The organism is Streptomyces sp. NPDC012474 (assembly GCF_042955185.1).
GTDB lineage: Bacteria > Actinomycetota > Actinomycetes > Streptomycetales > Streptomycetaceae > Streptomyces > Streptomyces cahuitamycinicus.
Map to the genome: position 1 here is coordinate 450,322 of NZ_JBIBEP010000003.1, position 55,686 is coordinate 506,007.

Below are 55,686 nucleotides of genomic sequence, written 5' to 3' on the forward strand. Positions count from 1 at the left end.
CATCGGGAACATGAACGACCTGGCCCGGGAGACCGGGGCGCCCGCGCTCTTCGGGTACGTCATGAACAGCGAGTGCGTGGTGCTGGAGGCCGCGGCTCCGGAGAGCGGGGCGTGGACGACCTGCCTCGCGCGCTCCGCGATGGCCGGGTACCTGGGCGCGGACCGCGAGGGCCTCACTCTGGAGGACTACTTCCTGGAACCCCGCGACGCCGCCGAGCGCGCCGCGCGCTGGGCCGCCGAGGCCGGGTGCGAAGTGAACGCCGAGGCGCTGGTGGACGTACTCACGTCAGAGCCCGATCCTCCCCCGCTCTCGGCTTCGGACCCCCTGGCCGAAAACCTTCTGTTCCGCTTCCTCGACCGGCTGGGTGTGGTGCCCCTGTGACACTACGGGGCCGTTGCGCGCAGTAAGGGGAAGTGCGGGTTCCGTAAGGGGTGAGGGTCGGCAGCGGCCTGATCGGGCCCCGGAGAGGCCTGCGGAGGGAGGCGTGGATGAGCCTGGTGGAGTTGATCGCACAGGCCGACGAACGCGGGCTGGCCGCGAGCGGGCTGGCTTGTCTCGATCGGTGCGTGCCCCTGCTGGGCGGCGACGACGAGACCCTGCGGCCGGTGTGGGCGAGCCTCGGCGACGACGCCGGTGCGGGTGAGTGGGGCGAGCGGCTGGAGCAGGCGCGCTGCAAGCTGGACTCGGTCGGCGCCGGGGACGAGGCCGCCGTGCTCGCCCACCGGATGCTTCAGGCCGCTCCCGCCGAGCGCTCCGCACCGGGGCTGCGGGTGTGGGCCGACGCCTGCTCCGTCGCCTCCCTCCAGATCCACCGGCTCCTGGACACCGCCCAGGACGAGGCCTCGTCCGTCGACTCCCGCCGCGAGGGCCGTACGGACGGCATGTCACCCCTCGTCGCCGCCGAACTGCGCCGCCAGATCACCGTCCTGGAGGTCCTGGCCGGACACGGCCCGGCCGGGCTGCGCCGGGTGCTGGAGCTGTCGACCGAGGGGCGGCGGGTGCTGCGCGCGGTGGTCTCCCGCCGGAGCCGGCAACAGGGCTGAAGCGGGCCGCCGATGGCACCGGCCCGCCCAGGGCTCCCAAACCCGCTTCCTGGGCGGGTCCTGTGACTGTCCCTCGGGTGCGGTGGGGCGGTCCTGCGCCGCTTTGGGGAAGTCGCCGATTCCGGGTGACGAAACGCTTCGCCGCAGCGCTTTCCGGGATGTGACGACTCAAGCGGAGACCAGGCCATCGGCGGCTGCGAAGCCGCTGCGATGGGCGGCGGACACAGTGGCGACGATGCGCGAGGGAGCACGGCTGCGCCTCGACTACTCGGCACAGAGTCTGTGGAGCATCGACCGGATGATCGAGGGGATACGGCGGGAGGGAGCGCCCGAGGACGCCGTCCGTCAGGTATTGCGCGGCTTCGGCGCCTACACCGGTGAGGTGATCGTGCGTCAGACAGGCGCCGAGTGGTGGGCGACCGGCGGCGACCACTGGATCCGCACCCCCGACGGGCGCCTGTGGGACCCCATCGACGAGGCCCGCCGCTGCTACGCCGGCCATGGGTCGTTGCGGTTGCTGTGCCGGGACGCGGTGAGCGCCGGGCCCCGGCGGTAGCGTCAGCGCGCGAGCACGTCCTCGTCCTCGGCCCAGGGCGCCGGGGATTCCGGAGCGGGCTCGGCCGGCTTGCCGGCGTTCGCGGCGAGGGTGCGGATCTCGGGCAGGTCGTCGTAGAGGGTCTGTCCGGGGCAGGCGGTCGGGTAGCCGTCGCGGTGCCCGGAGATGCGGTGGAACGTGCCCTTCTGCCCCAGCTTGTACTTGCCGTTGTCGGCACCGGAGGTCAGTACGACCGTCCCGGTCGGGTCGATGCCGTAGAGGCCGAGCTTCCACGCCGCGACCTTCGCGACCGACTCCCGCACCGCGGCGCTGGTGGCCGCCGTGGAGTGGTCGCCGAGCACCGAGACGCTGCTGGTGGCGGTGTTGAACCCGTAGGCGTGGGCGCCGAGGACGGGCTTGTCGATGCCGCCCGCCCGGCCCTCGAAGACGGTGCCGCATTTGTCGACGAGGAAGTGGTAGCCGATGTCGTTCCAGCCGTTGCTCTGCACGTGGTAGAGGAACACCCCGCGCACGATCGACGCCGACTCGGAGCAGGTGTAGTCGTTGGTGCCCGCCGTGTGGTGGACGAACATCGCCTTGGTGTCGCCGGTGTACGTGGGCGGGTCCTTCACCAGGGACTCGTCGGCGCCCCAGGCGGAGCGCGACGTCACGGCGGGACGCTCGGCGGCGAGCGGCCCGGCGGCCGGCCCGGCGATGTCCGGCCCTACGTCGTCCCGTTCGACTTCGTCCGGTTCGACGACCGCGGTGTGCACGGCGTCCGACCCGGCCTCGGGGTCGACCAGCTCGACCCGCAGCCCGGTCGGCAGGCGGGTGCCGGAGACGCGCACCTGGAAGCCGTCCGCGGGCCCGGTCCACAACGGCTGGGTGCTGCCGCGCACACCCGGCCGGTCGTGGTCGGGGCCCGTCTCGGGCGTACGGACGTCGGTCTCCAGGGGGCGCCACGCGCTCCACGCGCCGCTCTCCCGGGAGCGGGTGCGCACCAGGGCGGTGCCGTCCAGGGCGGCGTCCGGGTCGTCCCAGGTGATGCCGATCAGGCTGAACGGCTCGGAGGTGCGCGGGGCGAGGGACCGTTCGTGGGGGTCGCCGTCCGGCACCCGGACGGTGTGCACTCCGTCCGAGGAGGTGGCCCGGGCGGGCTGGGTCAGGCCGAGGGAACCGAGGGCCAGGGCGGTGGCGACGGCGGTGCGCAGGAGGCGGGGTGTCATACGGCGCTCGCCTTTCGTGGGCGGTTGCATCGCGAGCAGAGCTCCCCGGTACGTCACTTGGCCGAAACCTCCCCGGGGCCGGGCTCCCGAGGACGGCGGGACGGGTTGACCCGAACGGTCGTCGCCGCCCGGAGCCCGACGCGCTGTGACACTTCCGCGCGGCCCGGCGCTGATGAGCGTGGGAGGGTGCGCACCCGGCACGGACGAGGACGGTACTTGGGTCAGGGAACGGAGCCCCGGCGCGGACAGGCGTACGACGGGGAACTCGGCGCGGCCGTCGCGCGGGCCCAGCAGGGTGACGAGGCGGCCTTCGCGGTCGCCTACCGCTTCGTGCAGCCCGGTCTGCTCGGCTATCTGCGCGGCCTGGTCGGGGACGACGCGGAGGACGTGGCGTCCGACGCCTGGCTGGAGATCGCCCGGGACCTCGGGCGGTTCCGGGGCGACGGGGCCGGCTTCCGGGGCTGGACGGCGACCATCGCCCGGCACCGGGCGCTGGACCACCTGCGCCGGCAGCGGGTACGGCCCCGGCCGTCCGCGCTGGAGCAGGACGTCCTGGAACTGCCGGGACCGCAGAGCACGCACGACCAGGCGCTGGAGGCACTCTCCACCGAGCACGCCCTGGAGCTGGTCCGTGGCCTGCCGCCCGACCAGGCCGAGGCCGTGCTGCTGCGGGTGGTGGTAGGCCTCGACGGGCCGGCCGCCGCACGGGTGCTGGGCAAGCGGCCGGGCGCGGTACGCACGGCCGCCCACCGGGGCCTGAAACGTCTCGCCGGGCAACTGGGCGCGGAGAAGAGTGTGACGGATGAGGCTCCCCGGACGCTGGGTGAGTCGACGTGAACGGAACGGGCGGCTCCGCGAACGGTCGGATGGGTCGCGCGGACCCGGCGCCCTGAACGGGGCGCGGCGGCGGGACGTACTGGGGCCCGGCGGACCCGGCGCCCCCGGAACAGACGGATGGATCGGATCGAGCAGGAACGGAAACGGACATGGGTGAACGGCAGAGCGACGGCGGGCTGTCCGGCCGTGGTTCCCGTCACGCCCTCATCGACTCCGACGTGGAGGCGCTGATCATCGCCTCCCTCATCCGGGACGGCGTCGACGCGGAGGCAGAACAGCGGGCCGTGGCCGCCTTCCGGGCCGCCCGGGACGCCGCGCCCCGGCGGGCGCGCACCCGCCGCCGGGACGACTGGCGTCCCCGGCAGCGGCGCTACCTGGGGCGGTCCCTGAGGACGACGCTCTCCGTGCTGCTCGCCAGCCTCACGCTGGGCGGTGTCGCCGTGGCGGCGATCGGCGTGGCCGGATCGTCCGACGAGGGCACGAAGGACGCCCCCGAGCGTTCGCCCGCCCCGAGCAGCGCCCCGCGCGACCCGGCGCCGAAGCCTCCCCGCGGCAGCCACAGCCCCGGTACCGGCGCCGGCCCTTCGCCGGCTCGCCCGGACCGGCCGGACGCCGCCCGGGACACCGAAGCCCACTGCGGCGCCTACGAACGGGCCGGGGGACGCGGCAACGCCCTGGACGGGACGGCCTGGCAACGGCTCGTGGCCGCCGCGGGCGGTGAGAGGAACGTCACGGCGTACTGCGCCGAGCGACGGGAGAAGCCGAACGCCGGGCGTGGCGGCTCCGGGAACGAAGACCCCGCCGCCAACGACGGCGCGCCCGACGCGAACGACGGGGCGGGCAACGGCACGGCCGAAGGGCCGGACGGCGGCGCGGGCAGGAGCGGGAGTGAGGGCAAGCGCTCCCAGCCCGACGGCCGGCCCAACGGCCGTAACGATTAAGGGACTCCACGAAGTGCCGGCCGGCGTCGCCGGGCGGGAACGCGCCTCCGCCGGCACCTGCCTTGGCAACGGCCGAGGCCGCCACCCCCCACAGGAGAGGCCCCGGCCGTCGCGCGGCACGGGCCGCGCGGCGGCCCGTACTTCCTACAGCGTCGGGTCTGCGTTTTCTGTCACACCTCGCCGTGTCACGGCTTAGTTGCATCCTGGGCGGACATGGACGGGGAATGGTTTCAGGTCGTAACGTGCCATTCGCGCCAACGCGAAGGCGGTACGACCACCGCAATCACCTGCGGGCTGTCACCGCGACCACCTGCGGTGTCAACACCGCAACCATCAATTGAGGAACCACGACGGCGAGAACCCGGTCCGCGAAAGCGGCGCCGGTTCGGGCGCATAAGGGGTGCGGTGCTGGGGGACGACGCGGAGCTGACCGCCGCGGTGCGCGCGGCACAGGACGGAGACGAGGACGCGTTCCGGACTGTGTACCGCACCGTTCACCCGCGGCTGCTCGGGTACGTACGGACGCTCGTCGGCGACCCCGACGCCGAGGACGTGACGTCCGAGGCGTGGCTTCAGATAGCCCGCGATCTGGAGCGGTTCACCGGCGACGCGGACCGGTTCCGCGGCTGGGCCGCCAGGATCGCCCGCAACCGCGCCCTCGACCAGATACGCATGCGCGGGCGGCGGCCCGCGATCGGCGGTGACGAGACCGAGCTGACCGGCCGGGCCGCCGAGTCGGACACCGCCGGCGAGGCCATCGAGGCGCTCGCAACCGACGGCGCGCTCTCCCTGATCTCCCGGCTGCCGCAGGACCAGGCCGAGGCGGTCGTCCTGCGCGTGGTGGTGGGGCTGGACGCGAAGACCGCCGCGGAGACGCTGGGCAAACGCCCGGGCGCGGTCCGCACGGCGGCGCACCGGGGTCTGAAGCGGCTCGCCGAACTGCTCGGCGACGACCCGCAGGCCGATCCGGAATCGGCCGGGGGGCTCGACGCCCTGCCACCCCAGCGAGAACCGCGCGGCGGTGCCGTGACGTCCGCAGGTGTGACGCGTGGCGTTGCGCGGACGCAGAAGGATGTGTGATGGCCGACGAGCAGTACAGGTGGCTGGACCGCGAAACGGCGGAGCGTTTGCTGAGCGGAGAGCCACCCGGAGCTGTCGAAGGCGCCGGCCGGGACCAGGCCGAACACCTCGCCAGAACCCTCGGCGCACTGTCTCCCAAATCCCCACTGACCAGCGATGAACTCCCCGGTGAGGCCGCCGCGATGGCCGCTTTCCGCAAGGCCCGCGCGGAACGCGCCGACGCGACCGCGGCCCCTGCGGCCACCGGCGGACAGGATGCGCCGGAGATCACCGACGCAGGGCTGGTCCGTATCGGAGGCCACGGCGGCAGCGGCGCAGGGACCGCACTCCGGCCCCGCTGGGCCCGTCCCGCGCGCTTCGCCCTGGCCGCCGTGCTGGCCGTCGGCATGGCCGGCGGGGTCGCCCTCGCGGCCGGAACCGGAGCCCTGAGGGCACCGTTCGGCGGCGACGAGCCCGACCCCGGCGCCTCGGTCTCGGCCGCCGCCACCCACCCGGAACGCCCGCTGCTGTCGCCCTCGCCGAGCGACGCCGCGCAGGACGGATCCACCCCCGGCGGCGCTCCGAGCGGCTCGTCGACGGGCGGGTCCGGTACCCGGGACCGGGACGAGCGCCGTGACGGACCGGCCCCGAAGCCGGACGACCGTGAAGGCCGTTCCGGCGACCACCGCGAGGAGATCACCTCCGCCTGCCGCGACCTGCGCGACGGCAAGCGGCTGGACCCCGACCGCAGGCGCGCCCTGCGGGACGCGGCGGACGGCGCACGGGTGTGGAAGTACTGCAAGGGCGTCCTGTCCACGGCGGGCCCCCGCTCGGGGGAGCGCGGGCACGACGACCGGCCGGGCCAGGGCAGGCACCAGGGCAAGGGCGCGGACCGGGACCGCGACCGGGACCGCGACCGGGACCGGAAGCAGGACGAGGCCGAGCGGAAGAACGAGCGGAAGGCCGACGGGAAGGCCGACGGGAAGACCGACCGGATGGCCGATCAGCGGTCCGGGGAGAAGGACTGACGGCGGTGACGTCGGTGGCGGCACGAACCGTGGCCGGTTCTGATGTGTTGCCGCACCGCTGTGACCTGCGGTTTCGCACTTTCTGAAAATCTTCTGGCCGAGGGTGTGACGTTTTCGGCCGCCCCGGCGCAGTAATGAGTGAGCCGACTGGTCATCGGCCGTCGCACAGAGCCGGGGTTCCCCCCGTACCTACGGCTCGTGCACCTGAGCGCGGGCGGGACACGTTCCCCCGGTCCCGCCCGCGCCCCAACTCCCTCCCCCCGCTGTCACCAGGACACGACGACCTTGTCGCCGTCGCGGACCTGCGCGTACAGCTCCGCGATCGCCGCCTCGTCCCGCACGTTGACGCAGCCGTGCGAGGCGCCCGCGTAGCCCCGGGCGGCGAAGTCCGCCGAGAAGTGCACGGCCTGGCCGCCGCTGAAGAACATCGCGTAGGGCATCGGCGAGTCGTAGAGCGTCGAGACGTGGTCGCGGGACTTCCAGTAGACGGAGAAGACCCCCTCCCGGGTCGGTGTGTACTGCGAGCCGAAGCGGACCGCCATCGTCGACACGGTCCGTCCGTCGACCATCCAGCGCAGCGTCCTGCTGGTCTTGTCGATGCAGAGCACCCGGCCGGTCCGGCAGCGGGCGTCCGGAGCGTCGGCCCGCTGGCCGCCCATCAGGTAGAGGTCCCACCGGCCCGGCTCGCGCGTCATGCGCAGCAGCCGCTGCCAGGTGACGGCGTCGGTCTTCCCGGTGCGCGGCAGCCCGCGCTTGCCCTGGAACCCGCTCACCGCCCGCTCGGTCGGCTCGTCGTAGGTGCCCGTCGGTCCGTCGAACAGCCAGGCGACCTGCCGCAGCCGGGCCTGCAGCTCCCGGACGTCCCGGCCGGTGTCGCCACGGGACCACAGCACCCGGGGCGGGACGGGAGCAGCACGGGGCCTGTCGTCGTCCGGGCGCGGTGCCGGGTCCGGCCCGGCGCCGTCACCGGCGGCCGTGCGGCCGGGGGACGGGGTGCCGCCGGGCAGCTCGATGTGCACCGGCGAGCGGCGCTTCCCCTCGCCGTCCGGGGTCTGCACCGTGCAGCCGGTCAACGCGGCCACCACGGCGAGTCCCGCTGCGAACGCTCTCCCCATGCCCGTAGTACGCACACGGCCCCCCGCTCGTCTCACCGGTGTGCCCGGATGCCACTTGAGATGTTCCCCGGGCGTGACCGGCCGCGAACCAGGGGGCATGGTGGTGAGCGAGGTCACTGCTCAGCGGGAGGCATCCACCATGGCGCGTGAGTCGGAGTCCGGACTGCCCATCGAGCCGGTCTACGGACCGCAGGCCCTTGAGGGCTGGGATCCGGCGGAGAAGCTGGGGGAGCCGGGGGCGTTCCCGTTCACCCGCGGTGTGTACCCGTCGATGTACACGGGCCGTCCCTGGACGATGCGCCAGTACGCGGGGTTCGGTACGGCCACGGAGTCCAATGCCCGCTACCGGCAGCTGATCGCGCACGGTACGACGGGTCTGTCGGTCGCCTTCGACCTGCCCACCCAGATGGGCCACGACTCCGACGCCCCGATCGCACACGGCGAGGTCGGCAAGGTGGGCGTGGCCATCGACTCGATCGAGGACATGCGGGTGCTGTTCGGCGGGATCCCGCTGGACCGGGTTTCGACGTCGATGACGATCAACGCCCCGGCGGCCCTGCTGCTGCTCCTGTACCAGCTGGTCGCGGAGGAGCAGGGCGTCGGCGCGGACCAGCTGACGGGCACGATCCAGAACGATGTGCTGAAGGAGTACATCGCCCGGGGCACCTACATCTTCCCGCCGAAGCCGTCGCTGCGGCTGATCGCGGACATCTTCCGGTACTGCCGGGCCGAGATCCCGAAGTGGAACACCATTTCGATCTCCGGCTATCACATGGCCGAGGCGGGGGCCTCGCCCGCACAGGAGATCGCCTTCACCCTGGCCGACGGCATCGAGTACGTGCGCACCGCCGTGGCCGCCGGCATGGACGTGGACGATTTCGCCCCGCGGCTGTCGTTCTTCTTCGTGGCACGGACCACGATCCTGGAGGAGGTCGCGAAGTTCCGTGCGGCGCGGCGGATCTGGGCGCGGGTGATGCGTGAGGAGTTCGGGGCGCGGAATCCGAAGTCGCTGATGCTGCGTTTCCACACCCAGACGGCCGGGGTGCAGCTGACGGCCCAGCAGCCCGAGGTGAACTTGGTCCGGGTCGCCGTGCAGGGCCTGGCCGCGGTGCTGGGCGGGACGCAGTCACTGCACACCAACTCCTTCGACGAGGCCATCGCCCTGCCCACCGACAAGTCGGCACGGCTGGCCCTGCGCACCCAGCAGGTCCTGGCCTACGAAACGGACGTGACCGCGACCGTCGACCCCTTCGCCGGGTCCTACGTCATCGAGAAGATGACCGACGACCTCGAAGCCGCGGCCGTGGCGCTGATGGACAGGGTCGAGGAACTCGGCGGCGCCGTCGACGCCATCGAACACGGCTTCCAGAAGAACGCGATCGAACGCAACGCCTACCGCATCGCCCAGGAGACCGACTCCGGAGAACGGGTCGTCGTCGGCGTCAACCGCTTCCAGCTCGACGAGGAAGAGCCCTACGAGCCGCTGCGCGTCGACCCCGCCATCGAGGCCCGGCAGGCCGAACGCCTGGCCGAGCTGCGCGCGGAGCGCGACCAGCCGGCCGTGGACGCGGCCCTGGCGGCGCTGAAGAAGGCCGCCGAAGGCGACGACAACGTCCTCTACCCCATGAAGGAGGCGCTGCGGGCCCGCGCCACCGTCGGCGAGGTCTGCAACGCGCTGCGCGAGGTGTGGGGCGCGTACGTCCCGACGGACGCCTTCTGACCGACGGCCGGGCGGGGATGCCGGACTCCCGTGCCACGCCGGCCGGCGGGGGCGACTACGGCGCCGGGTGCGCTGTCTCCGGAGTTCGCGGTGCAGCTGTCGTCGGCAGGTCCGCAGAGGTCCCGGCCCGCCGACGCCCCTGGCACTGTGGACCGTCAGGACCGTTTCGCGCGTGCCCGGCGCACGGCTCGGGTGATCACGGGTGGCAGCAGGTCCTTGGCGAGCCGGCGGGCCCGGGACGGAGCGGGCCGGGCCGGGCGCGCCGCGGCCGACTCGGCGACCGGGGGAGCGGGGGCCGGCGGGGGCACGGGCTCCACGTAGTGCCGTGAGGGCGGGAAGAACGGTGGTTTCGTGCCCCGGGAGCGGGTCCGGATCAGCCGGTGTCCGGCCGCCTGCTGCACGCTCAGCCCGACGTCCGAGCGCTGGCGCAGCATCTGAAGCAGTTCCTCCTGGAGCGGTTCGGGATCGCCCCAGGTGGCGTACAGCTTCTGCGTGCTGAGGCAGATCGGGCGCAGGCCTCGGTTGAGGACTGCCTCCCAGGCGGCGACCGAGACACCCGGGGTGTGCTCGGACCGGAAGTCGTCCAGGACCACGACGCCCTCGGGCAGCAGGATGTCGTGGGCCGCGCCGATGTCGCCGTACACGTGCTCGTACAGGTGCGAGGCGTCGATGTGGATGAAGCGGCAGCTGTCCGGGGCCACCTTCTCGTCCACCAGGGAGCTGGGGCCGGTGATCACCGCCGGCAGGGTGTCGTGGAAGGAGAGGTAGTTCCGCTCGAAGGCCTGCTGGGTGAGCGAGGCGTACGACTTCGTGGACTCAGCCTTGTTGGCCTCGTCCGGGGCGTCGCCCTCGAACAGGTCGCAGACGGTGAACAGTTCGCCGTCCTGGAGGTGGTGGCCGAGGAGGATCGCGCTCTTGCCCATGTAGACGCCGAGCTCCAGCAGATCACCCTTTATGCCGGCCTTCTTCTGCTGTTCGAGGAACCAGGTGAACAGCATCTGGTCCAGCGGCGGGAACCAGCCCGGGACGTCGGCGAGTTCGCCGGGGTGCTTTTCGGTCGCTTGTGCGTTGGTCATGAGGCGAGCCTTCTCTCTGAGCGTTGCCCCGATCGACGGCCGGTTGAACGTCCCGTGAACAGGGTCAGCGGACCTTCGTCAGGGCAGCCCGCAGCCGGGGCGTCAGCGGCTTCTCCACATACTTGTTCAGCAACCACGCCAGCAGCAGCATTGACGCCACCGTCAGCGCGAAGGTCACCCCTGAGGCCAGCCCCAGACCTCGGTGCAGGGCGTGGATCACCACCCAGCCCAGGTGCTCGTGGACCAGGTAGAAGGGGTAGGTCAGCGCACCCGCGACCGTCAGCCACCGCCAGTTCACGCGGCCCAGCAGGCCCAGCGCGATCGCGGCGACCGCCACGAACCCGAACGTCACGACGGCGATGATCCCGAACGAGGAACGGTAGGAGAAGGCCTCGGGGTCGGGCGCGTGCCACAGCCCCCGCACCGCGTAGTGCTGGCCGATCAGCCAGCTGACGGCGACGATGGCCCACCCGTACACGTCCCGCCGGTCGCGGTGCACGAGGTAGAGGCCGACACCGCCGATGAAGAAGGGCGCGTACTCGGGCATCAGGACGATGTCGAGCAGCGGCATGTTCGCGTTCTCGGCGATCACCGCCGCCAGCGTCCAGCCCGCACAGAACATGATCACCCGGCGGCGGTTCGCTCCGGGCAGCACGACGCACAGGGCGAACAGGGCGTAGAAGCGGACCTCCGCCCACAGGGTCCAGCACACCCCGAGCACCCGGTCCACACCCAACGGCATCTGCAGCATGGTCAGGTTGACCAGGGCGTCGCTGGGCGAGACCGCCTTGTACGCCACCACCGGCAGCGCGAACACCGCCGTGACGATGAGCACCGCCACCCAGTAGGCGGGCAGCAGCCGGGAGGCGCGGGAGGCGAAGAACGACCTCAGGGGGCGGCCCCAGCCGCTCATGCAGATGACGAACCCGCTGATCACGAAGAAGACCTGGACGCCGAGGCAGCCGTAGGCGAACAGCGCGTGCAGCGTGGGGAACTGGTCCCTGGGGGAGGTGCCCCAGGCCTGGGCGACCTCACCGCCGCGTCCGCCGTAGTGGTAGAGCGCCACCATCAGGGCGGCCACCAGCCGCAGTCCGTCGAGGGCGCGCAGCCGGCCGCCGGAATCGCCTCTGCGCCGTGGGGCGGTCGTGGCGCCCGGTGGGTCGACCAGCACGGCGACGCCGGGCTGGGGCTTGCGGGTGCTGACGGCCGTCTCGGTCACGCTGGAAACCTCTGTGTGGCTCGTATGTCCCTGGCTTGAGCCGCCCGTGGGCGGGCGCCGGTCACGCTAGGACGAGAGTTGACGGAATGTCGTTCGATGGCGACAGGCTTCGTCCGCCGGTCTCCACGGGTTCATCTGGATGTCGCCCGGGGCGGGAGCGGTGGCCGGAGCGGGCGGCCCCGCCGGACGGGCGGCGATCCCCCGCCGGCCGCTCCGGGGCGTGCCGCCGGGCAGGACCGGCTTCAGCGGCGTACCGCCTTGCGCAGCGCCCGGGCCCGCCGGACCACCCGGCGTGCCGTGGAATTACGGGGCAGGAACGCCAGTCGCTGCGGAACGCCGCCGGGCAGTCCGAGCGCGGTCAGACGCCGCTTCTTGAAGTAGCGCCGGGTGCGCGGCCCGAGATGCCGGGCGAGGAACTGCTCGGCCCGCGGGCGCAGCTCCGGGTAGATCTGCGGCTGCATGGTGAACGCGAGGGCCGTGACCAGGGCGGGCAGCCGCTCGGCCGGCAGCAGGTCCCCGTCCTTGCCGCTCTCCAGGCCGGGCAGCACCGCGTCCGCCAGGGTGGCGGGGACCCGGTTGCTGTTCTGATACGGCGTCAGCCGCTCCAGCAGCAGCTCGGTTCCGATGCGCGTGGCCGGCAGGTCGTAGAAGGCCGAGGCGGTGAACAGCGCGGTCGAGAAGCAGCCGACGACCAGCGCGGGCCGGGCCCGGTCGAACAGCACCTCGGCGAGCACGGGCGTGTCCAGCACCATGAGGTCCACGCCGAGCTTCTCGGCCTCGGTCTCCAGGGCCCGGCTGTAACGGGCCGGTGCGGTCGGGTGGGGCTTGAAGACGACCGTGCGGTGGCCGCGGACGACCGCGCCCCGCATCATCCGTATGTGCAGGTCCTCTTCCTCCTCGGGGGAGAGGATGTCCAGCGCGGACAGGTACTGGCCGAGCAGCAGCGCCGAGTCGCCGGGCACGTCCGGCAGTTCCGGCACCGTCTCGGTCACCTCGCCGAGCACCTTCAGGAACGCGGGCGTCGGCACCAGGTGCGCCGGCACGCCGAACTCGGTGAGCAGCACCGGTGTGAGCCCCGGCACCAGATCCAGGTGCAGCAGCCGGCGCACCCGCGTGCCGACCAGCGGGTCGAGCTTGTTGCGTGTGGGGCCGTAGCTCATCAGCCCGTCGGCGTAGACGTCGATGGGCGCGTCGGTGAACAACTGGGCCAGCGTCAGGGCGGGCGTCACCTGGATCGACTCCAGCACCAGGCTCACCCGGTCGTCGCCGAGGCCCCACAGCAGCCGCAGGTAGCGCTCGAAGAGGGGGATGTCGTCGGCGCGCGGCGTCCAGGCCCCGGGGTGGAAGGGGCGGATGGCCTCGTTCCAGGACAGCACCTCGTCGAAGTGCTCGCGCAGCGGCGCGAAGCCCGGCATCTCGTCGAGGGGCGGAGTGGTCTCCGGGGTCGTGGAGTTGTTGAACACCAGCAGCACCCGGCGGTCCGGCTCCTCGAACAGGCCGGAGTCGATCGCGGCGGCCAGGGTGGCGACGCCGTACAGCGTCGACGCGCAGAAGATCTGAGTGGTCCCGGGCATCAGGCGGCCGCTCCCGTCGTGATGACCCGGCGCCGCAGCCGCCGCAGCTTGGACGAGCGGTCCATGTCCATGGCCTCCAGTGCGTCGGCGAGTGCGTCCTGTGGCATGCGCTTGATGGCCGCCGCGCTCATCGACCGCAGCTGCCTGGCCACGGCCGGTTCGAACCTGTCCTCGTGGGAGAGGTGGTGGGCGATGATCGCGCAGTAGGTCCGCACCGCCTTGGGCAGCAGCCGGCCGGCGTCGCGGTCCGCGGCCGTCTCCTCGACCACCTGGTCGAAGGCGCGGATGAAGTCGAGCTGGCGGACGTCGCCGATCTGCGTCAGGGACGAGGCGACCCCGCGCCGGTAGAACACGCCCAGCAGGCTCACCACGGCGAACGACTCCGCCTCCCGGTGCAGCTTCCAGATCCACGGCCGGTCCTCGGCCGTGCGCAGCCCGTCGGTGAAGTGGAGCACGCCCTTGTCCACCAGGCGGCGGTGGTACGCGCCGGCCCAGGCGTAGGCGTAGTCCACGGAGGTGGAGCGGTGGGCGGGGAGTATCGCCTCCCTCGGGTCGAACGCCTCCCAGCGCCGTCCGACCGGGACCCGGTGCACGGAACGGGCGCGCGCGGTGGCCTGGACGTGGTCGGTGCGCACGAAGTCGCACCCCAGGTCGTCCATCGCGGACACCAGTTCGGTGAGGTAGCCGGGGGCCAGCCAGTCGTCGCCGTCCAGGAACGTCAGGTACTCGCCCTGCGCCGCGTCCAGGCCGGTGTTGCGGGCGGTGGCGAGACCACCGTTCCGCTCGTGGCGGATGTACCGAACCCGGGCGACATCCGAAAGGTCCTCGGCCGCTCGTTCGAGAATGGCCGGAGTTTCGTCCTTCGAATGGTCGTCGACCAAGATGAACTCGAAATCGCGGTCGGCGTTCAACCGAAGGCTTCTGAGGGTGTCCAGGGCATATTGCTGCACGTTGTAGAACGGCACGATCACGGAAAGCTTAGGCACCCGCAAAACGTTAGGAGGCCGCCCGGCAGCGGAACTTTCCGATGAAGGTACACCGGGTGAACTCCATGTGTCAGAACGGTGCACCCCGTGTACTTCCCGGCTTTCAGCCGGCCAGTTCGGCTCTCGGTGGGCTGTTGTTAACTTTTCGTTGAGTCGCGGTTCCGCCATACCTAGCATTCGCTTCCTAGCGTCTTCGACGTGCCAGTAAGTACACCGAAGCGCCCGCGAATCGCGGTCCTTGCGGACTCGGACACCCGATGGAAATGGGGTGCGCTGACCGCGGACCGCATCGTCCCGGAACCGTCCATGGAAACCGCACCGCGGGAGGGCGCGCAAGCCCACCCCCGCCTCGACGGATTCCTGCTGCGCGGCCGGGCGACGCCCACCCCGCGCCAGCTGGAGGAAGTGGGCGTGCGCGCCGACTCACTGCGGGAGGTCACCGCCGCCGGGTTCCTGCGCGCCATGGCCGAGGAGTCCTACGACCTCCTGGTCCTCTCCCTGGTGGGCGGCGGTGTGCAGGCGATGCTGCACGGCCTGAAGCACGTCTGGGAGAACCGCGCCGCGCGGCCCGTCGTCGTCACCGGCTACGTCGGCGTCGTCTACGAGAAGCTCGCCGACGGTCTGCTGCTGCGGCACGGCGCGGACCTCGTCCTCGCCAACTCCCGCCAGGACGCGGACCGTTTCCGGGCCGTGTACGAAGGGGTCGGCGCGGACGCCTCGGCGGTGACCGAGGTGGCGCTGCCCTTCCTCGGCGGCGCGCCCTACGAGGGGCGACACGACCCGCGCACCGTGGTGTTCGCCGCCCAGCCCTCCGTCCCGGAGAGCCGCAAGGACCGTACGTACCTGCTGAACCGGCTGGTGCAGCACGCCCGCAGGCACCCCGAGCGCGAGGTGCTGCTGAAGCTGCGCTCCAAGCCCGGCGAGCACACCACCCACATCGAGGAACTGCCGTACCAGAAGCTGGTGCAGAGCCTCGACGCGCCCGCCAACCTCCGGCTCGTGTACGGGAACATGGGCGAGGTCCTGGACCGGACCGACCTGCTGGTGACGGTCAGCTCCACCGCTGCCCTGGAGTCGCTGCACCGCCGCATCCCCACGGTCGTACTGACCGACCTCGGCATCCGCGAGTCCCTCGGCAACCACCACTTCGTGGGCTCCGGCTGCCTCGCCTCCTGGGACCAGCTCGACGCCGGGCACCGGCCCGCGCCCGACGAGGAGTGGGTGTCCCGGCAGGGCGTCGCGGCGGACGGAACCTACGGCTTCGCCTTCGACGCGGCGCGCGAGCGCATCGCCGCGCTGCTCGACCGGCCCGGCGGCCTGCCCCCGCTGGCCCCGTACTACACCCCCGTCACCGCGCCCGGCTATCTGCCCGGCATCCTCGCCCGCCACCACCTCGGCCCGGACGGCGCGCCGCTGCCCGGCGCGCCCGCCGCCGGCAAGGACCCCGGACCGGTCCGGCAGATCGTGCGCCGGGCGGCGCGCGGCGCCTACCGGCACGGCGTGCAGCGCGTGGCGCCCGTCATCCGGCGGATGGGCGAGCTGTGAGCCGCCCCGAGACCCCTGCCCAAGGAGTAGACCCCATGTCCCACCCGGAAGCGGGCAACGGCGCCGCCGTGCGCCGCGTGCTCGCGGTGATCCCCGCACGCGGCGGCTCCAAGGGCGTGCCCGCGAAGAACCTCCTCCCCGTCGGCGGCGTCCCGCTGGTGGCGCGGACGGTACGCGAGTGCCGCACGGCCCGGCTGGTGACCGACGTCGTGGTCTCCACCGACGACCAGGCCATCGCCGCCGCGGCCCGCGAGGCGGGCGCCGAGGTCGTGCTGCGGCCCGCCGCCATCGCCGGCGACACGGCCACCTCCGAGGCCGCCGTCCTGCACGCCATGGACGCCCACGAGGCCCTGCACGGGGCGCCGGTGGACGTGGTCCTGCTCGTGCAGTGCACCAGCCCGTTCATCGTCCGCGAGGACATCGACGGGGTGGCGGGCGCCATCGCCGAGAACGGCGCCGACACCGCGGTGACCGTGGCGCCCTTCCACGGGTTCGTCTGGCGGGACGCGGAGGAGGAGGTCGTGGCCGGATCCGTCGCGGAGAGCGACGCCGCGGCCGGCGGCGGCTACGGCGTCAACCACGACAAGTCCTTCCGGCCCCGCCGCCAGGACCGCCCGCAGGACCTGCTGGAGACCGGCGCCGCCTACGCCATGGAGGCCGCCGGCTTCCGCGAGCACGGGCACCGCTTCTTCGGCCGTACCGAACTGGTCCGCACGGACCCCGCGCGCGTGCTGGAGATCGACGACCCGCACGACCTCGCCCGCGCCCGGGCCCTCGCCCCGCTCTTCGACGCGGGCCGGCCCGGCGCGCTCCCGACCGCCGACGACATCGACGCGGTCGTCCTCGACTTCGACGGCACCCAGACCGACGACCGGGTGCTGGTCGACTCCGAAGGACGGGAGTTCGTCTCCGTGCACCGCGGGGACGGACTCGGCATCTCGGCCCTCCGCCGGAGCGGCCTGAAGATGCTGATCCTGTCCACGGAACAGAACCCTGTGGTCGCCGCCCGGGCCCGGAAGCTCAAGCTCCCGGTGCTGCACGGCATCGACCGCAAGGACCTCGCGCTGAAGCAGTGGTGCGAGGAGCAGGGCATCGCGCCGGAGCGCGTGCTCTACGTCGGCAACGACGTCAATGACCTCCCGTGCTTCGCCCTCGTGGGCTGGCCCGTGGCGGTCGCGAGCGCCCACGACGTCGTGCGCGGCGCCGCACGCGCGGTCACCACCGTCCCCGGTGGCGACGGCGCGATCCGAGAGATCGCCAGCTGGATCCTCGGCCCCTCTCTCGATTCCCTCACCAAGTAAGGACATCTCTGCCATGAGCACCAACTCCCGTATCCGCCGGTTCGGTTCGCGCGAGGTCGGCCCGGGCCGTCCGGTCTACGTCTGCGGTGAGATCGGCATCAACCACAACGGCGAGCTCGAGAACGCCTTCAAGCTGATCGACGCCGCCGCCGACGCCGGCTGCGACGCGGTCAAGTTCCAGAAGCGCACCCCGGAGATCTGCACCCCGCGCGACCAGTGGGACATCGAGCGCGACACCCCCTGGGGCCGGATGACCTACATCGACTACCGCCACCGCGTGGAGTTCGGCGAGGACGAGTACCGCGCGATCGACGACTACTGCACGTCGAAGAACATCGACTGGTTCGCCTCCCCGTGGGACACCGAGGCCGTCGCCTTCCTGGAGAAGTTCGACGTCCCCGCCCACAAGGTCGCCTCCGCCTCCCTCACCGACGACGAGCTGCTGCAGGCCCTGCGCTCCACCGGCCGCTCGGTGATCCTCTCCACCGGCATGTCGACGCCGAAGCAGATCCGCCACGCGGTGGAGGTCCTCGGCTCCGACAACATCGTGATGTGCCACGCCACGTCGACCTACCCGGCGAAGGCCGAGGAGCTCAACCTGCGGGTCATCAACACCCTCCAGCAGGAGTTCCCGAACGTCCCGATCGGCTACTCCGGCCACGAGACCGGCCTGCAGACCACCCTCGCCGCGGTCGCGCTGGGCGCCACCTTCGTCGAGCGCCACATCACCCTCGACCGCGCCATGTGGGGCTCGGACCAGGCCGCGTCCGTGGAGCCGCAGGGCCTCACCCGCCTCGTCCGTGACATCCGCACCATCGAGGCCTCCCTCGGTGACGGCGTCAAGAAGGTCTACGAGTCCGAGCTGGGCCCGATGAAGAAGCTGCGCCGCGTCACCGGCGTGGTCGCCGAGGCGGAGATCGCCACGGCGGCGGGCGAGCCGGTCGGCGTCTGAACGCACCCCCACAACCCCCCTTACGACGGAACGGTCGTACGTCGATGAGACCCCGCGCCGGGAACGCCGGCCCCCACACCCTCGCCTTCGTCGAGAGTCCGGTACAGCTGCTCAATGTGCTGGAGTGGGCGCACGCGCACGCGCCCGGCGTGGGGCTCACCCTCGTGGTGCTGTCGCCCCTCGACCCGATGACGCGCGGCCAGCTGCGGAGGATGTCCGACCTGGCCCGCGACGAGGGGCACCGGGTCCGCTGGGAGGAAGCGCGCGGCGGGCCCCTGGCACCCTTCCAGACCATCGGCGGCCTGACCGGCCTGCTCCGCAGGGCGCGCCGGGTCGTACTGGGGGATCCCTTCTCCCGCTACGTCCAGCTGCTGCTGACGATCACCCACGCCCGTGACCTGGTCGTCGTCGACGACGGCACGGCGACGATGGAGTTCGTCGGGCAGCTGGCCCGGGGCGAACGACTGGTGCGCTGGCACCGCAAGGGCGGGCGCCCCGGCCCCCGTGACGTGATCTTCGCGCCGGTGTCGGCCTCGGCCCGCCGCCGCCTGACCCCCTCCGGCAGCGGGCGCATCGAGATCTTCTCCTCCATGCCGATGGAGGAGACCCCGGCGGGCGTCACGGTCGGCGCCAACACCTTCGCCTGGACCCGGGCCCGCTTCGGCCCGCCCCGCATCACCAAGGGCGCCGACATGGTGGGCACGTCCCTGGTCGAGACCGGCGTGGTGGACGACGGCCGCTACCTGGAGGCCGTCCGTGCCCTGGCGCGGACCCACGGCGCCACGCGCTACTTCGCCCACCGCCGCGAGAGCACCGACAAGCTGCACCGCCTCGCCGTGGAGACGGGCCTGGAGATCGTCCGCCCCGAGCTGCCCCTGGAACTGATCGCCCGCCGCGGCCCCATCGGCCGCACGATCCTGAGCTTCCCCTCCACGGTCGTCCACACCCTGCCCCTCGCCCTGTCCGGCACGGAGGTTCGCGTGGCGGTCTGCGACATCGACCCGGCCTGGCTGACGGAGACCGCCTCCCCGCGAGCCCAGGGCTTCCTGTCCGGAGTCACGGGCACGGCGCGGGACGTCCACCGTCTGTCAGCGGTGCGGCCGGTCTGAGCGCCTGGGGCGACGGGCGGGGGTGCCCCGGGCGACCGGGGGAAGCTTCGGTAGTTCCACCTAGCCGCGACCGCTGGGCCGAGAAACGCCGGACGGTGCGGGCGCCGCTCTGCGGGCCAGGAGGAACGCGCGCGGCATCTTCTCCTCACCCTGGGGCGCGCGCAGCACCTGGGCGTACACCTCCAGACCCGCCTCTTCGAGGTGCCGGGCGACCGTGTCCGGAGTGCGCCAGTAGTAGTCGAGCGAGATCTCCTGCCCGTAGCGCTCGGTCAGTCGCCGGTGGCCGTCCTCGTCCCCGGACTGGAAGCCGAGCAGCACGGGCGCCCCGGGCAGCAGGACACGGCGGAAGCCGGCGAAGACGGACGGCAGGTGATCGTCCGGCACATGGATGATCGAGTAGAGCGCGACGATGCCGCCCAGCGTCTCCTCCGGCAGGTCGAGAGCCGTCATCGAACCGACGTGGAAGCGCAGCTCCGGGTGCGCCCGGCGGGCCAGGGCCACCATGCGGGGCGACGCGTCGATCCCGAACACCGGCAGCCCGGCCTCGTGCAGCCGCGCCGTCACGTGACCCGGACCGCTGCCGACGTCCGCGACCGGCGGCCGCCCGGCCGTCCCGGCGGCCCGGACCAGCTCCACGAACGTCGTCAGCAGCGCCCGCTCCAGTGGTCTTCCGGCCAGACTGTCGGGGTGCTCGGCGGCGTAGGCCTCGGCGATGGCGTCGTACGAGACCTGTGTGGACTGCAAGAAATCGGGGGCGCGCACGGGGCGCAGACTAGCGGGGCGCGCGTCCGGCAGATGAACAGGCCCGTGTTCGCCGCGCAGGGCGTGGTATCCGTGGAGAGGATGGATGGATACCGGAGTCGTGGCGCTGGTGTGGCCGAAGTCACACTCCGGGGGATGAATGGCCCGTCCTGGCCCAAAAGGCAGGCGAGTTTACCCATCTCACTTGATGGCTATGCGCCCGGCGGTCATATTTTCTTCCCCTATCGGGTTGAAGTTTTGTTGATCCAGGGTCAGACGACCGCCTCGGCGCCCTACCCTTCAGAGGGTGAAGCAACTGATGTCACTGGAGTCCGAGGTCGATCTTCCCGGCGGAGCCGTACTTCCCGGTGCACTGCCCGACGCTCTGCGGGCCGAGCTCATCGCGTTCCGGCGCGACATGCACATGCACCCGGAGCTCGGCAACCAGGAGTTCCGCACGACCGCCGCGATCAAGGAGCGGCTCGAGCGGGCCGGCCTCAAGCCGCGCGTCCTCGCCGTGGGGACCGGACTCGTCTGTGACATCGGTGTGGAGGGCGAGCAGTGGGACGGAGGTCCCAGCATGCTCGCCCTGCGGGCCGACATCGACGGCCTGCCCATCCCGGACACCAAGGCGGAGTGCCCGTACCGCTCGACCGTGCCCGACCGCGCGCACGCCTGCGGCCACGACGTGCACACCACCGTCGTCCTCGGCGCCGGCCTGGTCCTCGCCGAGCTGCACCGGCAGGGCGCGCTGCCCCGCCCCGTCCGGCTGATCTTCCAGCCCGCCGAAGAGGTGCTGCCCGGGGGCGCCGCCGACGCCATCAAGAGCGGGGCGCTGGAAGGTGTCGGCGCGATCATCGCCGTGCACTGCGACCCCCGCTTGGACGCCGGGAAGATCGGGCTCCGTGAGGGCCCCATCACCTCCGCCTGCGACCGGCTGGAGATCGGGCTCGACGGCCCGGGCGGCCACACCGCCCGCCCCCACCTCACGACCGACCTGGTCACCGCCGCGGCCCGGGTCGTCACCGACGTGCCCGCGCTGGTCGGCCGGCGCTTCGACAGCCGCAGCGGGCTCGCCATCACCTGGGGCCGGGTCGAGTCGGGTCACGCGCCGAACGTGATCCCGCAGCACGCCGAACTCTCCGGCACCGTGCGCTGCCTCGACCTCGAGGCGTGGCGGCAGGCCCCCGACGTGGTGGTCGCGGCCATCGACGAGATCGCCAACCTCCACCGCGCCAAGTCGGAGATCAACTACGTGCGCGGCGTCCCGCCGGTCGTCAACGAGCCCGGCGTCACCGAGCTGCTGCGCGACGCCATGATCGCCCGGCGCGGCGTCGAGTCCGTCGAGGGCACCGAGCAGAGCCTCGGCGGCGAGGACTTCTCCTGGTATCTGGAGCACGTCCCCGGCGCCATGGCCCGCCTGGGCGTCCGCACCCCCGGCGAACGCCAAGTGCGCGACCTCCACCAGGGCGATTTCGACGTGGACGAGTCGGCCATCAAGGTCGGCGTAGAACTCTTCACAGCCGCAGCCCTGGTCAACGGCCTCCGCTAGGACCCCTGCGGGGGCGCGGGGAACGGCGCGCCCAGCCGCGACGACCTCAAGGGGCGCGGGGAACTGCGCGACCAGCCACGACGGGGCCGCACGGGCACGACGGCCTCAAGGGGCGCGGGGAACGGCGCGACCAGCCACGACGGGGCCGCACGGGCACGAAAGCGACCTCAAGCCCCCACCCGGCCCGGGCGGCCACACCCTCACCGGCCCCCCGGCGGAGCCCCCGGTTGCGAGCGGCGCAGCCTCACGGCAGCCTGGTGCCCGTGGCGAGGTAGACACGCGCCGTGTCCCCGAGTACACCTTTCGACCCCGTTCGATCCCGTGGTTCACAAGGGCGTAACCGGCCATCGGCACGAATGGATAACGGCCCCGCGGCGAACCGTTCCCAGAAGTGTCTACGCGCGTTAATGTGCGCCGAACCGAGCACCCACTGCGGGGCTTTGGAGAATGGGGAACTTCAGATGCGTCGGATTTCCAAACTGACCCGCGTCGCGGTGGGGGTCGCGTCGCTCGGGCTCGTCGCCACGGCCTGCGGCGGCACCAGCAGCGACAGCGGCGACAGCGACAGCAGCGAGCGCGGCGTCGCGATCGCGTACGACGTCGGCGGCAAGGGCGACCAGTCCTTCAACGACGCCGCCTACGCCGGCCTGACCAAGGCAAAGGACGAGTTCGGCTACAAGACGGCCGACATCGAGCCCACCGAGGGCGAGACCGACGCGGACAAGGAGCAGCGTCTGGCCTCGCTGGCGAAGCAGGGCTACAACCCGGTCATCGGTGTCGGGTTCGCCTACGGCCCGGCGCTGAAGGCCGCGGCCGCCAAGTATCCGGACACCACCTTCGGCATCGTGGACTCCGTCGTCGAGGCCAAGAACGTCGCCTCCCTCGTCTTCGCCGAGGAGCAGGCCTCGTACCTCGCCGGTGTGGCCGCCGCCAAGGCCACGAAGTCGGACGTCGTCGGCTTCGTGGGCGGCGTGGACATCCCGCTGATCCACAAGTTCGAGGCGGGCTACAAGCAGGGTGTCGAGGACACCAAGCCCGGGGTGCAGGTCCTGTCGCAGTACCTCACCCAGACGGCCGAAGAGGGCGGATTCGCCAGCCCCGACAAGGGCAAGGCCGCCGCCGAGGGCCAGATCGAGAAGAAGGCCGACGTGCTCTACGCGGCCGCCGGCCTGTCCGGACAGGGCGTGATCGAGGCCGCCGCCAAGGCGAAGGCCTGGGCGATCGGCGTCGACTCCGACCAGTACAAGCAGGCCCCTCTGGCCCCGTACAAGAACTACATCCTCACGTCCGCGCTCAAGGACGTCGGCGGAGCGGTCTACTCGCTGTCCAAGTCGGTCCAGGACGGCAAGCCGCTGAACGGCACGCAGACCTTCGACCTGAAGGTCAACGGCGTGGGCCTGTCGGAGTCGAACCCCGAGTTCGCCAAGGTCGCGGGCCTCAAGGAGGCCGTGGACAAGGCGAAGCAGGGCATCAACGACGGCTCCATCACGGTGAAGACCGAGTAGAACCGCCCCCACAGGGCACCGGAGCGGGCGGACACCTCAGGGTGTCCGCCCGTTTCGTGCTTCCCGGGAGGTGGATCACCCAGCGCCACCCCCCGTTTGCGGTCGGCAACGCCCCGGCCAAGGCCCGGTGATGGCTTGGCCACGGCCGCATAACAAGGTGGACAGAAGGGGTTTTCAGGCAGGTCTACGCGCGTTAATCTGCGGCGAAGCCAGCGCTGAAGCTGAACCGTCCCGGCGCTGTGCGACCTCGTTGTACGACAGGAGCACCCACACATGCGCCGGATTTCCCGGATCACGGTCGCAGGCGCAGCGACCGCCTCCCTGGCACTCGCGCTCTCCGCCTGCGGCGGCACCTCGACCTCCGCCGGGTCGTCGGACTCGAAGGGCGACAAGGGTCTCGCCATCGCCTACGACGTCGGCGGCAAGGGCGACCAGTCCTTCAACGACGCCGCGTACGCGGGCCTCGAGCAGGCGAAGAAGGAGTTCGGGTACCAGACGGCCGACGTGGAGCCCACCGAGGGCGAGACGGACGCCGACAAGGAGCAGCGCCTGGCCTCCCTGGCCAAGCAGGGCTACAACCCGGTCATCGGCGTCGGCTACGCGTACGCCTCGGCCGTGAAGGGCGCCGCGGAGAAGTTCCCGGACACCACGTTCGGCATCGTCGACGACGCCACGATCAACACCAAGAACGTGGCCGACCTGGTCTTCAACGAGGAGCAGGCCTCCTACCTGGCCGGTGTCGCCGCCGCCAGGACCAGCAAGACGAAGGTCGTCGGCTTCGTCGGCGGTGTGGACATCCCGCTGATCCACAAGTTCCAGGCGGGCTTCGCGCAGGGCGTGAAGGACACCGACCCGAAGGTCAAGGTGCTCTCCCAGTACCTCACCCAGACGGCCGAGGAGGGCGGTTTCGCCAGCCCCGACAAGGGCAAGACGGCAGCCGAGGGCCAGATCGAGAAGAAGGCCGACGTCGTGTACGCGGCCGCCGGCCTGTCCGGTCAGGGTGTCATCGAGGCCGCCGCCGCCAACAAGGTGTGGGCCATCGGCGTCGACTCCGACCAGTACCAGCAGGAAGCCCTCGCCAAGTACAAGGACTCCATCCTGACCTCGGCGATGAAGGATGTCGCCAAGGCGGTGTACAACCTGGCGAAGTCGGTCGAGGACGGCAAGCCCGAGACCGGTATCGTTCGTGGCGATCTGAAGACCGGCGAGGTGAGCCTGTCGAACTCCAACCCGAAGTTCGCGGACGACGCCGAGCTCCAGGCAGCCATCAAGACGGCCAAGGAGAAGATCATCAGCGGCGAGATCAAGGTCAAGAGCAGCTGACGAGCGACTGCCTCGAAGCAGGCGGTAACCCCCGGGGTTACGTCCGCTCGACGGGGTACGGGGAGCTGCTCCCCGTACCCCGTTGCCGCGGGGCGTCGGCCCCTTTGTATGCCGTAGGGGCGCTACGCGCGTAGACGGCCCCCGTCCCCAGGAGAGTGCGCCATCAACGCGTCCAGCAGCCCTCCGGCCGGAGCGGCGGTCAACGAATCGGTGACCGCCGTCGAACTCGCCGGGATCACCAAGCGTTTCCCCGGTGTCGTGGCCAACCACGACATCCACCTCACCGTCCGCAAGGGCACCGTGCACGCCCTCGTCGGCGAGAACGGCGCCGGCAAGTCGACGCTGATGAAGATCCTCTACGGCATGCAGAAGCCGGACGAGGGCACCATCGCCGTGGGCGGCGAGCAGGTCAGCTTCTCGTCGCCGGCCGACGCCATCGTCCGCGGCATCGGCATGGTCCACCAGCACTTCATGCTCGCCGACAACCTCACGGTCCTGGAGAACGTGGTCCTCGGCAGCGAGAAGCTCTACGGCATCGGCGCCAAGGCCCGCCGCAAGATCAAGGAACTCTCCGAGCGCTACGGCCTCGACGTCAAGCCCGACCTCCTCGTCGAGGAGCTCGGCGTCGCCGCCCGCCAGCGCGTGGAGATCCTCAAGGTCCTCTACCGCGGCGCCACCACCCTCATCCTCGACGAGCCGACCGCCGTGCTCGTGCCGCAGGAGGTCGAGGCCCTCTTCGTCAACCTGCGCGAACTGCGCGCCGAGGGCCTGTCCGTCATCTTCATCTCCCACAAGCTCGGCGAGGTGCTCTCCGTCGCCGACGAGATCACCGTCATCCGCCGCGGCACCACGGTCGGCACGGCCGTCCCCGCCGAGACGACGCCCCGTCAGCTCGCCGAGATGATGGTCGGCAGCGAGCTGCCCACGCCCGAGACGGCCGAGTCCACGGTCACCGACCGCCCGGTCATCAGCGTCGACAAGCTGCGCCTGGCGGCCCCCGGCGGCAAGGCCCTCCTCGACGACATCAGCTTCACCATCCACGCGGGCGAGGTCCTCGGCATCGCCGGCGTCGAGGGCAACGGCCAGACCGAGCTCGTCGACGCCCTCATCGGCCTGCGGTCCGCCGACACCGGCACCATCCGGCTCGCCGACGAGGAGATCACCGCCTGGCCCACCCGCCGCCGCCGCGAGCAGGGCATCGGCTACATCCCCGAGGACCGGCACCGCCACGGCCTCCTCCTGGAGGCGCCCCTCTGGGAGAACCGCATCCTCGGCCACGTCACCGAGAAGCCCCTCGCCAAGGGCGTCTGGCTGGACCCGAAGGCGGCCCAGGAGGACACCCGCAGGATCGTGACGGAGTACGACGTCCGCACCCCCGGCATCGACGTCACCGCCGCCTCCCTGTCCGGCGGCAACCAGCAGAAGCTGATCGTCGGCCGCGAGATGAGCCACAAGCCGCGCTTCCTCATCGCCGCCCACCCCACCCGGGGCGTGGACGTCGGTGCCCAGGCCGCCATCTGGGACCACATCCGCGAGGCGCGCCGCGAGGGCCTGGCCGTCCTGCTGATCTCCGCCGACCTGGACGAGCTGATCGGCCTGTCCGACACCCTGCGCGTGATCTACAACGGCAAGCTGGTCGCGGACGCCGACCCGGCCACCATCACCCCCGAGGAACTCGGCTCGGCCATGACCGGTGCCGCCACCGGGCACCTCGAGCACGAAGAGACCCCCGAGATCTCGAAGGGCGACGCCCCCGAGTCTCCGGAAGACGAGGCCCGCTGATGAAGAAGTTCGACAGGGAGCGCGTGCTCCTCGCGGTGGCCGGACCGGTCATCGCGCTCGCCGTGGCCTTCGCCCTGACCTCGATCGTGCTGATCGCGTCGGGCCAGAACCCGGTCGAGCCGTACGCCCTGATGTTCGAGCAGCTCGGCTTCTCGGACATCCAGGTCCTGATCATCAACCAGGCGTCGATGTACTACATCGCGGCGCTCTCGGTGGCCATCGGCTTCCGGATGAACCTGTTCAACATCGGCGTCGACGGCCAGTACCAGCTCGGCGCGATGCTGGCCGCGATCGTCGGCGCCCACGTCGCTCTGCCGGCCGTCCTCCAGGTCCCGCTGCTGCTCCTGACCGCCGTCCTCACCGGCGCCTTCTGGGCCGGCATCGCCGGCGTCCTCAAGGTCACCCGCGGCGTCAGCGAGGTCGTCGCCACGATCATGCTCAACGCGATCGCCACCTCCGTGATCGCCTACCTGTGGCTGCCGGACGTCTTCGGTGTGAAGGTCGGCAACAACAACACCACCGGCGAGATGCACGAGTCCGGCTGGATCCCCGGCATCCCCATGGGCGCGGCCGGTGAGATCTACGGCCTGGTGCTGCTCGCCGTCCTGCTCGGCATCGGCTACTGGGTCGTCCTCAACCGCACCCGCTTCGGCTTCGACCTGCGCGCCTCCGGCGCCTCGCAGAGCGCCGCCGCGGCCAGTGGCGTGGACCCCAAGCGCATGGTGCTCAGCGCCATGCTGATCTCCGGCGGCATCGCGGGCCTCGCCGGCCTGCCGATCCTGCTCGGCGACACCCACACCTACAGCCTGAACTTCCCCACCGGCATCGGCTTCCTCGGCATCGGCATCGCACTGCTGGGCCGCAACAGCCCCGTCGGCATCGCCTTCGCCGCCCTGCTGTGGGCCTGGCTCGACAAGGCCTCGCCCGAGCTCGACTTCCACGGCTACGACAAGGAGATCGCGGTCATCATGCAGGGCCTGATCGTGCTCTCGGTCGTCGTCTCCTACGAGGCCGTCCGCGAATGGGGCCTGCGCCGCCAGCAGCGCCGTGTCGGTGCCGAACTCGCCGCCGGTCACGTCCTCGGCGCCCAGAACACTAAGGAGGTGGCTGGCCGATGACCACCGCGACCGACGTCAACCAGCCCTCGCTGCAGCCCGCGGCGCCGACCGGCCGCCGCCTGTCGTGGCCCGTCCTGCTGCTCATCATCGCCGGAGGCCTGGCGCTCACCTCGATCGTCCGCATCATCACGGGCGCCGACGGCATCACCAACGTCAGCCAGATGTCCACCGCGCTCCAGCTCGCCGTGCCGATCGGCCTCGCCGGTCTCGGCGGCCTGTGGGCCGAGCGCGCGGGCGTGGTCAACATCGGCCTCGAAGGCATGATGATCCTCGGCACCTGGTTCGGTGCCTGGGCCGGCTTCCAGTGGGGCCCGTGGACCGGTGTCCTGGTGGGCATCGCCGGCGGTGCGATCGGCGGTCTGCTGCACGCCTTCGTGACCGTCACCTTCAACGTCAACCACATCGTCTCCGGCGTGGCCATCAACATCCTCGCCCTCGGCGCCACCCGCTACCTCGCCCCCCTCGCCTTCGAGGGCCACACCGGCGGCTCCGCCAAGCAGTCCCCGGCGGTGGAATCCCTCGGGAACTTCACGGTCCCCGGACTGTCCGACGCCCTGAGGGACCTCAACGCCCACGGCTGGTTCCTGATCTCGGACATCGCCGGCCTGCTCGGCGGCCTGGTCACCAACGTGTCCTGGCTGACGCTGATCGCCGTCGCGCTGATCCCCGCCACCTGGTGGATCCTGTGGCGCACCGCGTTCGGCCTGCGCCTGCGCTCCTGCGGCGAGAACCCGGTGGCCGCCGAGTCCCTCGGCGTCAACGTCTACAAGTACAAGTACATCGCCGTCGTCATCTCCGGCGGTCTGGCCGGCCTCGGCGGTGCCTTCCTGTCCATCGTGGCCAACCCCTTCTACCTGGAGGGCCAGGTCAGCGGACGCGGCTTCATCGGCCTCGCGGCGATGATCTTCGGCAACTGGATGCCGGGCGGCCTCGCCCTCGGCGCGGGCCTGTTCGGCTACACCGACAGCCTCAACCTGCGCGGCGGCTCCGCCAACGTCCACGCCCTGCTGCTGCTCGGCGCGCTGCTGCTGATCATCGGCGCCATCTGGCTGGCCGTCCGCAAGAAGTACGTCCCGGCCGTGGCGACCCTGATCGCCGGAGCCCTGGTGTTCGCCTGGTACGCGAACACCGACGAGGTCCCCAACCAGGTCGTCTCCGCCACGCCGTACGTCATCACCCTGGTCGTCCTCGCCCTGTCCGCACAGCGGCTGCGGATGCCGAGGGCGAACGGCATGCCGTACCGGAAGGGGCAGGGCAAGTGACCGACGCCGGTTCCGCCGTCGACTGGGAGAAGCTGCGTGCGGTGGCCCGGGACGCCATGTCCCGGGCGTACGCCCCCTACTCCGGATACCCGGTCGGCGTGGCGGCCCTGGTCGACGACGGGCGGATCGTCTCCGGCTGCAACGTCGAGAACGCCTCGTACGGACTCGGCCTGTGCGCCGAGTGCGGTCTGGTGTCGGAGCTGCACAACACCGGCGGAGGCCGTCTGACGCACTTCACCTGCGTCGACCGCAACGGCGAGACACTCGTCCCGTGCGGCCGCTGCCGCCAGCTGCTCCACGAGTTCGGCGGCCCGGACCTCCTGCTGGAGACCCCGGCGGGGATCCTGCCGCTGTCCCGGATGCTGCCCCAGGCCTTCGGCCCGGAGCACCTCAGCAAGTAACCCCCGTGCGGCCCCTCTGAGTTGCTCACGCGACCGGCTCAGAGGGGCCGTGCGGCTTCTGGAATCCTCGGAAGGAAGCCAAGCCATGGCCATGGACGTCATCTCCGTCATCCGCACCAAGCGGGACCGCGGTGAACTCAGCGACGCGCAGATCGACTGGGTCATCGACGCGTACACCCGCGGGGAGGTCGCCGACGAGCAGATGTCCGCACTCGCCATGGCGATCCTGCTGAACGGCATGAACCGCCGCGAGATCGCCCGCTGGACGGCCGCGATGATCGCCTCCGGCGAGCGCATGGACTTCTCGTCCCTGTCCCGCCCGACCGCCGACAAGCACTCCACGGGCGGCGTCGGCGACAAGATCACGCTGCCGCTGGCGCCCCTGGTCGCCGCCTGCGGCGCGGCCGTACCCCAGCTGTCCGGCCGCGGCCTCGGCCACACCGGCGGGACCCTGGACAAACTGGAGTCGATCCCCGGCTGGCGCGCCCTGCTGTCGAACGAGGAGATGCTGTCGGTGCTGGACGGCACCGGCGCGGTGATCTGCGCGGCGGGCGACGGACTGGCCCCCGCCGACAAGAAGCTGTACGCCCTCCGGGACGTCACCGGCACGGTCGAGGCCATCCCGCTGATCGCCTCCTCGATCATGTCCAAGAAGATCGCCGAGGGCACGGGCTCGCTGGTCCTGGACGTGAAGGTCGGCACCGGCGCCTTCATGAAGACCATCGAGGACGCCCGTGAACTGGCCTCCACGATGGTCGGCCTGGGCACCGACCACGGCGTGAAGACGGTCGCGCTCCTCACCGACATGGCCACGCCCCTCGGCCTGACCGCCGGAAACGCCCTGGAGGTCCGCGAGTCGGTGGAGGTACTGGCGGGCGGCGGTCCGGCGGACGTGGTCGAGCTGACGATCGCCCTGGCCCGCGAGATGCTCGACGCGGCCGGGGTGAAGGACGCCGACCCGGCGAAGGCCCTGGCCGACGGCTCGGCGATGGACGTCTGGCGGCGCATGATCGCGGCCCAGGGCGGCGACCCGGACGCGACGCTTCCGGTGGCCCGCGAACAGCATGTGATCAAGGCCCCGGCCTCGGGCGTCCTGACGCGCCTCGACGCCTACGGCATCGGCGTCGCGGCCTGGCGCCTGGGCGCGGGCCGGGCCCGCAAGGAGGACCCGGTGCAGGCGGGCGCGGGCGTCGAGCTGCACGCCAAGCCCGGCGACCGGGTCACCGAGGGCCAGCCCCTGCTGACCCTCCACACGGACACCCCCGAGCGCTTCGAGTACGCCCTGGAGTCGATCGAGGGCTCCTACGACATCGCAGCCCCGGGAACCGACTTCACGGCGTCGCCGGTGGTGCTGGAGCGCATCGCCTGAGCTGGGGTTTCCACTTACGGGTGAACGGGATCGGTGGACCCTCGCCGATCCCGTTCGGCATGCTGGAGTCGGTGACGCACTGATTGGAGTACCGCCATGAGCGCACTCACCGTCGACCACACGCCGGCCAACGGGCACGAGTGGGACGGCCTCGTCCGGATCTGGCAGGAGACGGACGCGCCAGAGGGCTGCAAGGTGGAGATCATCGAGGGGATCGTCACCGTGGCACCACCACCGTCCAACGCCCACAACGACATCGCTGACTTGGTTCAGCGAGCCCTGTACGAGGTCATCCCCCGGCACTGGGGCATCTACCAAACTCTGGGTACGGCAGTACCGTCCCGTGACGGGCTCTACATTCCCGATCTCGCCGTAGCCCCCAGGCAGGTGCTGCGTGACGAGGGGGGCAACTTCATCCCAGCGGCTGCCGCCGAACTCATCGTCGAGATCACGTCCAAGTCGAATGCGGCGCACGACCGGATCAAGAAGGCCGCAGGCTACGCCCAGGCGGGTGTGCCGTTGTACCTGCTCATCGACGGCTGGGCCCCCGGCGGCCCCACCATCACCCTCTACGGCGAACCGCAACAGGATGTCTACCGGGTTCTCGACGCGGGCAAGTTCGGAGAACCCATCGCGCTGCCCGAGCCGTTCGGCCTCGAACTCGACACCGGCGAGTTCGCCGGGAACTGAGTCACCCCAGCACCGCCGCAACCACCACCAGCACCGGCACCGCCAGCACCGTCGACAGCAGGATCGCCTCCCTCGCCAGGACCTCGCCCACCCGGTAGCTGCTCGCGTAGGTGAACAGGTTCTGGGCCGCCGGCAGCGCCGACGTCACCACCACGTCGAGCAGGGACGCCCCGTGGAGGCCGAAGACGCCCGCCGCGAGGGCCCAGGCGGCCAGGGGCTGGACGACCGACTTGAGGGCCACCGCGAGCAGCACCGGGGCCCGTTCCGCGCCGCGCAGCGGGAGCGAGCTGCCCCGCAGGGAGATGCCGAAGGCCAGCAGGACCGCCGGCACCGACATGTTGCCGATCAGGGTCATGGGGTCCATCAGCGGGCCCGGCACCGTGAGGCCCGACGCCGAGACCGCCACCCCGGCCAGGGAACCCAGCGCTATCGGATTGCGCAGCGGCGTGAGCAGTCGCTGCCACAGGGGCCGCTTCTCCCCGCCGCTCGCCAGGTCCAGCACCGTCAGTGCCACCGGTGTGACACCCACCAGCTGGAACAGCAGCACCGGCGCCACCAGCGACGCGTCGCCCAGCACGTACACGGCGATCGGGATGCCCAGGTTCCCGGAGTTGACGTAGCTGGAGCACAGCGCGCCGATCGTCGTCCGGCCCACGCCCCAGCCGCGCGCCGCGCCCACCGCCACGAAGACTCCCGCCACCGCTGCCGTGCTCATCGCCGTGACCAGCAGCCGGTCGGAGAAGATCACCGACAGGTCGGCCTGCGCGAGGGTCGTGAAGAGCAGCGCCGGGGACGCCACGTGGAAGGCGAGCCTCGTCAGGACCTCACGGCCGCCGCCTCCCAGATACCCGCGCCGGCCGATCAGATAGCCGACGCCGATGACGACGGCGATGACCGCGAACCCGCTCAGCACCCCCTGCACGGCGGCGCCTCCCCACCGGCTACGAGGGCATCGGGCAGCGCGGCAGGGCCGGATCGTTGGGGCATACAGCCAACCCTCCGGGGAAGGCGCTGCCCAGGTCAATGTGATCCTTACGGCGCCGACAGGACGGACAGCCGCGATGAGTTACAGCCGCCCGCCCGGTCTACCGATCGTGGACGCCATGACACCGCCCGTGCTCGTACTGCCCGGCCCCGTCACCCGGGACGAGGTGAGAGGGCTCAGCGACGATGTCCGGGCACTGCTGCACGGCAGCGGTGCCCGGGTCGTGGTGTGCGACGTCGCGGGTCTGGGGCCGCCGGGCCTCGCCGCCGTCGACCTCCTGGCAAGGCTCCAGCTGGCCGCCCGCCGCGCCGGGGGCCGGATCCGGCTGCGGGACCCCGACCCGGCCCTAAGCGCCCTGCTGGCCCTGGTCGGTCTCCGCTTCGAGGTGGAGGGGGAGGTCGAAGAGCGGGAACCAGCGCTGGGTGTCGAGGAAGCAGTGGAACCCGGTGATCCGGCCGTCTGAGATCTCCAGCACCTGGACCGCCCACGGCGTGAAGCCGCCCTTCTCGGGGTCCGGCTTGTACTGGGCGAACCCCGGCAGGCCGTTGACCTGGACGGGCACCAGCCGGGAGCCCGCGCAGGGCGCGCCGAGGGTGGTCATGAAGCCGGTGATGTCGCCCGTGCCGGTCAGCCACAGGTCGAACGGCGGCATCGTCATGACAGCGTCCTCGTGCAGCAGAGCCGTCAGCGCCGTCATGTCGTAGCCCTCGAAGGCCGCCACATAGCGGTCCAGCAGCTTCTGCTGGTCCTCGTTCAGCGGGTCGGAGACGGCCGCCTCGGCGCCCGGCTCCTGCCGCTCGGCGAGGGTGGCGCGGGCCCGCTGGAGGGCGCTGTTCACCGACGCCACCGAGGTATCCAACAGCTCGGCGACCTCGCTGGCCTTCCAGGCCAGGACCTCGCGCAGGATCAGCACGGCCCGCTGTTTGGCCGGGAGCTGCTGCAGAGCGGCCATGAACGCGAGCCGCACGGACTCCTTGGCGATCGCAGCCTCCGCCGGGTCACCGGTGGAGGGCAGCACACGGGCGTCCGGCATGGGCTCCAGCCAGGTGTTGTCCGGTCGGGGGGAGAGGGCGGCCTGGGCGAGCGGGGTGGACTCGGTCAGGTCCATGGGCCGGGCGCGCTTGTTGCCCGCGGTCAGCATGTCCAGGCAGACGTTGGTCGCGATGCGGTAGAGCCAGGAGCGCAGGCTGGAGCGGCCCTCGAACCTGTCGTAGCTGCGCCAGGCGCGGACCATCGTGTCCTGCACCGCGTCCTCCGCCTCGAAGGAGGAGCCGAGCATCCGGTAGCAGTAACCCGTCAGCTCGGTTCGGTGTGCCTCCAGTCTGATGTCCAGGTCCGTCGGTGTCGCCGTGCCGTTCGCCATCTCCACCCACCCCTGTGGACGTTCTGTTCACGCGCCTTCGCGCCCCAGCACTCCGGAAGCTACCGCAGCCCACTGACAACGGCCCCCCGGGCGCACAAAGCCGCAGGTGGAAGCAGGTGATCCAGACCGACCGCCGACAGCTGTACGGGCCTTCACACGAGCTCCTTGACGGACATGAGCAGATGCCGGTGCTCCCCGGCCGCCGGGGCCGTCCCCGCCTCTCCGCCGCCCGGCACCGCGTGCAGCAGCGCCCGCTGCCCCGCCCCCAGCAGTTCCAGCCGTACCCGAGGGCTCTCGAAGGACGACAGAGCGTCCAGCAGGTAGGCCGGATTGAACGCCACCGGCATCTCGTCGGCGCCGCTCAGCGTGGCGGGCAGCCGCTGGTCCGCCACGTCGTCGCCGTAGCCGGCGCGCAGCCGTACGGATCCGCCGGCCGAGAAGTCCAGCCGCACCGGGCTGTTCGCCTCCGCTACCACCGCGACCCGCCGCACCGCCTCCGCGAGGTCCTCGCGCTCCACCTCGGCGACCGCGGCCCCCGCCATGTCGAACAGCGACGTGTACGCCGGCAGCCGCCCGTCCAGCAGCCGCAGCGCGGTCCGGGTCCGCCCGCCCTCGAACCCGACCAGCCCGCCGCCCCCGCCGGACTCCCATCCGATCCGCACGTCCCCGCCGTGCCCGAGCGACCGCGCCACGTCCAGCAGCCGCCGCGCGGGCAGCAGCATCTCCACGACCCCGTCACCGGCGGCGGCCTCCGGCTTCCACTCGAGCCGCCGCACCGCGTAGCGGTAGCGGTCCGAGGCCGACAAGGTCATCGCCCCGCCGTCGAGGCGTAGCTGCACGCCCGTCAGCAGGGGCAGCGTGTCGTCACGTCCGGCGGCGACCGCGGCCTGGGCGACGGCGGTCGCGAAGGCCGCGGCGTCGACGGTCCCGCAGCGCGCGGCCTGCGCGGGTGGGGACGGGTACTCCGCGAGCGGCAGCGTCGACAGCCCGAAGCGCGTGCCGTCCGCCTCCACGGTGAACCGCGAGCCCTCCAGCACACAGCCCACCGGCCCGTCCGGCAGCACCCGGCAGACGTCCAGCAGCCGCCGCCCGGGGACCAGCACCCGCCCGGGCGCCGTGACCTCCGCGTCGGCCTCCACCCGGACCGCTGCCTCGAAGTCGAACCCCGTCACGGCCAGCCGCCCCGCGCCCGGCTCCAGCAGCAACCCGCCCAGCACCGGCACCGGTGTCCGCCCGGGCAGCGCCCGAGCCGCCCGGCCCACGGCGTCGGCGAGCTCCGTACGGTCGACCCGGAACTGCATGAGACATCCCCCCTGCTCGAACCCGGTGATCAGTCGGCGCGGACGTTATCCGCACCCACTGACAACCGGTCCCGACCAGGGGGGATGCCGTCAGGCTCAGGCGGCCGTGGCCAGTTCACGGCGTTGCATCCGGGCCGCCCGGGTGCCGAAGACCGTGATCGTCACGACGCCCAGGACCGCCAGGAGTCCGACCTCGACCGTCCCGGCCCAGCCGCCCGCGTGGAAGGCGATCGCGCCGACCGTGCTGCCCGCGCTGGAACCGACGTAGTACGCGGACTGGTACAGCGCCGAGGCCTGGGCGCGGCCGTGCGTGGCCGTCTTGCTGACCGCGGAGGAGGCGACCGCGTGGCCCGCGAAGAAGCCCGCCGTGATGAGGACCAGGCCCGCCAGGACCAGCGGGAGCGAGCCCGCCAGGGACAGCAGCAGGCCCGCCGTCGTCGTACCGCCCGCCGCGTACAGCGCGCCCCGGCGGCCCAGCCGCCCGACCAGCCGGCCTGCCGTCGACGCCGACACCGTGCCGACCAGGTACACCAGGAAGATCGAGCCGATGATGCCCTGCGGCAGCGAGAAGGGGGCCTCGGTCAGCCGGTAGCCGATGACCGTGTACACACCGCCGAAGACCGTCATGAACAGCGCGCCGATCGCGTACAGCCGGCACAGCAACGGGTCGGACAGGTGGGCGCGGACCGTCCTGGCCAGGACGCGAGGCCGCAGCGAACCGGCCCTGAAGTGCTTCGGGGCGGGGAGGAGCAGCCGGAAGGCCACCGCACACGCCACCGCGATCACACCGATGACACCGACGGCTATCCGCCAGCCCCACTCCTGCGCGACCCAGCCGGTGATGACCCGGCCGCTCATCCCGCCGACGCTGTTGCCCGCGACGAACAGTCCGATCGCCGTGACCAGCGCCTTCGGGCTGACCTCCTCCGCGAGATACGCGGTCGCGGACGCCGGCAGCCCGGCCAGGGCGGCGCCCTGCAGCGCCCGCAGCGCGATCAGCACACCGAGGGAGGGGGCGAGCGGCACCAGCAGCCCGAGCGTGACGGCCACGGCCAGCGACGCGGTCATGACCGCTCGGCGTCCGAAGCGCTCCGACAGGGCGCTCATCGGCAGCACGAACAGCGCCAGCCCGCCGGTCGCGGCGGCCACCGTCCAACTCGCGTCGCTCGCCGCCACCCCGAACTCGCCGGAGATCAGCGGGAGCAGCGCCTGGGTGGAGTACAGCAGTGCGAAGGTCGCGACACCCGCGAGGAAGAGGGCGAAGCTCATCCGGCGGTAGCCGGGGCCGCCCGGGGAGACACGTGAATCGGCGGTGGGAACAGAGGCAGCGGCGCCCACGATCGTGGACGCCCCGGTACTGGCGGGAGACATGCCTCGAACGTACGGACGCCACACTCATCCGTCCAATGCATGGAACGTTCATAATCGTTCCCATGGTGCATCAACCGAGCTCACAGGCCCGCCTGTCACCGAGCAGTGACACACAAGACAGGGCGGAGATGTCGAAGGTGCTGGCCCCGCGCCTCGCCTACTTCGCGGGCGTCGCCCGCACCGAGCACGTCACCCGCGCCGCCCAGGAGATGAACGTCCCCCAGTCGACCCTGTCCCGGTCCATGGCCCGACTGGAGCAGGACCTGGGCGTCGACCTGTTCGCCCGGCGCGGCCGCACGGTCTCCCTCACCCCGGCCGGCCGCACCTTCCTCACCTCCGTCGAACGTGCCCTGGCCGAGGTCGAGCGCGCCGCCGAGGAGGTGCGAGCCGACGCCGACCCGACGACCGGCAAGGTCGCCTTCGGCTTCCTGCACACCATGGGCGCCGAGACCGTCCCGGGTCTGTTGCACGCCTTCCGCGCCGACCATCCGCGCGTCCGTTTCAGCCTCGTCCAGAACTACGGCGAGGCCATGCTGGAAGGCCTCCGCGCCGGCGAGCTCGACCTGTGCCTGACGTCCCCGGTGCCGGACGCCCCCGACCTGGTGGCCCGCCGCCTGGACGAGCAGAAGCTGCGTCTGGTCGTCCCCGCCGACCACGCCCTCGCCGGCCGCCGTCGCATCCGCCTCGCCGAGGCGTCCGACGAAACCTTCGTCACCCTGGAACCCGGCTACGGCCTGCGCCGCATCACCGACGACCTCTGCAAGGAAGCGGGCTTCAAGCCTCGCATCGCCTTCGAGGGCGAGGAGGCGGAAACGCTGAGGGGCCTGGTGGCGGCGGGCTTGGGAGTGGCCCTCCTGCCTCCACCGGCGTTTCCGCGCCCCGGCGTGGTGGAGTTGACGGTCACGGCCCCCCGGGCGGCCCGCGAGATCGGCGTGGCCTGGCTGGAGGGCCACCCGGACACGCCTCCCGTGGCGGCTTTCAAGAGGTTCCTGCTCTCCAGGAGGGGCAGCTTGTTGCCCACCTAGGGGCGCGGGGAACTGCGCGGCAAACCACGAACGACCCGCACCGGCGAGCGAGTACCCCCGCGGCGCTACCGCCTCGAAGGACTGAACCCCGAAGCCAACGGCATCCGCAACCCCAGCGGCGGCGGCGCTGCGAACGCGTCCCGCACGGGTCGCGAGACCACCCGCCCGAACAACGCCCCCATGACGAAGTCCTCAGCCAGCGCCAGGACTTCGTCCCGGTACTGGTGCAACCCGTGCCCGTCCGTGTGCACTTCGAACCGGCACACGTCCCGGTTCGCCTTCTTCGCCCGCGCCGCCAGCCGGAACGACAGCTCGGGATCCGTCCGCCCGTCGTGCGTGCCGTGCACGATCAGCACCTGGCGCCCGACCAACTGCTTCACCGGTTCGGGTGGCGCCGCGCCGTCCTCCTCCGGCAGCCAGGGGGCGAGCGCCAGCACGGAGTTGACGGCTTCGTGGCCACCCGCCCGCAGCCCCGCCCGGCCGCCCATCCCGAGACCGGCGAGGCAGACCGGGACGTCCCCGTAGCGCCGTACGATCTCCTCGGCGGCCCAGGTGGCGTCCTGCGCGAGATGGGCCTCGCCGCCGTTCCACCCGCGGTAGCGGTAGTGCACCACGTGCACGGCGAGGCCCTCGACCCGGCCCGCGCGGGCCAGCCGGCGTCCGACGGCGCGCATGGAGGCGGTCGCCAGCAGGGGCGACGGTCTGCGGCCGGAGACCTCGTCACCGCCGGGGAGCAGGAGCACCGCGCCGCTCACCGCCGTCGGCCGCGGACCCAGTGCCCTGCCCAGCCGGGCCCTGCGAACCGGCGTCGCTTGGTGTGCCATGACAGAACAGTGTCAGAAGCGCGGGTGTACTCGACCCGTCCTCGGGGTCACCGTTGCGTATCGACGAAAAGGCAGAGCAACCGGGGCGCCCTCTACGCGCGTAGGAGTTAGAGTGCGGAAATGACGAGCCAGACCACCGCGAACACCCCGACACCGGACCAGATCCGCCGGGCGCCCAAGGTTCTGCTGCACGACCACCTCGACGGCGGTCTGCGCCCCGGCACGATCGTCGAACTCGCCCGCGAGAACGTCCCCCACAGCCCTGAAGGCGTGGGAGGTGCCCCCATCACCCAGCTCCCCGACACCGACCCCGAGAAGCTCGGCCTGTGGTTCCGCGAGGCCGCCGACTCCGGCTCCCTGGAGCGCTACCTGGAGACGTTCTCCCACACCGTCGGCGTCATGCAGACCCGCGACGCCCTGGTCCGGGTCGCCGCCGAGTGCGCCGAGGACCTGGCCGGGGACGGCGTCGTCTACGCCGAGGTGCGCTACGCCCCCGAGCAGCACCTGGAGGGCGGCCTCAGCCTCGAAGAGGTCGTCGAGGCCGTCAACGAGGGCTTCCGGGAAGGGGAGCGGCGCGCCCGCGAGAACGGATCGCGCATCCGCGTCGGTGCGCTGCTCACCGCCATGCGGCACGCGGCCCGCGCCCTGGAGATCGCCGAACTCGCCAACCGCTACCGCGACCTGGGGGTGGTGGGCTTCGACATCGCGGGCGCAGAGGCCGGCTACCCGCCCACCCGGCACCTCGACGCCTTCGAGTACCTGAAGCGCGAGAACAACCACTTCACCATCCACGCGGGCGAGGCCTTCGGGCTCCCCTCCATCTGGCAGGCCCTGCAGTGGTGCGGCGCCGACCGGCTCGGGCACGGCGTGCGGATCATCGACGACATCCAGGTCCATGAGGACGGCCGGGTCGAACTCGGGCGGCTCGCCTCCTACGTCCGCGACAAGCGCATCCCGCTGGAGCTGTGCCCGAGCTCCAACCTCCAGACCGGGGCAGCGGCCTCGTACGCCGAGCATCCCATCGGGCTGCTGCGCCGGCTGCACTTCCGCGCCACGGTCAACACGGACAACCGCCTGATGTCCCACACCAGCATGAGCCGGGAATTCGAGCACCTCGTCGAGGCATTCGGATACACGCTCGACGACATGCAGTGGTTCTCCGTCAATGCGATGAAATCAGCGTTCATTCCTTTCGATGAACGACTGGCCATGATCAATGACGTCGTCAAGCCCGGATATGCAGAACTGAAATCCGAATGGTTGTTCCGTCAGGCCGCTCCCACCAGCGGTTCTGCCGATTCCGAGGGCTGATCCGGGGATATTCGGCGCACTGTGGATGCGTACGGCGTTCACAATCCGTCCGCATTTCGATGTTTGCGGCGGATGGCGCCGGGTGTTTACGGTCGCTGCACCGCTCACCCACCCCGTCATCCCGTTACGAGGACGCATTTCATGAAGCAGTCTGCTGCCAAGTCCCTCGGTGTCGCCGCTCTCGGTGCCGCCTTCGCCGCCGCCGGCGCGGGCGCCGCCACCGCCGCCCCGGCCCTCCCGGACACCGCCCAGACGCTGGAGACCGTCACCACCGCGCTCCCGGCGGAGCAGCTCTCCCAGACGCTGCCGGGCTCGGGTCAGGCGCTGGGACAGGGACAGACGGCGGCCGGTGCCGGTCTGGCCGCCGCGCAGCCGGTCGCCGAGCAGCTGCTCGCCGAGGGTCCGACGGGCCCGGCCGCCAAGCTGCTGGGCGGGCTCCCGGTGCAGGGTCTGCCCACGCACGGCCTGCCGGTGAACGGCGTGCCGGTCGGCTGATCCTCCCGCCGAGGCGGACCCACACGCCGATGGGGCGCACCTGCACGGGGTGCGCCCCATCGGCGTTCTCGCGTCAGGGCGTCACCAGGCCGTCTGGGTCTTGCCGTGCACCTTGTCCTCCGAGGGCAGCACGATCCACAGCGCGATGTACAGCAGGAACTGCGGGCCGGGCAGCAGGCACGAGACGAGAAAGATCACGCGCATCGTCGTCGCGGAGGTGCCGAAGCGCCGTGCCAGCGCGGCGCACACACCGCCGATCATGCGGCCGTGGGTGGGGCGGGCGGGGCGGGACATGTGCGACTCCTTCGTGAGGGTGAGTGAGGCCTCTCGTCCGAGTACCCCATCTGCACTCCACGCTACGGAGACGAAGGGGGCAAAGCGTCGCTCCACGGAGCGATCCCGACCCTGGGAATCGTCGGGGTCCGACCCTGAGCCGGCTCCTCCGGGGGGAGGGGCGTACGCAGCACGCGAGTGGCGGTACGGCGGCGCAGCCAGGAGCGGCCCGCCGGGACCAGCGCGAGATGCGCGAGAGCCACGCCCGCGGTGTTCAGGAACAACGAGTCGACGTCGACGACCTGACCGGGCACGCCGGTCTGCAGCAGTTCGATGCCCCACGACAGCAGAGCGCCGGCCGCGACGGTGCGCAGCAGGGACGCCAGCGGCGAGACGACCAGTCTGCCGCTCACCATCGGCAGCAGCACACCCAGCGGGGCGAGCAGGGCCAGCCCCTCACCGATCCGGCGGGCCGCCGCGGGCCAGCCCAGGGCGAGATCGCCCCGGATGCCGGCGAACGGCCGCAGATTGGCGGGCATCACCCAGGGCACGTCCAGCGGTCGCAGCGTGAGCCAGGCGACGAACGCGAGGTGGGCGACGAGGAGGACACCCCCCGTCGCACGGATGCGGAACTCGGCGCTGCCGCCGACGGAACCTTGACGCTGCACGCCCCCCTAGACGCGGACTTCGGCGGGATCGGTTCCGGGATGGACCCTGACAGGCCTGTGAGGCATGCGCCACAATCCGGCCGGGTCACTCCCGGGCCACGTCCTTCGACGGCGGTTCCGCGCCGCCCGGCCGGGCCCGCACCTCGTCGGTGCACTCGTAGCGGCGCGGTGCGCCGGTGCCGGGCCCTCCCAGGACCACCGAGCCGTCCCCCTCGGCCGCCGCCGAGTCGGAGAAGGTGCAGACGATCTGCGCCAGCGCGTACGAGGTGACTCCCGCCGGTGCCGTGCTCAGCCGCAGCGTGTCCTCCGGGTCGCCGGGGCGCGGCCCGCCGACGGTGATGCCGTCGCGGACGTCCGTGCTGTAGCCGGCTTCCTTCTCGGCGGCCGACGGCGGTGTGGCGAGCTGGTCCAGCAGGCCCTGCGCGACGAGCACGCGCCGCTCGGAGTCGGCCGCGCCGTCCGGGACCCGCACGGTCCGGTCGACGGTCACCAGCGCGGACCCGCACAGCAGGAACACCTGCACCGGCAGCCCCCGGGCCGCCTGCGTCGAGACGTCCGGCTCGGTGAGCGAGCACTGCACCCGCGAGGGCGCGGGCCCGAAGTTCGTCGGCACCTCCGTGGCCCGGATCCCGCAGCCGGCCAGCAGCACGGCGAGTGCCACAACGGCCGGCAGGCGGGGCACGGCCGCGAGACGAGCGGTCATCATGCGTTCCCCTTCGGGTCCTCGCACCGCGGCCGGTCGGTGCCGCCCTCGGGCGCCGGCTCGTCCTCGGCGGGCTGCTCCTCCTCCGGGGACGTGCCGCGCGGGAGCCGCAGGGTGAACACCGCGCCCGAGTCGGGTGAGTTGGCCGCGGTGATCTCACCGCCGTGGATGTGGGCGTTCTCCAGCGCGATGGACAGGCCCAGGCCGCTGCCCTCGGAACGCGGCCGGGAGGCGCTGGCCTTGTAGAAGCGGTCGAAGACGTGCGGCAGGACGTCCTCCGGGATGCCGGGCCCGTGGTCCTGCACCTCGATGACGATCGTGTCGTCCGCCTCCCGCACCGACACCCGCACCGGGGAGCCGCCGTGCTTGAGCGCGTTGCCGATCAGGTTGGCCAGGATGACGTCCAGGCGGCGCGGATCCAGGCGGGCGTGCAGACCGCGCTCGGCGTTCAGCTCGACCGCGTCCAGCCAGGCGCGGGCGTCGATGCAGGCGGTGATCTGGTCGGCGAGGTCGACGTCGTCCAGGACGAGCCGGGCGGTGCCCGCGTCGAAGCGGGTGACCTCCATCAGGTTCTCGACCAGGTCGTTCAGTCGCCGCGTCTCGCTCACCACCAGCCGGACGGCGGGCTCGATCATCGGGTCCATGCTCCCGGTCTCCGCCTCCAGCTCCTCCTCCAGCACCTCCGTGACGGCGGTGATGGCGGTGAGCGGCGTGCGCAGCTCATGGCTCATGTCCGCCACGAACCGCCGGGACGCCTCGTCCCGGGCGGCCATGTCGGCGACCCGCTTCTCCAGCGCCTCGGCCGCGTTGTTGAACGTCCGCGACAGATCGGCGAGTTCATCCGTCCCCGACACCCGCAGCCGGGTGTCCAGCTTGCCCTCCCCGAGCCGCCGCGCGGCCGTCCCGAGCCGCTGCACCGGCTTCAGCACCGTCGTCGCCGCGGCCTGCGCGAGCAGCGCCGAGCCGATCAGCGCGAGGCCCGTGGCGATGCCCAGCGACCAGGCCAGCGAGTTGAGGTCCTTCGCCTCCGGCTCCAGCGACTTGAGCATGTAACCGGTCGGGCCGCCGCCGATCACGCGCGTACCGGCCACCAGGTACGGCGTGTCGTGGTCGGCTATCCGCTGCCAGTACAGGTGGTGCGGGTGCTTGTCGGCCCCGTCGGGCTTCTGCGTCTTGTTGACCGCCGTGCGCAGCGAGACCGGCACGTCGCGCAGCGAGAAGCCGTTCAGCCCGCCGGAGCTGCCGTAGACGGTCCGGCCCTCGGTGTCGCGGCCGACCAGCAGCACGCTGAAGCGCTGATCGCTGCCCGCCATCTGGCCCGCGGTGTGCTGCAGCTCGTCCTGCGTCGGACGCTCGGGCAGCGCGGCGGCCCGGTTCTGCATCTCCTGCTCGAAGTCGCGCAGCACGGCGTCCTGGGTGCGGGTGAGCACGGCCTCGCGGTTGAGCCAGTACGCGATCGCGGACGCGGACACGGCGGCCGTCAGGGCCACCAGGCCGAAGACGACGACCAGTCGCAGCCGCAGGCTCGTGAAGCGCAGCCGCGACAGAACTCCCTTGCGCGCCCCGGTCCAGCCGCGGGCTCCCCCTTGGTGCGCCTGGGTCACTGAGGCGCGTCCAGCCGGTAGCCGACACCCCGCACGGTACGGATCAGCGTCGGGGACGACGGCACGTCCTCGACCTTGGCGCGCAGCCGCTGGACACACGCGTCCACGAGCCGCGAGTCGCCCAGGTAGTCGTGCTCCCACACCAGCCGCAGCAGCTGCTGCCGGGACAGCGCCTGGCCCGGCCGCCGGCTCAGCTCCAGCAGCAGCCGCAGCTCGGTCGGCGTGAGCTGGAGGTCCTCACCGTTCTTCGTCACGGTCATCGCCGAGCGGTCGATGACGAGGCTGCCGAAGCTGGCCGCGTCGTTCGACTCCCGCTCGCCGCGCCGCAGCACGGCCCGGATCCGGGCGTCCAGCACCCGGCCCTGCACCGGCTTGACGACATAGTCGTCGGCGCCGGACTCCAGCCCGACCACCACGTCGATGTCGTCGTTGCGCGCGGTCAGCAGGATGATCGGCAACTGGTCCGTGCGCCGGATGCGCCGGCACACCTCGAACCCGTCGATGCCGGGCAGCATCACGTCCAGCACGATCAGGTCCGGCCGCTGCTCACGGAGCAGCTTCAGACCGTCCTCACCGCTGGCAGCGGTCGCCACGCGATGACCCTGGCGCGTCAGCGAGAGCTCCAGGGCCGTCCGGATGGCGTCGTCGTCCTCGATCAGCAACAGGGAAGGCACGCGCTCATTCTGGCCCATGGAGGGGTCGGTGTTCGACCGGTGGGGTCCAGTCGGTTCGGCCGGTACCGCCGACGCGTGTGTACGACCTGTGGCGGACCTGTGCCCGACCCCTGTGACAGGTCTGTGACAGTCGGCGGACACGGCCATGAAAGTGCCGCGGCAAGCTTCTCGGCACAGGCAAGGAAGCCCGCCCCAACCGGCGGGCCGCACACCGGAAGTCCACGACGGGGGGCGCGAGATGAACACGCTGCACGGCATCAGCACCAGCGCAGTTGTCACGCGTCTGCACGATGTGCACCGGAGTTCCGAGAAGGCCGGTGCCGATGGGGGCCCCTCCCGCGCGAGCGGATTGGAGCGTGGGCGGGGGTGCGCTCGCGGCACCGGGCGTCAGCACACCACGTTCATGACGGTGGTCGACGCACCCACGGGGGAGAACAAGGGGACGGGGGCGTCTCACGGGGGAGTCGCGTACGGGGAGGGCTCGGGGGAGCGCCGCTCGCTGACGGAAGCGGAGTTCACCGCCTACGTCAAGGAGCGCCGTGCCTCCCTGTACGCAACCGCCTACCACCTCACCGGTGACCGTTTCGAGGCCGAGGACCTGCTGCAGAGCGCGCTGTTCTCGACCTACCGGGCCTGGGACCGGATCAGCGACAAGGCCGCGGTCGGCGGATACCTGCGCCGCACCATGACGAACCTGCACATCAGCGCCTGGCGGCGCCGCAAGCTCAACGAGTACCCGACCGAGGAACTGCCGGAGACGCCCGGTGACACGGACGCGATGCGCGGCACCGAGCTGCGCGCCGTCCTGTGGCAGGCGCTGGCCCGGCTGCCCGAACTCCAGCGCACCATGCTGGTCCTGCGCTACTACGAGGGCCGCACGGACCCGGAGATCGCGGACATCCTCGACATCAGTGTCGGCACGGTGAAGTCCAGCATCTGGCGGTCGCTCCGCCGGCTGCGCGAGGACGAGGTCCTCAGCTTCGGCCGTGACGAGGAGGACGCCTTCGGCGAGCTCGTGGCCTGAAGGTTCGGGGGGAGCACCACAAAGGGGGCCCACGGGGGAACTGCGGGGACGCTGGGGGGCGTCCTGGCAGGAGAGTGGGGGACCGCGCGGATGCCGGGGGGGCGTCATCGCGGGACAACGGGGGACTCGGGGGAGGACAACGGGGGAGCACAGGAGCGGGACTGGAGGGCCGGGGGGTCCGTCCGGTCCCGCTTTCCTCTGTGCGCCGACCGGGCCCTGAAGGGCTAGGCCGCCGTACGGAGGCTCGCGCACCGGCCGGCCGCCGCTGCCGCCAGCCGGCCCATCGCCTCGTCGCGGTCGCAGGCGTACGCGCCCAGGGCCGTCTGGCGGGCGACGATCGTGCGCTCCTCCCGCATCAGGCGCCAGCCGCGGCGCAGCAGGAACGGCACCGACTTGCGACCCTCCTTCAGATCCCGCAGGAAGCGGCGGCGGAACGTCTTCACCGGGCCGCGGCTCAGGCACAGCGCGTCGGCGAGAACACCGAGTTCGCGGCAGCGCGTGACGATCTCCGCGGCGAAGATGCCCTCCGCGATGAACAGCGGCGTCCGTCCGATGTCGACCGTCTCGCCGCCGGTGCGGGCGCTGAGGGAGATGTCGTAGACGGGAACCTCCGTACGACCCGTGCGGCACAGCCGGGTGATCGCGGCGACGGCCGTGTCCGCGTCCCACGAGTCCGGATGGTCCCAGTCGATGTCGGAGCTCTCCGCCACCAGGGGCAGGGTCGGGTCGTCGCCCTCCTTGTAGAAGTCGTCGAGCCGCAGCACCGGGAGGCCGGAGCGGGCCGCGAGAAGGGACTTGCCGGAGCCGGAAGGGCCGCAGAGCAGCACGACTCGCGTCGATATGTGCAGTGGAGAGCTCACGGGACACCAGTGTGAGGCATCCGCCGGGGGCCGTACGACCCCGCGGGTCGCCTTTGATGCGCGCGTCACACCTCAACTACCCTCGGTCCCGACACGATTACCCAGTGCATCAGAAGGTGGCACTCATGGCCCGACACGACTCTCCCAAGAAGCCGGCCGCCCAGCGTGCCCTGGCCGTCCTCGCGACCGCGGGCGTGGCACTGGGGGCGGGCACGGCGTCGGCCGCGGCGGACACGTCCTCGATCCTGGGCGTGGTCAACACCCGCCCGACCTCCCTCGGCAACATCGATCCCCAGTCCGGCCTCCAGGCCGCCACCGGCACGGTCGGCTACGTCACCGGCCCGGTCGCCGGCCTCAAGCCGAACCCGCTCGCCGGCACCGGAGTCGACCCGCTCGACAACGGCCTCGGCACCCAGCTCGCCGACTTCAAGCCGATGACGTCCCAGGCGCTGACGGGGCCGGTGGCGCAGGCGCAGTCGATCGGGAGCATGCCGGTGGTGGGGCAGGTGACGGGGCTGCTGTCGCAGCGGTAGCTCACCGGCCCCGCAGCGGGACCTCCCGGACCAGCCACGCCACCGCGAAGGCCACGGCGCACAGCACGGCCGTGCCGAGCGCGACACCGTGCAGGCCGTCGACCACTCCCGTCCGGAACGCGTTCCGGGCCGGCTCCGGCAGGTCCCGCAACTGCCCGGGCGTCAGCTCGCCCTGGGTCAACCGCCCGCCGTCGGCACCGAGCCGGTCCGTCACGGTGGCCGTGAGCCGGCTGGTGTAGACGGACCCGAGGACGGCGACGCCCAGGGAGCCGCCGATGGTGCGCAGCAGCGTCTGGGTGCCGCTGGCCGCGCCCATGTCACGGGGCTCGGCGCTGTTCATCGTGATGAGCATCGCCGGTTGCATCAGGCATCCGATGCCCACGCCGAGCACCAGTGTCAGGCCCGAGGTGACGGGCGCCGTCGTGGCCGTGCCGAGGGCCAGCAGCGACAGCGCCCCCGCCGAGGCCAGCGCACCGCCCGCGATCGGATAGGCACGGTAGTGTCCACCGTCGGCGATCCGCCGGCCGATGACGAGCTGGGCGCTCATCATGCCCAGCATCAGCGGAAGCAGCAGCAGTCCGCTCCGGGTGGACGACATGTCCCGCACGAACTGCAGGTACTGAGGCAGAAAGCTCGCCGCCGCCAGCATGGCAGCGCCCGTGGTGAAGCTGAGGACCTGAGCGACCGTGAAGTTCCGGTCCCGGAACAGCCGGGGCGGGATCACGGGTTCCGGGGCGCGCCGCTCGACCCGCACGAAGGCGGCCAGCGCGATGACGCAGACCAGTGCGAGCCCGATGATCTGCGGTGACGTCCAGGCGTATGTCGTCCCGGCCCAGCTCGCCAGCAGTGTCAGGGCGAGGATCGCGCCGGTGAGCAGCCCGGCTCCCGCCAGGTCGATCGGCGCCTTCACCCGGGTGGTGCGCAGCCGGACCCCCTGGCCGATGAGGAGCAGCGCGACGGCGCCGACGGGGAGGTTGACGTAGAACACCCAGCGCCAGTCCAGGTGGTCCGTGAGGAAGCCGCCGACCAGGGGGCCGCCGATCATCGCGGCGGGCAGCAGGACCCCGATCAGGGACTGTGCGCGTCCGGCCTCGGCCGGGGTGAGCAGGGTGCCGATGAGTGAGAGGGCCCCCACGAACAGGCCGCCCGCGCCGATCCCCTGCAAGGCCCGGAATGCGATCAACTGCCCCATGTCCTGGGCGAGTCCGCACAGCACCGAGCCGGCCAGGAACACCGTGATGGAAGTGAGGTAGGTGCCCTTGTGGCCGTACAGGTCGCCGAGTTTGCCCCAGACGGGAGTGGAGACCGCCGTGGTCAGCAGGTAGGCGGTGAGCACCCAGGAGAGGTGGTCGAGGCCGCCGAGGTCGCCGACGATGGTGGGCAGCGCGGTGCCGACGACGGTGCCGTCGAGCGTGGCGAGCACGATCCCGAGCAGCAGTCCGAGAATGACGAGACGGCCGGGCGGGGTGGCCGGGCGGGCGGCCCCTTCCGCGGTGGTCCCCGCGGGGTGCGTGTCCATGGTTCCCCCTGATTCGCGTTCGGTGCTCAGGCGACGTAGCGGCGGACGGACTTGGCGTCCCGCAGGGCGTGGCCCCACCAGGCGAGCTGGTCGAGCAGGGCCTTCGCGGCGGTGTCGGCGGCGGGGTCCTTGCAGGAGCCGTCCTCGTCGAAGCGGCTCCAGGCGTCGTGGAGGCTGACGGTGTTGCGGATGGTCATGGCGTTCACCTCGGCCATGACGACCCGCAACTGCTCCACCGCGCGCAGACCGCCGGACAGGCCGCCGTACGAGACGAAGCCGACCGGCTTGCCGTGCCACTCCCCCCCGTGCCAGTCGATCGCGTTCTTCAGGGACGCCGGAAAGCTGTGGTTGTACTCGGGAGTGACGAGGACGAAGGCGTCGGCCGTGGCGAGGCGCGGTGAGACGAGGGCCAGTTGCTCCAGGGAGCCGGACGGCGGCTGCTGACCGAACGCCGGGAAGACGGTCGGCAGCGGCGTCTTCGCGAGGTCGACGACGTCGGCGACCAGGTCGTCGCGCTGTTCGAGATGGCCGGTCAGCCAGTTCGTCACCACGGGTGCGAAGCGCCCCTCGCGGGTCGAGCCGACGAGGACGGCGACGCGGAGCGGTTCGGTGCGGTCGGGCATGGGTCTCCCCTTGGAGGTGTACGGCGTATATCTGCGCGTACAACGTACACAGAGATGTGTACGTCGTCTACTGGCCATACGCTGTACACGACATCGACCGGGAGGAGCGGACCATGGCGGTCGCGAAGAAGGAAGGCGAGGAGAGCGGGACCACGGGGCCCTCTCTCTGGGAGCGCATGGAGCGGCCCGCCCCCCTCCCGCGCGCCTCGCTGACCCTGGAGCGGATCGCCGCCGCCGCGGTCGAGATCGCCGACGAGGAGGGCGGCGCCGCCGTCACCATGCGCCGCCTCGCCACCAAGCTGGGCGTCGCTCCCATGGCGGCCTACCGGCACGTCAACGGCAAGGACGACCTCTGGGCACTCATGATCGACCGGGTCTCCCGCGACCTGGCCGTCCCGCAGGACGCGACGGACTGGCGGGAGGTGCTGCGCTCCTACGCCCTGCAGACCCGGGAGCTGATGCTCGCCCACCCGTGGATGGCGGCCATGCCCACCCCCGTCATCCTGCTCACACCGTCACGGATGGCCGTGGCGGACCGGCAACTGGCCGCGCTCGCCGTCTGTGGCCTGGACGCCGACTCGGTGATGGCCGCCTTCCGGGCCGTCACCTCCTTCGTGCACGGTTCGGCCCAGTCCGAGATCGGTGTGCGTGACTACCAGGAGCGCCACGGCTGGACCAGCGGCGACGAGACCCGCGAGGCGCTCGCCCCGCAGATGCGCTACCTGGTGGGCACGGGCCGCTACCCGGCCTTCGAGCAGTACGCCCTCGGCGCGACCCGCAAGGACGACCGGGCCTGGGAGTTCGAGTTCGGCCTCGACTGCGTGCTCGACGGCATCGGGCAGCGGCTCGGGATCTGAGGGGGCGGGACGCGGAGAAGCCCCGGGCCTCCTGGACGGAGGAGGGCCGGGGCTTCGGCTGTGAGGGGCGCCTAGTACGAGGAACCCGACGCGCCCAGTGACCCCGTGGGGTGCCAGACCGTTTTGGTCTCCAGGAACGCCGTCATGCGGTCGGTGCCGGGGGTCTCGGCGTAATCCACAGGCTGTGGACGGAGGACGCGCTTGAGGTTGTCGGCCGCCGCGATCTCCAGTTCCTTCGCGAGGGACTCGTCGGCGCCCGCGAGGTCGATCGCGTTGACGTCCTGGTGGGCCGCGAGCGGGGTCGAGATCTCCGCCGTGCGGCCCGACAGGACGTTCACCACGCCACCGGGGACGTCCGAGGTGGCCAGGACCTCGGCCAGGGACAGGGCGGGCAGCGGGGACTTCTCGCTCGCCACCACGATCGCCGTGTTGCCCGTCGCGATCACCGGGGCGAGCACCGACACCAGGCCCAGGAACGACGACTCCTGCGGCGCCAGGACGGCGACCACGCCCGTCGGCTCGGGGGAGGACAGGTTGAAGAACGGGCCCGCCACCGGGTTGCCGCCGCCGACCACCTGGGCGATCTTGTCGGTCCAGCCCGCGTACCAGACCCAGCGGTCGATCGTCGCGTCCACGACCGCCGCCGCCTTGGACTTCGACAGGCCCTCCGCGTCGGCCACCTCACGGGTGAACTGGTCGCGGCGACCCTCCAGCATCTCGGCGACGCGGTAGAGCACCTGACCGCGGTTGTACGCCGTCGCCCCGGACCAGCCGCCGAACGCCTTGCGCGCCGCGACGACGGCGTCCCGGGCGTCCTTGCGGGACGACAGCGGCGCGTTCGCCAGCCACTTGCCCTTCGAGTCCGTCACCTCGTACACCCGGCCGCTCTCGGAACGCGGGAACTTGCCGCCCACGTACAGCTTGTAGGTCTTGAGGACACTGAGTCGCGTGTCAGACATCGAGGTACGCCTCCAGGCCGTGGCGACCGCCCTCGCGGCCGAAGCCCGACTCCTTGTAGCCGCCGAACGGCGACGTCGGGTCGAACTTGTTGAACGTGTTGGACCAGACGACACCCGCGCGGAGTCTGTTCGCGACCGCCAGGATGCGGGAGCCCTTCTCCGTCCAGATGCCGGCGGACAGGCCGTACGGCGTGTTGTTGGCCTTGGCGACCGCCTCGTCCGGCGTGCGGAAGGTCAGGACCGACAGCACCGGGCCGAAGACCTCGTCGCGGGCGATCCGGTGCGCCTGGGTGACGTTCGTGAAGAGCGTCGGGGCGAACCAGTAGCCGCTCTCCGGCAGTTCACAGGCCGGCGACCAGCGCTCGGCGCCTTCTGCCTCGCCCTGCTCGACGAGCGAGGTGATGCGCGTGAGCTGCTCCTCGGAGTTGATCGCGCCGATGTCCGTGTTCTTGTCCATCGGGTCGCCGAGGCGCAGCGTGGACAGGCGGCGCTTCAGGGACTCCAGGAGCTCCTCCTGGATCGATTCCTGGACCAGGAGGCGGCTGCCCGCGCAGCAGACCTGGCCCTGGTTGAAGAAGATGCCGTTGACGATGCCCTCGACGGCCTGGTCGATCGGGGCGTCGTCGAAGACGATGTTGGCGCCCTTGCCGCCCAGCTCCAGCGTGACCTTCTTGCGGGTCCCGGCGACCGTGCGGGCGATCTCCTTGCCGACGGCGGTGGAGCCGGTGAAGGCGACCTTGTTCACGTCGGGGTGGGACACCAGCGCGGCGCCCGCGTCGCCGTAGCCCGGCAGGATGTTGACGACGCCCTTGGGCAGGCCCGCCTGGCGGCAGATGTCCGCGAAGAACAGTGCCGAGAGAGGGGTCGTCTCGGCCGGCTTCAGGACGACCGTGTTGCCCGTCGCGAGCGCCGGGGCGATCTTCCAGGCCAGCATCAGGAGCGGGAAGTTCCAGGGGATGACCTGGCCCGCCACGCCGAGAGGCCCCGGGTTCGCTCCGTAGCCCGCGTGGTCGAGCTTGTCGGCCCAGCCCGCGTAGTAGAAGAAGTGCGCGGCGACCAGGGGCAGGTCGGCGTCGCGCGTCTCCTTGATCGGCTTGCCGTTGTCCAGGGTTTCGAGGACGGCGAGCTCGCGGGAGCGCTCCTGGACGATCCGGGCGATCCGGAAGAGGTACTTCGCGCGCTCCGCGCCCGGGAGCGCCGACCACTTCTCGAACGCCCGGCGCGCGGCCTGCACCGCACGGTCGACGTCCTCGGAACCGGCCCGGGCGATCTCGGAGAGGACCTCCTCGGTGGACGGGGAGACGGTCTTGAAGACCTTGCCGTCCGCCGCTTCGACGAACTCGCCGTCGATGAACAGGCCGTACGAGGGCGCGATGTCGGCGATCGCGCGCGACTCGGGGGCCGGGGCGTATTCGAATACCGATGCCATGGTGATCAGTCCACCGTCACGTAGTCGGGACCGGAGTAGCGGCCGGTGGCCAGCTTCTGGCGCTGCATCAGCAGGTCGTTCAGCAGCGAGGAGGCGCCGAAGCGGAACCAGTGGTTGTCCAGCCAGTCCTCGCCCGCCGTCTCGTTGACCAGCACCAGGAACTTGATGGCGTCCTTGGAGGTGCGGATGCCGCCGGCCGGCTTCACACCGACCTGGATGCCGGTCTGCGCCTTGAAGTCACGCACCGCCTCCAGCATGAGCAGGGTGTTCGCCGGGGTCGCGTTGACGGCGACCTTGCCGGTGGAGGTCTTGATGAAGTCCGCGCCCGCCAGCATCCCGAGCCAACTCGCGCGGCGGATGTTGTCGTACGTCGAGAGCTCGCCCGTCTCGAAGATGACCTTCAGGCGCGCGGAGGTGCCGCAGGCCTCCTTCACGGCGGTGATCTCGTCGTACACCTTCACGTATCGACCCGAGAGGAACGCCCCGCGGTCGATGACCATGTCGATCTCGTCGGCGCCCGCGGCGACGGCGTCGCGGACGTCGGCCAGCTTGACGTCCAGCGCGGCGCGGCCGGCCGGGAACGCCGTGGCGACCGAGGCGACCTTCACGTCGGAGCCCGCGACGGCCTCCTTGGCCACGGCCACCATGTCGGGGTAGACGCAGACGGCCGCCGTGGACGGCGTCGTACGGTCCGTCGGGTCGGGCTTGACCGCCTTGGCGCCGAGCGCCCGGACCTTGCCCGGGGTGTCCGCGCCTTCCAGCGTCGTCAGGTCGACCATCGAGATGGCGAGGTCGATGGCGTACGCCTTGGCGGTCGTCTTGATCGAACGGGTGCCGAGCGAGGCCGCACGGCCTTCGAGCCCGACCGCGTCGACGCCGGGGAGCCCGTGGAGGAAGCGGCGCAGCGCGCTGTCGGACGCGGCGACGTCCTTGAGGGGATGAGCTGCGGTGAGTGCAGAACTGGGCATGGTCACCAGACGAGCATATCTACGCGCGTAGCGGCTGTACAGCCCCCAGGTTTCTCCCGGGAGGATCCGCCGGTCGTCCCCAGGCGTGGGGGACGTGGATGAGGGACGTGCGGACGGGTCCGGCAGAATCGAGACATGACGAGCCCCGAATCCCAGCCGCCGACGCCGCAGCCCGCGGAGCCCCAGTCCAAGGACCGGGTGTACCGGTCGGCCCCGGCCATCGCCGGTGGCGTGCTGCTGCTCGCCATCGCCGGATGGCTCGGCGTCGACGCGGTGATCTCCGGGGAGGGGCGCACGCCGTGGCTCGCGCTCGCCCTGCTGCTGCTCGTCGTGCCGCTGGTCGTCGCCTTCACCCTGCGCCCGGCCGTGCACGCCGGCGACGACCGGCTGCGGATCCGCAACCCCTTCCGCATCGTCGTCGTGCCCTGGGGGCAGGTCGCCTCGCTGCGCTCCGCCTACTCCAACGAGGTCCTCACCGAATCCGGTGCGAAGTACCAGCTGTGGGCCGTGCCGGTCTCGCTGCGCGCGCGCAAGAAGGCCGCGCGGCGTGAGATGCGGGCGACGGCGCAGGCGCGGCGGCGGACGGGGCGGGAAGCAAGCCGCGGCGGCGCGCTCGGCACGACCGAGGGGCTGAGGCTGGGCTTCAGCCGGGAGCCGCTGTCGGACGGGCCCGTGCGGGCGGAGACCGACCAGATCATGGACGACCTGCGCGGGCTGCACGAGGCGCGCCGCCAGGCGGAGTCGGCGCGCGGCGAGGTGACCGTGCGGTGGGCCTACGAGGTGCTGGCGCCGGCGGCCGCGGGGGCGGTGCTGGTGCTGATCATGGTTGCGCTGGGGTGACGGTCCGGCCGGTTCTGTTCGTGCTGGGGTGACGGTCGGGCCGGTTCTGGTGGCGGTGGGGTGACGGTCCGGCCGGTTCTGTTCGTGCTGGGGTGACGGTCGGGCCGTTCTGGTGGCGGTGGGGTGATGGGTCGGGTGGGTCTGGGGTGCTGGGGTGACGGTCGGGCCGGTTCTGGTGGCGGTGGGGTGATGGCCCGAGTGGTTCTGGTGGGCTGGGGTGACGCCCGAGTGGTCCGGGGCGCTGGGCCGGCCGCCCGGCCGGTTCTGCCGGCGGCGGGTCGGCCAGGGTTTCGGCTATCCGTCCGGTGACGGAAAGCGGTGGAGCCGGTGCGCTCCCCGGGCCTAGGTTCGGGGCATGAGCACCCGTACCTTCCGTGTCACCGTCCGAGGCGTCTTCGACGGGCTGAGCGCCGACCAGCGGGCCGCGCTGCTGGAGCGGGCCGCGGAGCACGACGTGCTGCGCGCGGCCTTCACGCCCGAGGGGAGCCTCACGTACGACGTGGCCGTGCGGCCCGCCTTCACCTTCCGCTTCCTGGACTCCGGGGAGGCCGAGGAGGACATCCTCGAGGCGACCGAGCGGGCCGAGGAGTCGGCGCGGACCTGGCTGGAGCAGCGCGGCTACGGCTACAAGAACCTGAGGTCCAGCGCCGAGGACCTCTCCCAGGCGCCTCTCGGCAAGCGGCAGCGGCGGGAGGCCGCCCGGAAGGGTTCCTGAGTCACCGGCTCGGGGCGGTGGTGCCGGGCATCGGCCTCAGATGCCCGCCGCCGCCGACAGGTCGCGCTTGATCGACTCCAGGACGTCGGTCGCCCTCGCGCGGGCCGCCGGGAGATCCTGGTGGGACCCGACCGGGATCACGACCTCCAGGTAGCACTTCAGCTTGGGCTCCGTGCCGCTCGGGCGGACGATCACCCGGGCGCCGTCGAGGGTGTAGCGCAGACCGTCCGTGGGCGGCAGGTCGGCCGTGCCCTTGGTGAGATCGTCGGTACGGGTGATCGGCAGACCGGCCAGCTCCGTCGGGGGCTGTTCGCGCAGGCGGCCCATAGCGGCGGCGATGAGGGAGAGGTCCTCCACGCGGACCGAGAGCTGGTCCGTCGCGTGCAGGCCGTGCTCCACCGCCAGGTCGTCCAGCAGGTCGAGGAGCGTACGCCCCTCCTCCTTGAGCTGTGAGGCCAGTTCCGTGATCAGCAGCGCGGCCGTGATGCCGTCCTTGTCGCGTACGCCGTCCGGGTCCACGCAGTAGCCGAGGGCCTCCTCGTAGCCGTAGCGCAGGCCCTCGGCGCGGGCGATCCACTTGAAGCCGGTGAGGGTCTCCACGTGGGGAAGGCCCGCCTTCTCGGCGATACGGCCGAGGAGGGACGAGGAGACGATCGACTCCGCGAAGGTGCCGGTCGCTCCGCGGCGGACCAGGTGGGCGGCGAGCAGGGCGCCGACCTCGTCACCGCGGAGCATGCGCCAGTCGGTGCCGTCCGGTACGGCGACGGCGCAGCGGTCCGCGTCCGGGTCGTTGGCGATGATCAGGTCCGGGGCGGTCTCGCAGGCGCGTGCTGTCGCGAAGGCCAGGTCCATCGCGCCGGGTTCCTCCGGATTGGGGAACGCGACGGTCGGGAACTCCGGGTCGGGCTCGGCCTGCTCCGCCACGAGGACGGGTTCCGGGAAGCCCGCGCGGGCGAACGCGGCCAGGAGGACGTCCTTGCCGACGCCGTGCATCGCCGTGTACACCGTGCGGGCCGTACGGGGGGAGCCCTCGGACAGGACGGCGTCCGTGCGGGCGAGGTAGGCGTCGAGGACGCTGTCGTCGAGGGTCTCCCAGCCTTCGGTGGGGCGCCGGACGGTGGTGAGGGACGGGACGGCGGCGATCTCCGCCGCGATGTCGATGTCCGCCGGGGGGACGATCTGGGAGCCGTCGCCGAGGTAGACCTTGTAGCCGTTGTCGCGGGGCGGGTTGTGGCTGGCGGTGACCTCCACACCCGCGACCGCGCCGAGGTGCCTTATCGCGAAGGCCAGCACGGGGGTCGGGAGGGGGCGGGGGAGGACGGCCGCGCGCAGGCCGGCGCCGGTCATGACGGCGGCGGTGTCCTGGGCGAAGTCGTGGGACTTGTGGCGGGCGTCGTAGCCGATGACGACGAGGCCATCGCCGTGGCCCTGCTTCCTGAGGTACGCGGCGAGGCCGGCGGCGGCCCGGATGACGACCGAGCGGTTCATGCGCATGGGACCGGCGCCGAGTTCACCGCGGAGTCCGGCGGTGCCGAACTGGAGGGTGCCGCTGAATCGGGCGGCGAGTTCGGTGTGGTCCTCGGCGTCGATGAGGCGGGCGAGCTCGGTGCGGGTCTCCGGGTCGGGGTCCTCGGTGAGCCACGCCTGGGCCTGCGCGATGAGTTCTTCGTGCACGGTGTGGTGTCAGCCTCTCCGGTGTCGTGTGGTTTGGGTGTGCGCCCGCGGTGGTCTGCGCAGGGTGGTGGGGTGCGC

Annotated in this window: 54 protein-coding genes (1 of these 54 only partly in view); 30 read left to right on the forward strand and 24 right to left on the reverse strand. The window is 71.8% G+C overall.

Going from position 1 to position 55,686, the window contains the following annotated elements:
- The 3 genes from ACFY9S_RS10250 to ACFY9S_RS10260 all read left to right on the forward strand — a co-directional run.
- A protein-coding gene (locus ACFY9S_RS10250; protein WP_391125229.1) for a hypothetical protein crosses the window boundary here: on the forward strand, positions 1-382 show its 3' portion. It extends 149 nt beyond the left edge of the window; 382 of the gene's 531 nt are visible here — the last part of the coding sequence; its start codon lies off the left edge, out of view; it ends in the stop codon at positions 380-382.
- A 107-nt stretch (positions 383-489) separates the two neighbouring features.
- Entirely contained in the window at positions 490-1,044 is a 555-nt protein-coding gene (locus tag ACFY9S_RS10255) for a hypothetical protein (RefSeq protein WP_391125231.1), read from the forward strand.
- Between the two features lie 160 nt (positions 1,045-1,204).
- Entirely contained in the window at positions 1,205-1,600 is a 396-nt protein-coding gene (locus ACFY9S_RS10260; RefSeq protein WP_391125233.1) for a hypothetical protein, read from the forward strand.
- A 2-nt stretch (positions 1,601-1,602) separates the two neighbouring features.
- Here ACFY9S_RS10260 and ACFY9S_RS10265 read toward each other — a convergent pair whose 3' ends face one another.
- Positions 1,603-2,805, reverse strand: a complete 1,203-nt coding sequence (locus ACFY9S_RS10265) for an N-acetylmuramoyl-L-alanine amidase (RefSeq protein ID WP_391125236.1) — start codon at positions 2,803-2,805, stop codon at positions 1,603-1,605.
- Positions 2,806-3,021: 216 nt separating this feature from the next.
- On the opposite strand from ACFY9S_RS10265, the gene ACFY9S_RS10270 reads away from it, so the two are divergent.
- The 4 genes from ACFY9S_RS10270 to ACFY9S_RS10285 all read left to right on the forward strand — a co-directional run bounded on the left by ACFY9S_RS10270 (position 3,022) and on the right by ACFY9S_RS10285 (position 6,670).
- Entirely contained in the window at positions 3,022-3,642 is a 621-nt protein-coding gene (locus tag ACFY9S_RS10270) for an RNA polymerase sigma factor (RefSeq protein WP_102909835.1), read from the forward strand.
- 149 nt (positions 3,643-3,791) lie between these two features.
- Complete coding sequence (locus ACFY9S_RS10275) at positions 3,792-4,583, forward strand: hypothetical protein (RefSeq protein ID WP_391125239.1); 792 nt, start codon at positions 3,792-3,794, stop codon at positions 4,581-4,583.
- Positions 4,584-4,988: 405 nt separating this feature from the next.
- Complete coding sequence (locus ACFY9S_RS10280) at positions 4,989-5,663, forward strand: sigma-70 family RNA polymerase sigma factor (RefSeq protein ID WP_391125242.1); 675 nt, start codon at positions 4,989-4,991, stop codon at positions 5,661-5,663.
- Positions 5,663-6,670 (forward strand): hypothetical protein, encoded by a 1,008-nt coding sequence (locus ACFY9S_RS10285; protein WP_391125245.1) that lies wholly within the window; start codon positions 5,663-5,665, stop codon positions 6,668-6,670. The genes ACFY9S_RS10280 and ACFY9S_RS10285 overlap by 1 nt, the downstream gene beginning before the upstream one ends.
- Before the next feature lie 266 nt (positions 6,671-6,936).
- On the opposite strand, the gene ACFY9S_RS10290 is transcribed toward ACFY9S_RS10285, so the two are convergent.
- On the reverse strand, positions 6,937-7,785 hold the full coding sequence (locus tag ACFY9S_RS10290) for a L,D-transpeptidase family protein (RefSeq protein ID WP_391125248.1): 849 nt from the start codon (positions 7,783-7,785) through the stop codon (positions 6,937-6,939).
- 139 nt (positions 7,786-7,924) lie between these two features.
- Here ACFY9S_RS10290 and ACFY9S_RS10295 point away from each other — a divergent pair, with 139 nt between their 5' ends.
- Entirely contained in the window at positions 7,925-9,505 is a 1,581-nt protein-coding gene (locus ACFY9S_RS10295; protein ID WP_391125251.1) for a methylmalonyl-CoA mutase family protein, read from the forward strand.
- Between the two features lie 155 nt (positions 9,506-9,660).
- Here ACFY9S_RS10295 and ACFY9S_RS10300 read toward each other — a convergent pair whose 3' ends face one another.
- From ACFY9S_RS10300 to ACFY9S_RS10315, 4 genes are all read right to left on the reverse strand, one after another.
- Positions 9,661-10,581, reverse strand: a complete 921-nt coding sequence (locus ACFY9S_RS10300) for a class I SAM-dependent methyltransferase (RefSeq protein WP_391125254.1) — start codon at positions 10,579-10,581, stop codon at positions 9,661-9,663.
- A gap of 64 nt (positions 10,582-10,645) precedes the next feature.
- The gene (locus ACFY9S_RS10305) at positions 10,646-11,800 is read right to left on the reverse strand and encodes an acyltransferase family protein (protein WP_391125257.1); all 1,155 of its coding nucleotides are present in this window, start codon (positions 11,798-11,800) and stop codon (positions 10,646-10,648) included.
- 242 nt (positions 11,801-12,042) lie between these two features.
- On the reverse strand, positions 12,043-13,374 hold the full coding sequence (locus ACFY9S_RS10310) for a polysialyltransferase family glycosyltransferase (protein ID WP_391125260.1): 1,332 nt from the start codon (positions 13,372-13,374) through the stop codon (positions 12,043-12,045).
- Positions 13,374-14,360: a glycosyltransferase gene (locus ACFY9S_RS10315; RefSeq protein WP_391125263.1), complete on the reverse strand. Its 987-nt coding sequence runs from the start codon at positions 14,358-14,360 to the stop codon at positions 13,374-13,376. The genes ACFY9S_RS10310 and ACFY9S_RS10315 overlap by 1 nt, the downstream gene beginning before the upstream one ends.
- Positions 14,361-14,558: 198 nt before the next feature.
- Between ACFY9S_RS10315 and ACFY9S_RS10320 the strand changes: the two genes are divergently transcribed.
- Genes ACFY9S_RS10320 through ACFY9S_RS10335 form a run of 4 tightly spaced genes read left to right on the forward strand, consistent with a single transcriptional unit; the run spans position 14,559 to position 19,267 of the window.
- Positions 14,559-15,905 (forward strand): DUF6716 putative glycosyltransferase, encoded by a 1,347-nt coding sequence (locus ACFY9S_RS10320; protein WP_391125266.1) that lies wholly within the window; start codon positions 14,559-14,561, stop codon positions 15,903-15,905.
- Between the two features lie 35 nt (positions 15,906-15,940).
- Positions 15,941-17,206, forward strand: coding sequence for a cytidylyltransferase domain-containing protein (locus tag ACFY9S_RS10325; RefSeq protein WP_391125269.1), 1,266 nt, complete (start codon positions 15,941-15,943; stop codon positions 17,204-17,206).
- Positions 17,207-17,219: 13 nt separating this feature from the next.
- Entirely contained in the window at positions 17,220-18,158 is a 939-nt protein-coding gene (locus tag ACFY9S_RS10330; protein ID WP_391125272.1) for an N-acetylneuraminate synthase family protein, read from the forward strand.
- A 44-nt stretch (positions 18,159-18,202) separates the two neighbouring features.
- Positions 18,203-19,267 carry a hypothetical protein gene (locus ACFY9S_RS10335; RefSeq protein ID WP_391125274.1) on the forward strand — a complete coding sequence of 355 codons (1,065 nt, stop codon included), beginning with the start codon at positions 18,203-18,205 and terminating at the stop codon, positions 19,265-19,267.
- A gap of 60 nt (positions 19,268-19,327) precedes the next feature.
- Here the strand turns inward: ACFY9S_RS10335 and ACFY9S_RS10340 are convergent, their stop codons facing one another.
- Entirely contained in the window at positions 19,328-20,038 is a 711-nt protein-coding gene (locus ACFY9S_RS10340; protein ID WP_391125521.1) for a methyltransferase domain-containing protein, read from the reverse strand.
- 289 nt (positions 20,039-20,327) lie between these two features.
- Between ACFY9S_RS10340 and ACFY9S_RS10345 the strand changes: the two genes are divergently transcribed.
- The 9 genes from ACFY9S_RS10345 to ACFY9S_RS10385 all read left to right on the forward strand — a co-directional run bounded on the left by ACFY9S_RS10345 (position 20,328) and on the right by ACFY9S_RS10385 (position 31,010).
- Positions 20,328-21,560, forward strand: a complete 1,233-nt coding sequence (locus ACFY9S_RS10345) for an amidohydrolase (RefSeq protein WP_391125524.1) — start codon at positions 20,328-20,330, stop codon at positions 21,558-21,560.
- Positions 21,561-22,021: 461 nt separating this feature from the next.
- On the forward strand, positions 22,022-23,065 hold the full coding sequence (locus ACFY9S_RS10350) for a BMP family ABC transporter substrate-binding protein (RefSeq protein WP_391125277.1): 1,044 nt from the start codon (positions 22,022-22,024) through the stop codon (positions 23,063-23,065).
- A gap of 273 nt (positions 23,066-23,338) precedes the next feature.
- Positions 23,339-24,388: a BMP family protein gene (locus ACFY9S_RS10355; RefSeq protein ID WP_031132846.1), complete on the forward strand. Its 1,050-nt coding sequence runs from the start codon at positions 23,339-23,341 to the stop codon at positions 24,386-24,388.
- A 210-nt stretch (positions 24,389-24,598) separates the two neighbouring features.
- Complete coding sequence (locus ACFY9S_RS10360; RefSeq protein ID WP_391125280.1) at positions 24,599-26,170, forward strand: ATP-binding cassette domain-containing protein; 1,572 nt, start codon at positions 24,599-24,601, stop codon at positions 26,168-26,170.
- Entirely contained in the window at positions 26,170-27,288 is a 1,119-nt protein-coding gene (locus tag ACFY9S_RS10365; RefSeq protein ID WP_391125283.1) for an ABC transporter permease, read from the forward strand. The genes ACFY9S_RS10360 and ACFY9S_RS10365 overlap by 1 nt, the downstream gene beginning before the upstream one ends.
- Positions 27,285-28,550, forward strand: a complete 1,266-nt coding sequence (locus ACFY9S_RS10370; protein WP_391125286.1) for an ABC transporter permease — start codon at positions 27,285-27,287, stop codon at positions 28,548-28,550. The genes ACFY9S_RS10365 and ACFY9S_RS10370 overlap by 4 nt, the downstream gene beginning before the upstream one ends.
- A complete protein-coding gene (locus ACFY9S_RS10375) occupies positions 28,547-28,951 on the forward strand; it encodes a cytidine deaminase (protein ID WP_391125289.1) in 405 nt (134 codons plus the stop codon). The genes ACFY9S_RS10370 and ACFY9S_RS10375 overlap by 4 nt, the downstream gene beginning before the upstream one ends.
- Before the next feature lie 85 nt (positions 28,952-29,036).
- A complete protein-coding gene (locus ACFY9S_RS10380; RefSeq protein WP_391125291.1) occupies positions 29,037-30,320 on the forward strand; it encodes a thymidine phosphorylase in 1,284 nt (427 codons plus the stop codon).
- Between the two features lie 96 nt (positions 30,321-30,416).
- Entirely contained in the window at positions 30,417-31,010 is a 594-nt protein-coding gene (locus ACFY9S_RS10385) for a Uma2 family endonuclease (RefSeq protein ID WP_391125294.1), read from the forward strand.
- 1 nt (position 31,011) lies between these two features.
- Here ACFY9S_RS10385 and ACFY9S_RS10390 read toward each other — a convergent pair whose 3' ends face one another.
- Positions 31,012-31,932 (reverse strand): AEC family transporter, encoded by a 921-nt coding sequence (locus ACFY9S_RS10390; RefSeq protein ID WP_391125297.1) that lies wholly within the window; start codon positions 31,930-31,932, stop codon positions 31,012-31,014.
- 139 nt (positions 31,933-32,071) lie between these two features.
- Between ACFY9S_RS10390 and ACFY9S_RS10395 the strand changes: the two genes are divergently transcribed.
- On the forward strand, positions 32,072-32,458 hold the full coding sequence (locus ACFY9S_RS10395) for an STAS domain-containing protein (protein WP_391125300.1): 387 nt from the start codon (positions 32,072-32,074) through the stop codon (positions 32,456-32,458).
- On the opposite strand, the gene ACFY9S_RS10400 is transcribed toward ACFY9S_RS10395, so the two are convergent.
- From ACFY9S_RS10400 to ACFY9S_RS10410, 3 genes are all read right to left on the reverse strand, one after another.
- Positions 32,342-33,358 carry an RNA polymerase subunit sigma-70 gene (locus tag ACFY9S_RS10400; protein WP_391125302.1) on the reverse strand — a complete coding sequence of 339 codons (1,017 nt, stop codon included), beginning with the start codon at positions 33,356-33,358 and terminating at the stop codon, positions 32,342-32,344. The two genes, ACFY9S_RS10395 and ACFY9S_RS10400, sit on opposite strands and share 117 nt — an antisense overlap.
- 152 nt (positions 33,359-33,510) lie before the next feature.
- Positions 33,511-34,659: a DNA polymerase III subunit beta gene (gene dnaN / locus ACFY9S_RS10405; RefSeq protein WP_391125305.1), complete on the reverse strand. Its 1,149-nt coding sequence runs from the start codon at positions 34,657-34,659 to the stop codon at positions 33,511-33,513.
- A 96-nt stretch (positions 34,660-34,755) separates the two neighbouring features.
- On the reverse strand, positions 34,756-36,030 hold the full coding sequence (locus ACFY9S_RS10410; protein ID WP_391125308.1) for an MFS transporter: 1,275 nt from the start codon (positions 36,028-36,030) through the stop codon (positions 34,756-34,758).
- A gap of 62 nt (positions 36,031-36,092) precedes the next feature.
- Here ACFY9S_RS10410 and ACFY9S_RS10415 point away from each other — a divergent pair, with 62 nt between their 5' ends.
- Positions 36,093-37,055 (forward strand): LysR substrate-binding domain-containing protein, encoded by a 963-nt coding sequence (locus ACFY9S_RS10415; RefSeq protein WP_391125310.1) that lies wholly within the window; start codon positions 36,093-36,095, stop codon positions 37,053-37,055.
- 65 nt (positions 37,056-37,120) lie between these two features.
- Here ACFY9S_RS10415 and ACFY9S_RS10420 read toward each other — a convergent pair whose 3' ends face one another.
- Positions 37,121-37,879, reverse strand: a complete 759-nt coding sequence (locus ACFY9S_RS10420; RefSeq protein ID WP_391125313.1) for an alpha/beta hydrolase — start codon at positions 37,877-37,879, stop codon at positions 37,121-37,123.
- A gap of 120 nt (positions 37,880-37,999) precedes the next feature.
- Between ACFY9S_RS10420 and ACFY9S_RS10425 the strand changes: the two genes are divergently transcribed.
- Positions 38,000-39,190 (forward strand): adenosine deaminase, encoded by a 1,191-nt coding sequence (locus ACFY9S_RS10425; RefSeq protein ID WP_391125316.1) that lies wholly within the window; start codon positions 38,000-38,002, stop codon positions 39,188-39,190.
- A 141-nt stretch (positions 39,191-39,331) separates the two neighbouring features.
- Positions 39,332-39,685: an ATP-binding protein gene (locus ACFY9S_RS10430; protein WP_391125319.1), complete on the forward strand. Its 354-nt coding sequence runs from the start codon at positions 39,332-39,334 to the stop codon at positions 39,683-39,685.
- Positions 39,686-39,766: 81 nt separating this feature from the next.
- Here the strand turns inward: ACFY9S_RS10430 and ACFY9S_RS10435 are convergent, their stop codons facing one another.
- The 5 genes from ACFY9S_RS10435 to afsQ1 all read right to left on the reverse strand — a co-directional run bounded on the left by ACFY9S_RS10435 (position 39,767) and on the right by afsQ1 (position 43,607).
- Entirely contained in the window at positions 39,767-39,979 is a 213-nt protein-coding gene (locus ACFY9S_RS10435; RefSeq protein WP_391125322.1) for a PspC domain-containing protein, read from the reverse strand.
- A gap of 62 nt (positions 39,980-40,041) precedes the next feature.
- The gene (locus tag ACFY9S_RS10440) at positions 40,042-40,626 is read right to left on the reverse strand and encodes a VanZ family protein (RefSeq protein WP_391125324.1); all 585 of its coding nucleotides are present in this window, start codon (positions 40,624-40,626) and stop codon (positions 40,042-40,044) included.
- An 85-nt stretch (positions 40,627-40,711) separates the two neighbouring features.
- Positions 40,712-41,332, reverse strand: coding sequence for a hypothetical protein (locus tag ACFY9S_RS10445; RefSeq protein ID WP_391125327.1), 621 nt, complete (start codon positions 41,330-41,332; stop codon positions 40,712-40,714).
- The gene (locus ACFY9S_RS10450; protein ID WP_391125330.1) at positions 41,329-42,933 is read right to left on the reverse strand and encodes an ATP-binding protein; all 1,605 of its coding nucleotides are present in this window, start codon (positions 42,931-42,933) and stop codon (positions 41,329-41,331) included. The genes ACFY9S_RS10445 and ACFY9S_RS10450 overlap by 4 nt, the downstream gene beginning before the upstream one ends.
- On the reverse strand, positions 42,930-43,607 hold the full coding sequence (gene afsQ1 / locus ACFY9S_RS10455; RefSeq protein WP_097219620.1) for a two-component system response regulator AfsQ1: 678 nt from the start codon (positions 43,605-43,607) through the stop codon (positions 42,930-42,932). Before afsQ1 ends, ACFY9S_RS10450 begins: the two co-directional genes overlap by 4 nt.
- A 238-nt stretch (positions 43,608-43,845) precedes the next feature.
- Between afsQ1 and ACFY9S_RS10460 the strand changes: the two genes are divergently transcribed.
- Positions 43,846-44,631: a SigE family RNA polymerase sigma factor gene (locus ACFY9S_RS10460; protein ID WP_391125334.1), complete on the forward strand. Its 786-nt coding sequence runs from the start codon at positions 43,846-43,848 to the stop codon at positions 44,629-44,631.
- A gap of 224 nt (positions 44,632-44,855) precedes the next feature.
- On the opposite strand, the gene ACFY9S_RS10465 is transcribed toward ACFY9S_RS10460, so the two are convergent.
- Complete coding sequence (locus ACFY9S_RS10465; protein WP_391125337.1) at positions 44,856-45,560, reverse strand: uridine kinase; 705 nt, start codon at positions 45,558-45,560, stop codon at positions 44,856-44,858.
- Between the two features lie 56 nt (positions 45,561-45,616).
- On the opposite strand from ACFY9S_RS10465, the gene ACFY9S_RS10470 reads away from it, so the two are divergent.
- Positions 45,617-46,024 carry a hypothetical protein gene (locus tag ACFY9S_RS10470; protein WP_391125340.1) on the forward strand — a complete coding sequence of 136 codons (408 nt, stop codon included), beginning with the start codon at positions 45,617-45,619 and terminating at the stop codon, positions 46,022-46,024.
- 1 nt (position 46,025) lies between these two features.
- Here ACFY9S_RS10470 and ACFY9S_RS10475 read toward each other — a convergent pair whose 3' ends face one another.
- Together ACFY9S_RS10475 and ACFY9S_RS10480 are read right to left on the reverse strand one after the other, a co-directional pair.
- Complete coding sequence (locus ACFY9S_RS10475; RefSeq protein ID WP_391125343.1) at positions 46,026-47,543, reverse strand: DHA2 family efflux MFS transporter permease subunit; 1,518 nt, start codon at positions 47,541-47,543, stop codon at positions 46,026-46,028.
- 26 nt (positions 47,544-47,569) lie between these two features.
- Positions 47,570-48,166, reverse strand: coding sequence for an NAD(P)H-dependent oxidoreductase (locus tag ACFY9S_RS10480; RefSeq protein WP_391125346.1), 597 nt, complete (start codon positions 48,164-48,166; stop codon positions 47,570-47,572).
- Positions 48,167-48,279: 113 nt separating this feature from the next.
- Here ACFY9S_RS10480 and ACFY9S_RS10485 point away from each other — a divergent pair, with 113 nt between their 5' ends.
- Complete coding sequence (locus tag ACFY9S_RS10485; RefSeq protein WP_391125348.1) at positions 48,280-49,023, forward strand: TetR/AcrR family transcriptional regulator C-terminal domain-containing protein; 744 nt, start codon at positions 48,280-48,282, stop codon at positions 49,021-49,023.
- A 71-nt stretch (positions 49,024-49,094) separates the two neighbouring features.
- Here ACFY9S_RS10485 and ACFY9S_RS10490 read toward each other — a convergent pair whose 3' ends face one another.
- Genes ACFY9S_RS10490 through deoC form a run of 3 tightly spaced genes read right to left on the reverse strand, consistent with a single transcriptional unit; the run spans position 49,095 to position 52,379 of the window.
- Positions 49,095-49,982, reverse strand: coding sequence for an aldehyde dehydrogenase family protein (locus ACFY9S_RS10490; RefSeq protein ID WP_391125351.1), 888 nt, complete (start codon positions 49,980-49,982; stop codon positions 49,095-49,097).
- Positions 49,975-51,411: an aldehyde dehydrogenase family protein gene (locus ACFY9S_RS10495; protein ID WP_391125354.1), complete on the reverse strand. Its 1,437-nt coding sequence runs from the start codon at positions 51,409-51,411 to the stop codon at positions 49,975-49,977. Before ACFY9S_RS10495 ends, ACFY9S_RS10490 begins: the two co-directional genes overlap by 8 nt.
- A gap of 5 nt (positions 51,412-51,416) precedes the next feature.
- Positions 51,417-52,379: a deoxyribose-phosphate aldolase gene (gene deoC / locus ACFY9S_RS10500; RefSeq protein WP_391125357.1), complete on the reverse strand. Its 963-nt coding sequence runs from the start codon at positions 52,377-52,379 to the stop codon at positions 51,417-51,419.
- Between the two features lie 135 nt (positions 52,380-52,514).
- Between deoC and ACFY9S_RS10505 the strand changes: the two genes are divergently transcribed.
- Together ACFY9S_RS10505 and ACFY9S_RS10510 are read left to right on the forward strand one after the other, a co-directional pair.
- Positions 52,515-53,219, forward strand: coding sequence for a PH domain-containing protein (locus ACFY9S_RS10505; protein ID WP_391125360.1), 705 nt, complete (start codon positions 52,515-52,517; stop codon positions 53,217-53,219).
- 355 nt (positions 53,220-53,574) lie between these two features.
- Positions 53,575-53,934 (forward strand): DUF6204 family protein, encoded by a 360-nt coding sequence (locus tag ACFY9S_RS10510; protein WP_391125363.1) that lies wholly within the window; start codon positions 53,575-53,577, stop codon positions 53,932-53,934.
- Between the two features lie 36 nt (positions 53,935-53,970).
- Here the strand turns inward: ACFY9S_RS10510 and ACFY9S_RS10515 are convergent, their stop codons facing one another.
- Positions 53,971-55,608: a phospho-sugar mutase gene (locus ACFY9S_RS10515; RefSeq protein WP_391125366.1), complete on the reverse strand. Its 1,638-nt coding sequence runs from the start codon at positions 55,606-55,608 to the stop codon at positions 53,971-53,973.
- Between the last annotated feature and the right edge of the window lie 78 nt (positions 55,609-55,686).

Bases quoted from the DNA above. Each gene is read 5' to 3' on its own strand.
- ACFY9S_RS10490 (WP_391125351.1), bottom strand. From the start codon at position 49,982: ATGTCTGACACGCGACTCAGTGTCCTCAAGACCTACAAGCTGTACGTG.
- deoC (WP_391125357.1), bottom strand. From the start codon at position 52,379: ATGCCCAGTTCTGCACTCACCGCAGCTCATCCCCTCAAGGACGTCGCC.
- ACFY9S_RS10395 (WP_391125300.1), top strand. From the start codon at position 32,072: ATGAGTTACAGCCGCCCGCCCGGTCTACCGATCGTGGACGCCATGACA.
- ACFY9S_RS10385 (WP_391125294.1), top strand. From the start codon at position 30,417: ATGAGCGCACTCACCGTCGACCACACGCCGGCCAACGGGCACGAGTGG.
- ACFY9S_RS10460 (WP_391125334.1), top strand. From the start codon at position 43,846: ATGAACACGCTGCACGGCATCAGCACCAGCGCAGTTGTCACGCGTCTG.
- ACFY9S_RS10485 (WP_391125348.1), top strand. From the start codon at position 48,280: ATGGCGGTCGCGAAGAAGGAAGGCGAGGAGAGCGGGACCACGGGGCCC.
- ACFY9S_RS10445 (WP_391125327.1), bottom strand. From the start codon at position 41,332: ATGATGACCGCTCGTCTCGCGGCCGTGCCCCGCCTGCCGGCCGTTGTG.
- ACFY9S_RS10265 (WP_391125236.1), bottom strand. From the start codon at position 2,805: ATGACACCCCGCCTCCTGCGCACCGCCGTCGCCACCGCCCTGGCCCTC.
- ACFY9S_RS10330 (WP_391125272.1), top strand. From the start codon at position 17,220: ATGAGCACCAACTCCCGTATCCGCCGGTTCGGTTCGCGCGAGGTCGGC.
- ACFY9S_RS10345 (WP_391125524.1), top strand. From the start codon at position 20,328: ATGTCACTGGAGTCCGAGGTCGATCTTCCCGGCGGAGCCGTACTTCCC.
- ACFY9S_RS10325 (WP_391125269.1), top strand. From the start codon at position 15,941: ATGTCCCACCCGGAAGCGGGCAACGGCGCCGCCGTGCGCCGCGTGCTC.
- ACFY9S_RS10370 (WP_391125286.1), top strand. From the start codon at position 27,285: ATGACCACCGCGACCGACGTCAACCAGCCCTCGCTGCAGCCCGCGGCG.
- ACFY9S_RS10495 (WP_391125354.1), bottom strand. From the start codon at position 51,411: ATGGCATCGGTATTCGAATACGCCCCGGCCCCCGAGTCGCGCGCGATC.
- dnaN (WP_391125305.1), bottom strand. From the start codon at position 34,659: ATGCAGTTCCGGGTCGACCGTACGGAGCTCGCCGACGCCGTGGGCCGG.
- ACFY9S_RS10505 (WP_391125360.1), top strand. From the start codon at position 52,515: ATGACGAGCCCCGAATCCCAGCCGCCGACGCCGCAGCCCGCGGAGCCC.
- ACFY9S_RS10295 (WP_391125251.1), top strand. From the start codon at position 7,925: ATGGCGCGTGAGTCGGAGTCCGGACTGCCCATCGAGCCGGTCTACGGA.
- ACFY9S_RS10310 (WP_391125260.1), bottom strand. From the start codon at position 13,374: ATGCCCGGGACCACTCAGATCTTCTGCGCGTCGACGCTGTACGGCGTC.
- ACFY9S_RS10400 (WP_391125302.1), bottom strand. From the start codon at position 33,358: ATGGCGAACGGCACGGCGACACCGACGGACCTGGACATCAGACTGGAG.
- ACFY9S_RS10410 (WP_391125308.1), bottom strand. From the start codon at position 36,030: ATGTCTCCCGCCAGTACCGGGGCGTCCACGATCGTGGGCGCCGCTGCC.
- ACFY9S_RS10425 (WP_391125316.1), top strand. From the start codon at position 38,000: ATGACGAGCCAGACCACCGCGAACACCCCGACACCGGACCAGATCCGC.
- ACFY9S_RS10475 (WP_391125343.1), bottom strand. From the start codon at position 47,543: ATGGACACGCACCCCGCGGGGACCACCGCGGAAGGGGCCGCCCGCCCG.
- ACFY9S_RS10275 (WP_391125239.1), top strand. From the start codon at position 3,792: ATGGGTGAACGGCAGAGCGACGGCGGGCTGTCCGGCCGTGGTTCCCGT.
- ACFY9S_RS10480 (WP_391125346.1), bottom strand. From the start codon at position 48,166: ATGCCCGACCGCACCGAACCGCTCCGCGTCGCCGTCCTCGTCGGCTCG.
- ACFY9S_RS10420 (WP_391125313.1), bottom strand. From the start codon at position 37,879: ATGGCACACCAAGCGACGCCGGTTCGCAGGGCCCGGCTGGGCAGGGCA.
- ACFY9S_RS10430 (WP_391125319.1), top strand. From the start codon at position 39,332: ATGAAGCAGTCTGCTGCCAAGTCCCTCGGTGTCGCCGCTCTCGGTGCC.
- ACFY9S_RS10285 (WP_391125245.1), top strand. From the start codon at position 5,663: ATGGCCGACGAGCAGTACAGGTGGCTGGACCGCGAAACGGCGGAGCGT.
- ACFY9S_RS10435 (WP_391125322.1), bottom strand. From the start codon at position 39,979: ATGTCCCGCCCCGCCCGCCCCACCCACGGCCGCATGATCGGCGGTGTG.
- ACFY9S_RS10300 (WP_391125254.1), bottom strand. From the start codon at position 10,581: ATGACCAACGCACAAGCGACCGAAAAGCACCCCGGCGAACTCGCCGAC.
- ACFY9S_RS10510 (WP_391125363.1), top strand. From the start codon at position 53,575: ATGAGCACCCGTACCTTCCGTGTCACCGTCCGAGGCGTCTTCGACGGG.
- ACFY9S_RS10290 (WP_391125248.1), bottom strand. From the start codon at position 7,785: ATGGGGAGAGCGTTCGCAGCGGGACTCGCCGTGGTGGCCGCGTTGACC.
- ACFY9S_RS10355 (WP_031132846.1), top strand. From the start codon at position 23,339: ATGCGCCGGATTTCCCGGATCACGGTCGCAGGCGCAGCGACCGCCTCC.
- ACFY9S_RS10470 (WP_391125340.1), top strand. From the start codon at position 45,617: ATGGCCCGACACGACTCTCCCAAGAAGCCGGCCGCCCAGCGTGCCCTG.
- ACFY9S_RS10335 (WP_391125274.1), top strand. From the start codon at position 18,203: ATGAGACCCCGCGCCGGGAACGCCGGCCCCCACACCCTCGCCTTCGTC.
- ACFY9S_RS10255 (WP_391125231.1), top strand. From the start codon at position 490: ATGAGCCTGGTGGAGTTGATCGCACAGGCCGACGAACGCGGGCTGGCC.
- ACFY9S_RS10365 (WP_391125283.1), top strand. From the start codon at position 26,170: ATGAAGAAGTTCGACAGGGAGCGCGTGCTCCTCGCGGTGGCCGGACCG.
- ACFY9S_RS10350 (WP_391125277.1), top strand. From the start codon at position 22,022: ATGCGTCGGATTTCCAAACTGACCCGCGTCGCGGTGGGGGTCGCGTCG.
- ACFY9S_RS10380 (WP_391125291.1), top strand. From the start codon at position 29,037: ATGGCCATGGACGTCATCTCCGTCATCCGCACCAAGCGGGACCGCGGT.
- ACFY9S_RS10415 (WP_391125310.1), top strand. From the start codon at position 36,093: ATGGTGCATCAACCGAGCTCACAGGCCCGCCTGTCACCGAGCAGTGAC.